56 protein-coding genes and 1 riboswitch (1 of these 57 cut by a window edge) are annotated in these 57,671 nt (G+C 39.1%); of the genes, 19 read left to right on the forward strand and 37 right to left on the reverse strand.

Translation table 11 applies throughout. From position 1 onward, the window contains the following. The 5 genes from OZX58_RS06970 to OZX58_RS06990 form a co-directional block, all read right to left on the reverse strand. Positions 1-1,070, reverse strand: the 5' portion of a protein-coding gene (locus OZX58_RS06970; RefSeq protein ID WP_277140786.1) for a PTS sugar transporter subunit IIA. 946 nt of this gene lie to the left of the window's left edge; 1,070 of the gene's 2,016 nt are visible here — the first part of the coding sequence; its start codon is at positions 1,068-1,070; its stop codon lies beyond the left edge, outside the window. 149 nt (positions 1,071-1,219) lie between these two features. Beyond that, a complete protein-coding gene (locus tag OZX58_RS06975) occupies positions 1,220-1,513 on the reverse strand; it encodes a PTS sugar transporter subunit IIB (protein WP_277140788.1) in 294 nt (97 codons plus the stop codon). A gap of 25 nt (positions 1,514-1,538) precedes the next feature. Next, complete coding sequence (locus OZX58_RS06980) at positions 1,539-2,936, reverse strand: PTS transporter subunit IIC (RefSeq protein ID WP_277140789.1); 1,398 nt, start codon at positions 2,934-2,936, stop codon at positions 1,539-1,541. A gap of 26 nt (positions 2,937-2,962) precedes the next feature. Beyond that, positions 2,963-3,415, reverse strand: coding sequence for a PTS sugar transporter subunit IIA (locus OZX58_RS06985; RefSeq protein WP_277140791.1), 453 nt, complete (start codon positions 3,413-3,415; stop codon positions 2,963-2,965). 109 nt (positions 3,416-3,524) lie between these two features. Further along, positions 3,525-4,253 carry an L-ribulose-5-phosphate 4-epimerase gene (locus tag OZX58_RS06990; RefSeq protein WP_277140793.1) on the reverse strand — a complete coding sequence of 243 codons (729 nt, stop codon included), beginning with the start codon at positions 4,251-4,253 and terminating at the stop codon, positions 3,525-3,527. Positions 4,254-4,468: 215 nt separating this feature from the next. On the opposite strand from OZX58_RS06990, the gene hflX reads away from it, so the two are divergent. Further along, the gene (gene hflX, locus OZX58_RS06995; protein WP_277140795.1) at positions 4,469-5,752 is read left to right on the forward strand and encodes a GTPase HflX; all 1,284 of its coding nucleotides are present in this window, start codon (positions 4,469-4,471) and stop codon (positions 5,750-5,752) included. 62 nt (positions 5,753-5,814) lie between these two features. Here the strand turns inward: hflX and OZX58_RS07000 are convergent, their stop codons facing one another. The 4 genes from OZX58_RS07000 to OZX58_RS07015 form a co-directional block, all read right to left on the reverse strand. Beyond that, the gene (locus tag OZX58_RS07000) at positions 5,815-6,681 is read right to left on the reverse strand and encodes a C40 family peptidase (RefSeq protein WP_277140796.1); all 867 of its coding nucleotides are present in this window, start codon (positions 6,679-6,681) and stop codon (positions 5,815-5,817) included. Positions 6,682-6,838: 157 nt separating this feature from the next. Continuing rightward, positions 6,839-7,561, reverse strand: a complete 723-nt coding sequence (locus OZX58_RS07005; RefSeq protein ID WP_277130446.1) for a C40 family peptidase — start codon at positions 7,559-7,561, stop codon at positions 6,839-6,841. A 214-nt stretch (positions 7,562-7,775) separates the two neighbouring features. Beyond that, entirely contained in the window at positions 7,776-8,261 is a 486-nt protein-coding gene (locus OZX58_RS07010) for a C40 family peptidase (protein ID WP_277130445.1), read from the reverse strand. 179 nt (positions 8,262-8,440) lie between these two features. Then, complete coding sequence (locus OZX58_RS07015) at positions 8,441-8,980, reverse strand: AAA family ATPase (RefSeq protein WP_277140797.1); 540 nt, start codon at positions 8,978-8,980, stop codon at positions 8,441-8,443. Between the two features lie 90 nt (positions 8,981-9,070). Between OZX58_RS07015 and OZX58_RS07020 the strand changes: the two genes are divergently transcribed. Beyond that, the gene (locus OZX58_RS07020; protein ID WP_277130443.1) at positions 9,071-9,385 is read left to right on the forward strand and encodes a DUF2187 domain-containing protein; all 315 of its coding nucleotides are present in this window, start codon (positions 9,071-9,073) and stop codon (positions 9,383-9,385) included. A 111-nt stretch (positions 9,386-9,496) separates the two neighbouring features. Beyond that, positions 9,497-11,005: an O-antigen ligase family protein gene (locus OZX58_RS07025; protein WP_277140798.1), complete on the forward strand. Its 1,509-nt coding sequence runs from the start codon at positions 9,497-9,499 to the stop codon at positions 11,003-11,005. A gap of 41 nt (positions 11,006-11,046) precedes the next feature. Here the strand turns inward: OZX58_RS07025 and OZX58_RS07030 are convergent, their stop codons facing one another. Together OZX58_RS07030 and OZX58_RS07035 are read right to left on the reverse strand one after the other, a co-directional pair. Then, a complete protein-coding gene (locus OZX58_RS07030; protein WP_277140799.1) occupies positions 11,047-11,667 on the reverse strand; it encodes an LVIS_2131 family protein in 621 nt (206 codons plus the stop codon). Between the two features lie 134 nt (positions 11,668-11,801). Further along, positions 11,802-12,638 (reverse strand): helix-turn-helix transcriptional regulator, encoded by an 837-nt coding sequence (locus OZX58_RS07035; protein ID WP_277140800.1) that lies wholly within the window; start codon positions 12,636-12,638, stop codon positions 11,802-11,804. A gap of 335 nt (positions 12,639-12,973) precedes the next feature. Here OZX58_RS07035 and OZX58_RS07040 point away from each other — a divergent pair, with 335 nt between their 5' ends. Together OZX58_RS07040 and OZX58_RS07045 are read left to right on the forward strand one after the other, a co-directional pair. Further along, complete coding sequence (locus tag OZX58_RS07040) at positions 12,974-13,951, forward strand: ThiF family adenylyltransferase (RefSeq protein WP_277140801.1); 978 nt, start codon at positions 12,974-12,976, stop codon at positions 13,949-13,951. Beyond that, complete coding sequence (locus OZX58_RS07045; RefSeq protein ID WP_277140802.1) at positions 13,932-15,140, forward strand: hypothetical protein; 1,209 nt, start codon at positions 13,932-13,934, stop codon at positions 15,138-15,140. Before OZX58_RS07040 ends, OZX58_RS07045 begins: the two co-directional genes overlap by 20 nt. Positions 15,141-15,225: 85 nt before the next feature. Here OZX58_RS07045 and OZX58_RS07050 read toward each other — a convergent pair whose 3' ends face one another. Both OZX58_RS07050 and OZX58_RS07055 read right to left on the reverse strand, forming a co-directional pair. Further along, positions 15,226-15,558, reverse strand: a complete 333-nt coding sequence (locus OZX58_RS07050; protein WP_277140803.1) for a hypothetical protein — start codon at positions 15,556-15,558, stop codon at positions 15,226-15,228. 7 nt (positions 15,559-15,565) lie between these two features. Continuing rightward, positions 15,566-16,162, reverse strand: coding sequence for a hypothetical protein (locus tag OZX58_RS07055; protein WP_277141772.1), 597 nt, complete (start codon positions 16,160-16,162; stop codon positions 15,566-15,568). Between the two features lie 355 nt (positions 16,163-16,517). On the opposite strand from OZX58_RS07055, the gene OZX58_RS07060 reads away from it, so the two are divergent. Together OZX58_RS07060 and OZX58_RS07065 are read left to right on the forward strand one after the other, a co-directional pair. After that, positions 16,518-18,095, forward strand: coding sequence for a multicopper oxidase domain-containing protein (locus OZX58_RS07060; protein WP_277130439.1), 1,578 nt, complete (start codon positions 16,518-16,520; stop codon positions 18,093-18,095). Positions 18,096-18,228: 133 nt separating this feature from the next. Further along, on the forward strand, positions 18,229-18,891 hold the full coding sequence (locus OZX58_RS07065; protein WP_277141774.1) for a C39 family peptidase: 663 nt from the start codon (positions 18,229-18,231) through the stop codon (positions 18,889-18,891). Positions 18,892-19,117: 226 nt separating this feature from the next. Here OZX58_RS07065 and lepA read toward each other — a convergent pair whose 3' ends face one another. The 5 genes from lepA to OZX58_RS07090 form a co-directional block, all read right to left on the reverse strand. Then, on the reverse strand, positions 19,118-20,905 hold the full coding sequence (gene lepA / locus OZX58_RS07070) for a translation elongation factor 4 (RefSeq protein WP_277140804.1): 1,788 nt from the start codon (positions 20,903-20,905) through the stop codon (positions 19,118-19,120). Then, positions 20,883-21,563, reverse strand: a complete 681-nt coding sequence (locus OZX58_RS07075) for a TetR/AcrR family transcriptional regulator (protein WP_277140805.1) — start codon at positions 21,561-21,563, stop codon at positions 20,883-20,885. Before OZX58_RS07075 ends, lepA begins: the two co-directional genes overlap by 23 nt. Positions 21,564-21,653: 90 nt before the next feature. Then, positions 21,654-23,198 carry an ABC-F family ATP-binding cassette domain-containing protein gene (locus tag OZX58_RS07080; protein WP_277140806.1) on the reverse strand — a complete coding sequence of 515 codons (1,545 nt, stop codon included), beginning with the start codon at positions 23,196-23,198 and terminating at the stop codon, positions 21,654-21,656. Positions 23,199-23,716: 518 nt separating this feature from the next. Beyond that, positions 23,717-24,706, reverse strand: a complete 990-nt coding sequence (dapF, locus tag OZX58_RS07085; protein ID WP_277140807.1) for a diaminopimelate epimerase — start codon at positions 24,704-24,706, stop codon at positions 23,717-23,719. Then, entirely contained in the window at positions 24,699-26,072 is a 1,374-nt protein-coding gene (locus OZX58_RS07090) for an aspartate kinase (RefSeq protein ID WP_277140808.1), read from the reverse strand. Before OZX58_RS07090 ends, dapF begins: the two co-directional genes overlap by 8 nt. Positions 26,073-26,242: 170 nt before the next feature. After that, positions 26,243-26,419, forward strand: a riboswitch (Lysine riboswitch). A 77-nt stretch (positions 26,420-26,496) separates the two neighbouring features. On the opposite strand from OZX58_RS07090, the gene lysA reads away from it, so the two are divergent. The 7 genes from lysA to OZX58_RS07125 are packed head-to-tail and all read left to right on the forward strand — an operon-like array spanning position 26,497 to position 33,639. Continuing rightward, complete coding sequence (gene lysA, locus OZX58_RS07095; RefSeq protein WP_277141776.1) at positions 26,497-27,792, forward strand: diaminopimelate decarboxylase; 1,296 nt, start codon at positions 26,497-26,499, stop codon at positions 27,790-27,792. An 18-nt stretch (positions 27,793-27,810) separates the two neighbouring features. Beyond that, positions 27,811-28,518: a 2,3,4,5-tetrahydropyridine-2,6-dicarboxylate N-acetyltransferase gene (gene dapD / locus OZX58_RS07100; RefSeq protein ID WP_277140809.1), complete on the forward strand. Its 708-nt coding sequence runs from the start codon at positions 27,811-27,813 to the stop codon at positions 28,516-28,518. A 4-nt stretch (positions 28,519-28,522) separates the two neighbouring features. Next, positions 28,523-29,677, forward strand: coding sequence for an N-acetyldiaminopimelate deacetylase (locus OZX58_RS07105; protein WP_277140810.1), 1,155 nt, complete (start codon positions 28,523-28,525; stop codon positions 29,675-29,677). 15 nt (positions 29,678-29,692) lie between these two features. Further along, a complete protein-coding gene (gene dapA, locus OZX58_RS07110; protein ID WP_277140811.1) occupies positions 29,693-30,610 on the forward strand; it encodes a 4-hydroxy-tetrahydrodipicolinate synthase in 918 nt (305 codons plus the stop codon). Positions 30,611-30,612: 2 nt separating this feature from the next. After that, complete coding sequence (dapB, locus tag OZX58_RS07115) at positions 30,613-31,380, forward strand: 4-hydroxy-tetrahydrodipicolinate reductase (RefSeq protein ID WP_277140812.1); 768 nt, start codon at positions 30,613-30,615, stop codon at positions 31,378-31,380. An 18-nt stretch (positions 31,381-31,398) separates the two neighbouring features. Beyond that, positions 31,399-32,577 carry an aminotransferase class I/II-fold pyridoxal phosphate-dependent enzyme gene (locus tag OZX58_RS07120; RefSeq protein ID WP_277140813.1) on the forward strand — a complete coding sequence of 393 codons (1,179 nt, stop codon included), beginning with the start codon at positions 31,399-31,401 and terminating at the stop codon, positions 32,575-32,577. Between the two features lie 12 nt (positions 32,578-32,589). Then, on the forward strand, positions 32,590-33,639 hold the full coding sequence (locus OZX58_RS07125) for an aspartate-semialdehyde dehydrogenase (RefSeq protein WP_277140814.1): 1,050 nt from the start codon (positions 32,590-32,592) through the stop codon (positions 33,637-33,639). Positions 33,640-33,685: 46 nt separating this feature from the next. On the opposite strand, the gene OZX58_RS07130 is transcribed toward OZX58_RS07125, so the two are convergent. Then, positions 33,686-34,057, reverse strand: coding sequence for a hypothetical protein (locus tag OZX58_RS07130; RefSeq protein WP_277140815.1), 372 nt, complete (start codon positions 34,055-34,057; stop codon positions 33,686-33,688). Positions 34,058-34,074: 17 nt separating this feature from the next. Continuing rightward, positions 34,075-35,268 (reverse strand): LCP family protein, encoded by a 1,194-nt coding sequence (locus OZX58_RS07135; protein WP_277140816.1) that lies wholly within the window; start codon positions 35,266-35,268, stop codon positions 34,075-34,077. A gap of 158 nt (positions 35,269-35,426) precedes the next feature. Here OZX58_RS07135 and pepF point away from each other — a divergent pair, with 158 nt between their 5' ends. The 5 genes from pepF (at position 35,427) to OZX58_RS07160 (ending at position 40,869) form a co-directional block, all read left to right on the forward strand. Continuing rightward, positions 35,427-37,235 carry an oligoendopeptidase F gene (gene pepF / locus OZX58_RS07140; RefSeq protein ID WP_277140817.1) on the forward strand — a complete coding sequence of 603 codons (1,809 nt, stop codon included), beginning with the start codon at positions 35,427-35,429 and terminating at the stop codon, positions 37,233-37,235. Positions 37,236-37,555: 320 nt separating this feature from the next. After that, positions 37,556-38,527, forward strand: coding sequence for an ABC transporter substrate-binding protein (locus OZX58_RS07145; RefSeq protein ID WP_277130417.1), 972 nt, complete (start codon positions 37,556-37,558; stop codon positions 38,525-38,527). Positions 38,528-38,556: 29 nt separating this feature from the next. Next, positions 38,557-39,462 (forward strand): ABC transporter permease, encoded by a 906-nt coding sequence (locus OZX58_RS07150; RefSeq protein ID WP_277140818.1) that lies wholly within the window; start codon positions 38,557-38,559, stop codon positions 39,460-39,462. Further along, positions 39,440-40,243, forward strand: coding sequence for an ABC transporter ATP-binding protein (locus OZX58_RS07155; RefSeq protein WP_277130413.1), 804 nt, complete (start codon positions 39,440-39,442; stop codon positions 40,241-40,243). The genes OZX58_RS07150 and OZX58_RS07155 overlap by 23 nt, the downstream gene beginning before the upstream one ends. A gap of 185 nt (positions 40,244-40,428) precedes the next feature. After that, a complete protein-coding gene (locus OZX58_RS07160) occupies positions 40,429-40,869 on the forward strand; it encodes a VanZ family protein (protein ID WP_277140819.1) in 441 nt (146 codons plus the stop codon). A 1-nt stretch (position 40,870) separates the two neighbouring features. Here OZX58_RS07160 and OZX58_RS07165 read toward each other — a convergent pair whose 3' ends face one another. The 17 genes from OZX58_RS07165 to OZX58_RS07245 all read right to left on the reverse strand — a co-directional run bounded on the left by OZX58_RS07165 (position 40,871) and on the right by OZX58_RS07245 (position 57,407). Beyond that, positions 40,871-42,283 (reverse strand): flippase, encoded by a 1,413-nt coding sequence (locus OZX58_RS07165; protein WP_277140820.1) that lies wholly within the window; start codon positions 42,281-42,283, stop codon positions 40,871-40,873. Between the two features lie 10 nt (positions 42,284-42,293). Then, entirely contained in the window at positions 42,294-43,397 is a 1,104-nt protein-coding gene (locus OZX58_RS07170; RefSeq protein ID WP_277140821.1) for a polysaccharide polymerase, read from the reverse strand. Positions 43,398-43,433: 36 nt separating this feature from the next. Continuing rightward, positions 43,434-44,171, reverse strand: a complete 738-nt coding sequence (locus OZX58_RS07175; protein WP_277140822.1) for a glycosyltransferase — start codon at positions 44,169-44,171, stop codon at positions 43,434-43,436. 11 nt (positions 44,172-44,182) lie between these two features. Further along, positions 44,183-44,668 carry a glycosyltransferase gene (locus OZX58_RS07180; RefSeq protein ID WP_277140823.1) on the reverse strand — a complete coding sequence of 162 codons (486 nt, stop codon included), beginning with the start codon at positions 44,666-44,668 and terminating at the stop codon, positions 44,183-44,185. After that, positions 44,668-45,117 (reverse strand): PssD/Cps14F family polysaccharide biosynthesis glycosyltransferase, encoded by a 450-nt coding sequence (gene pssD, locus OZX58_RS07185; RefSeq protein ID WP_277140824.1) that lies wholly within the window; start codon positions 45,115-45,117, stop codon positions 44,668-44,670. Before pssD ends, OZX58_RS07180 begins: the two co-directional genes overlap by 1 nt. An 18-nt stretch (positions 45,118-45,135) precedes the next feature. Beyond that, complete coding sequence (locus OZX58_RS07190; protein ID WP_277140825.1) at positions 45,136-45,795, reverse strand: sugar transferase; 660 nt, start codon at positions 45,793-45,795, stop codon at positions 45,136-45,138. 163 nt (positions 45,796-45,958) lie between these two features. Next, positions 45,959-46,654, reverse strand: a complete 696-nt coding sequence (locus OZX58_RS07195; protein ID WP_277140826.1) for a CpsD/CapB family tyrosine-protein kinase — start codon at positions 46,652-46,654, stop codon at positions 45,959-45,961. A gap of 22 nt (positions 46,655-46,676) precedes the next feature. Continuing rightward, complete coding sequence (locus OZX58_RS07200; protein WP_277140827.1) at positions 46,677-47,399, reverse strand: Wzz/FepE/Etk N-terminal domain-containing protein; 723 nt, start codon at positions 47,397-47,399, stop codon at positions 46,677-46,679. 305 nt (positions 47,400-47,704) lie between these two features. Continuing rightward, on the reverse strand, positions 47,705-48,541 hold the full coding sequence (locus OZX58_RS07205) for a hypothetical protein (RefSeq protein WP_277140828.1): 837 nt from the start codon (positions 48,539-48,541) through the stop codon (positions 47,705-47,707). A gap of 97 nt (positions 48,542-48,638) precedes the next feature. Continuing rightward, positions 48,639-49,787 carry an ArgE/DapE family deacylase gene (locus OZX58_RS07210; protein WP_277140829.1) on the reverse strand — a complete coding sequence of 383 codons (1,149 nt, stop codon included), beginning with the start codon at positions 49,785-49,787 and terminating at the stop codon, positions 48,639-48,641. Between the two features lie 10 nt (positions 49,788-49,797). Then, positions 49,798-50,547, reverse strand: coding sequence for an amino acid ABC transporter ATP-binding protein (locus OZX58_RS07215; protein WP_277130393.1), 750 nt, complete (start codon positions 50,545-50,547; stop codon positions 49,798-49,800). Continuing rightward, entirely contained in the window at positions 50,540-52,039 is a 1,500-nt protein-coding gene (locus tag OZX58_RS07220; RefSeq protein WP_277140830.1) for an ABC transporter substrate-binding protein/permease, read from the reverse strand. Before OZX58_RS07220 ends, OZX58_RS07215 begins: the two co-directional genes overlap by 8 nt. Before the next feature lie 471 nt (positions 52,040-52,510). Then, positions 52,511-53,740: a lactate oxidase gene (locus tag OZX58_RS07225; protein ID WP_277130389.1), complete on the reverse strand. Its 1,230-nt coding sequence runs from the start codon at positions 53,738-53,740 to the stop codon at positions 52,511-52,513. 169 nt (positions 53,741-53,909) lie between these two features. Continuing rightward, on the reverse strand, positions 53,910-54,707 hold the full coding sequence (locus OZX58_RS07230) for a metal ABC transporter permease (protein ID WP_277140831.1): 798 nt from the start codon (positions 54,705-54,707) through the stop codon (positions 53,910-53,912). Next, entirely contained in the window at positions 54,707-55,327 is a 621-nt protein-coding gene (locus OZX58_RS07235; protein ID WP_277141778.1) for an ATP-binding cassette domain-containing protein, read from the reverse strand. The genes OZX58_RS07230 and OZX58_RS07235 overlap by 1 nt, the downstream gene beginning before the upstream one ends. Before the next feature lie 57 nt (positions 55,328-55,384). After that, positions 55,385-56,506 carry an SLAP domain-containing protein gene (locus OZX58_RS07240; RefSeq protein ID WP_277140832.1) on the reverse strand — a complete coding sequence of 374 codons (1,122 nt, stop codon included), beginning with the start codon at positions 56,504-56,506 and terminating at the stop codon, positions 55,385-55,387. 19 nt (positions 56,507-56,525) lie between these two features. Further along, positions 56,526-57,407 (reverse strand): zinc ABC transporter substrate-binding protein, encoded by an 882-nt coding sequence (locus tag OZX58_RS07245; protein WP_277140833.1) that lies wholly within the window; start codon positions 57,405-57,407, stop codon positions 56,526-56,528. Between the last annotated feature and the right edge of the window lie 264 nt (positions 57,408-57,671).

The following is a 57,671-nucleotide window of genomic DNA, read 5'->3' on the forward strand; positions in this document are numbered from 1 at the left end:
AAATATAAACAAATTAATGCCACTTCTTCAGTCGGTAATTTCTTTTGCAAATATTGTTCAAGCGGTGCACAAGCAATTGCAGTAAACTTAACCAGCTCCGGATATTGCCGTTTAATTTCATCAACTTCATTTGAATAAAACGGTATGCCAAACTTAACCCTAAAAAAGGTCGCATAAAGATGATTACATAAAACTTTAGTAAACAACTTATATGAAATCTGCTGTTCTGTTAACTGCTCATAGCGAAAAATTATTTCTTGAGCTATATTAGCAAGATCATGATATAAACTTGGTTTCACACAGGTAACTTCAGTCGCCTGTGAGCAGAGCATTATTTTACTAAGGAAAGTAACTTCGCCATTTAAGCAGTTCTGATTAGTTAGTTTTAAAAGTAATTTAGAACATGTACCTAACACACCTTTAGTATTGTCAGCAATCCATGAATAGTCATCATTATTCTGCAGACAGTGGTGGTGCATAATTCGCCATTTACTAAACATTAACCAGTAAGTTAATTGTTGAATAGAATTTTCAGAAAAACTCATCCGCAATTTTTGTTGTGCTTGAACAACCAACTTTCTTGTTGCCGCAATTGGATAATTCAGCTTTTTAATGAAAGTAAATGCCAACTTATTGTGATGAAGCAATAATTCATAGATAGTCAACCTGATAGCAGTTTCATTACTAGCAATTCGATGACCAGTTCGCGAACTAGTAATTTCTAACAAGGGAAAGCGTGACTTAATTATTTTGAAATCCTTGATAATAGTATTACGTGAACAAGCAAATCGATCAGCTAACTCATTGATTGAAACATTTTTGCCACTACCAATTAAATAAAGAACAATAATTGTTTGTCGGTCAGGTGCATTAACAACTGTTCTTGTCGATTTGGATATAACTTGCAATCTATTACTATGCCTTTCTATTACCTTTTTGGTTTGATCTGGCATTTTATAACCGTAGCGTGGGATATTAATAATTTCTGCTAAATTATTTTTCTGCAATTCTTGATTGATCGAGCTTAACCAATTAAAAGCTGTTCTACGCGAAATATTAAAAGTTTCCATTATTTCTTTTAAACTAATAAAATCAGGTGCTTTTGCCAAATACTCTAATAATTTATTAGCATTTATTAATTTAACAGAACCATTTTTCGTCACGCTAATCACCCTTCAATTGTAGCGAACTCCCCTTTACCTAAAATATTTTTATAGGCTTAATTAAGATCCAACTTATCAATAATTTCGTCAATTACTGCATCAACACCAATATTAGTTAATAGTGGCAAGCCATTGATTACTGGAATTTTAATTGCATCATTATCATATTGTGTTGTTGTAATTACTAAGTCATAATCATTTGCAAGTGATTCTACTTGAGCAACTGAAGATTGACCTAAAGTATACTTATCGCTATCAATTCCATGATTACTTAGTTCCTCTTGCAACTTGTTCATTGCACTAGTACTAGTAACTACTCCTGCACCACAAGCAACCAAAATCTTTTTCATAATATTTTCTCCTTTAAATTAAAACTTATTTTTTGTCTTTATTTGCTGCTAATTGATTTTCTTCTGCAACAATTTTCTTTCTATTCCACCAGCATAAGCCAACGATTAAGATAATCCCAATTACATAAGCAGCAATCTTAAATGGTGCTACTTGAACAATTAACCAAGGATACGGATTAGAGCCATAGTCAATACTTGAAATCATAGATGAGCCTTTTGGTAATGCAAAGTGAGCAGCTCTAGCACATTTAGTAACTAATGGTGCCAAATTCGTACCAATCCATAAGCCAATAACGACGTTTACTGCACCAATAATAAATGATCTAAAGAAATCGCCATGTGTTATTGAAACAATTAATGGAAACATGAAGACAAAGCCGACCAAACCAATGGTTGGTAAGAACTGATTACCCGGTAAAATAAAAGCAAACAGTAAAGCTACTGGTATCATCAAGGTAGCACAAGCCAATACTACAGGACTACCAATACCAACAGCTGTGTCCATACCAATGTAAATTTTTCTCTTACCAGAAAATTTCTTCTGTGTAAATGCTTGAATGGCATTTGAAACAGGGACAACTCCTTGTAAAAGTAGTGCTGCCATCTTAGGAGTAATAATCATCACAGCTGATAAAGTAACACCCATTAACATAATCTTACCCAATTTAGTTGCAATCGTCATACCTGGAATAAAGCCATAAGCTAAAATACCAATAATAATCCCAATGGCAAATCCCAACAACGTTGGTTCACCCCATGAACCAAATTTCTTATTGAAATCCTTAGCATCCATATGAATTTTATTAATACCTGGAATTTTATCAATAATCCAGTTAAAGACAATGGCAATTGGAACAAATGAACCTGCATAGCCATGAGGAATTGAAATTCCCGGTAATCCCAAGTATTTTTCAGACAATGGCGCTGTTCTATCAGCAGTTACCATAATCACAATCATATTGACACTAGCCAAAAATAGACTCAAGACAATATCTTTAGTTAGGGCATAAACCAATGAGCCACTAAAGGCAAAGTGCCAAAAATCCCAAATATCAACATCAATTGTTGACGTAGTCTTTGTTATTAACATTAAAATATTAATCGCAATGCCTAGTGGAATCATACTTACACCAACTGCAGTACCATAAGCAATTGCGGAAGCTGACGGCCAACCAACATCAATAACTTGCAAATTCAAGTGCATAACCTGAATCATATTTTTAATAGCTGGATTCATCACATCAGTTAAAATTGAAACAGTCGCATTTAACCCAATAAAGCCAATTCCAACCATTAAGCCACCACGCAATGCCTTAGTAAAGGGGACACGCACGCAAAGGCCAAAGATTAGCATAATAATTGGAATTAACACAGTTGGTCCTAATCCAACAATATACATGATGAAATCAATAATCGGTTTCATAAATAATTCCTCCCAAATAATACTTTTTAAATGCATTCACTTACTGCATCATAGAGCTTCTTGTTATCAGTAATTTTTTCTAACTGAGCCAATAACTCCTGATTTTGAAATAAAGCCATTAATTTTTGTAACATTTCCACTTGACTATGTGGATCCTTCAAAGCCAACATAACAACAATTTGAACTTCTAAAAGCTGGTCGGTTACAGCCATATTGTGAAACTCAACCGGATGAGCTAATGTTGCAAAAGTTATTGCAGCCTCATTAACATACTGCACATCGGTATGTGGAATTGCCACCGCAATTTTTCCACTAGGTAGTCCAGTTGGATGAATTTGTTCACGTGCTTTTACAGCTTGTTCAAAAGTATCTTTAACCTTACCGTTATCTTTAAGTTGCGTTGCCAAATAGTGAATAACTTCATCAGCTGAATTAGCCTCAACTTGTGCAAAAACCAACTTTGGACTTAGTAATTCCATTTATTCACCTCCTATTCATCCTCTTATACCAAATATTTAATCATTTATAAAAGCGCTTTATAAGTAACGCAAAGTAACTAATCTTAGTGCAACTAATTGACTAGCAAAACTATGAATGTTTTGCATGTGTCTGTGACTGTGCATTATTTTGACCATAATAGGCATTCTTACCATGCTTGCGATAATAGTGCTTATCCAGTAAGTATTGTGGTAATTCACTATTAGCCCTTGTTAGTTGCAAAGTGTGATAATCTTCCTCAGCCACTACTTCTAACACCTTAGCGTTATATACCGCCTTTTTGGGCGTTTCACCCCAGCAGAATGGACCATGTTGACTGACCAATGCTCCTGGAGTCGCCTCATAATCTAAACCGCGTTCTTTGAATGTCCGCACAATAGACTTGCCAGTATTACCTTCATAATCTTCCTCAATTTCAGCCTTAGTTAAAGCATTAGCTGCCGGAATTGCATTATAAAAGGTATCAGCATGAGTTGTATTCATTGCAGGAATATCCATTTTGGCCGCTGCAAAGGCTACAGCCCAAGGTGAATGGGTATGGACAATACCGCCAATCTTAGGAAAGGCATTGTACAAGACAGTATGCGTCGGCGTATCACTCGATGGGTTCAGCGTACCTTCAACTACCTCGCCTTTAAGATTAACTATCACTATATCATCGGGTTTCAGTTGTTCATATTCCACACCTGAAGGTTTGATAACAAACAAGCCGCTGTCACGATCAATCCCAGACACATTGCCCCAAGTAAAAGTAACCAAATCCAGCTTAGGCAGTTGCATGTTAGCTTCATAAACTTCTTTTTTCAGTTGTTCTAACATTATTTCTCCTTTCTAAGTAATCGCTTTCTTAATAATTGAAACATGAAGTATCTAAATCTATAAGTCACACTAGCCAATTATTTTTAGTGCAAGCAATTGACCAAAACAAATCTGACCAGTAAAGTCTAAATTAACTTCTTTCGCAGAAAGCCACTTTTGTACTACAATTAAGCTAACTACCTACCATTAAAATGATTACATTAGAAAGAACGCAAATGATCGATAACACACCTCAAAAAATCAAAGCCTACATTGCCGGCGTCAACTTAAACGACCCTAACTTTGATTATTACATGACTGAGCTGGCCAACTTAACCATGGCTAATAATATGGAAGTCGTTGGTCAATCACACCAAAATGCCGTCCAAGTTGTTGCTGGGACATACTTTGGTCTTGGCAAAATCAATGAAATTAAGGACCTAGCCCACGGACTAAAAGCCAAAGTACTGATTATCAATGATGAACTGTCCCCAGTCCAAATTCGTAATTTAGAAAAATTAAGCAAATTACGGGTAATTGACCGCACCGAATTAATTCTAGAAATTTTTGCCAGTCGCGCCCGCTCAAAGCAAGCTAAATTACAAGTGCAACTAGCCAGACTGCAATATGAACTGCCTAGATTGCATCCTTCTGAAAATAATCTTGACCAACAGCGTGGTAATGGTGGTTCAACCGGCGGTGGGTTTGCCAACCGTGGTGCCGGTGAATCCAAACTAGAAATGAACCGCCGAACCATTGGCAAGCAAATTTCGGCAATTAAAAAAGAATTAAAGGCAATTACCAGCCAGGAAGAAATCAAAGCTAAACGCCGCAACCAAAACCACATTCCTAAAGTTGCCCTAGTAGGCTACACCAATGCTGGTAAGTCAACCACAATGAACGGTTTACTCCAAGAATTCACCAACGAAAATAGCGACAAGCAGGTGTTTGTTAAAAATATGCTGTTTGCCACGCTGGATACCAGTGTTCGCCGAATTGAACTGGGGAATAATTTTAGCTTCATCTTATCTGATACTGTTGGTTTTATTTCCAAGTTGCCCCACAATCTGGTGGAATCGTTCAAAGCGACTTTGCAGGAAGCAAAAGATGCTGACCTACTAATTAATGTCGTTGACGCCGCTGACCCTAACATGATTCAGATGATCCGCACTACCCAGAATGTACTAGCTGAAATCGGTATCAAAGATATTCCAATGATTACCGCTTATAACAAGGCTGACAAGACCGACCGTAATTATCCGCAAATCGAAGGCAGCGACATTCTATATTCAGCGACGGATCCAGCTTCAATCAAAATGTTGGCGCAATTGATTACCAAACGAATTTTCGCCAATTACGAGCAGCTTGAACTATTATTGCCGTTAACCGATGGCAAGGCACTAGCCTACTTGCACGAACATGCCCAAGTGATGGACGAGCAATATCAAGCTGACGGCGTTCATGTTACCGTTCGTCTGGCACCAGAAAAGCAGACACAATTTCAAAAATATCTTATTTAAATAATTACAAGCAAAAAGCAGTTAGTTGACTTAACATCAACTAACTGCTTTTATTAATCATTTTATTGTAAAACTCGTTTAGCAACTGACGGATAGAAGTATGAACTAAGTGTCTGTAAAACTACCCCTTGCTCAGGTGTTGCGGCACTAACATATTGATTGTTACCAACATAAATCGCCACGTGATATGGTGCGTCCGTCGAACCCCAAAAAAGTAAATCACCCGGCTGCAATTGACTCATATCAACTGTCGTACCAACTTTGACCTGATCTGTCGTCACTCGCGGCAAATTAACACCGCCGGCTTGGTTATAGACATACTGAACTAATCCAGAACAATCAAAATTGTCAGGACCATTGCCGCCCCAGGCATAACCTTTACCAACCTGGCTTTCAGCCAAATTAACGACAGACTTGGCTTTTTGACTAACATTACCACTCACTACCGTATTAGCAACTGTGGTTACATTATTACTAGTATTATTGGCAGCTGGCTTATCCTTAGCTGCCGGCTTGGGCTTAGTCGTAGTTGGTGCCTGCGTTTTTGCTGGTTTTGCTTTCTTAGGCTTTTTTGCCGCCGAAGTCTGCTCTTGCGGTTTAGCAGCCGCATCATCATCCGTTACTTCCGTTGTATAACGGGCTTCAATCCATTCATCAACGCCAACTTTATACCATAATTTACCTTTTTTATCGACGGCTGTAGCAGCAACGTTCCACTTACTTTCATTTTTAGCACTAAAATCAATCGGCCGACCGCCATCATAATTTGTCCAAATTTTAATGCTTTTTCCAGGTAAATAATTAATCTGTACGCGCTTAATTGGTTCTTTTAGCGTTGCTGCATTAACTGCCTTTTGTGGAGCAACAGTAGCAATGCCTGTTAGGGTTAAGGCCGCCGCTAAACCCATCTTTAAAAAATTACGTTTCATTAACATTGACTCTCCTTTTTTGGTAGCGAAAAGTGATTATAATTTTACTTAATAACCTTATTTTAGTCGCCTGAAATTTTTAATCAAGTCATGTCTTTTAATAAAGAAAAAAGACACTTAGAAAATTGTTCTAAATGTCTTAATTTATTTGGGTTACTTAGTTAAGAACCCGTTTAGCAACTGATGGATAGAAGTATGAACTAAGAGTTGCTTTAATAACTCCTTGTGATGGTGTTGCCGCATGAACAAACTCGCCATTACCAATATAAATTCCTACATGGTATGGCGCATCTGCAGAACCCCAGAAGAGTAAATCACCTGGCTTCAAATCTTGCATTGAAACCGTTCGACCTTGCTTAACTTGAGTATAAGTTGTTCGCGTAACGTCCTTACCAGCAGCTTGATTATAAACATACTGTACTAACCCAGAGCAATCAAAACCGCTCGGATCATTGCCGCCCCAGACATAAGCCTTACCAACTTCTGACTTAGCTAATTTTACAATTTCTTTGGCTTGTTTATTAGTTGTAGCTGCAACGTGTTCACGTTTAACAGGTGAATCAGCCTTAACTGTATATTGCGATTCAATCCATTGGCCAGGGCCGATTTTATACCAAGTATTGCCCTTAGCATCATTCTTAGTCTTAAGGACATTAACAACCGTTCCGTGTTGAACTTTTTGACCCGTGAAACTAGGATTTTTGTAACTGCTCCAGATATTAACACCATATCCCGGAACATAATTAACCTTGACCTTCTCAGTCGCAGCTTCAACACTGGAAGTTGTAGAATTTGCATTAACAGCATTGACAGTCGCAATACCAGTAACGGCAAGAGCTGCAGCTGTAGTAAATTTAGCTATATTACTCTTAATTTTCAAAATCAAATTCTCCCAATTACACCAGATGGTTGTTACAAGCCAACCATCATTGTTACACTTCTATCATTACATTGTAAATTTTACTCGTGTTATGTTACATAAATATTACAAAATAGATACTAGTGTGTAAAAAAGCCTTTTCAGAAATAATATTTTCCGAAAAGGCTCAGTTAAATTTAATTGTAATTGTTAAAAAAGATTTTGCAGCGTCAACTTAATTAAGAATACGTTTAGCTGCTGATGGATAGAAGTAAGTACTAATTGTTTGTTCCTTAACACCTTGATCTGGAGTTGCGGCGTGAACGAACTTGTTGTTGCCCACACAAATTCCCACATGGTAAGGTGCATCAACAGAACCCCAGAAAAGCAAGTCACCCTTCTTGAGGTTATTTAAAGATACGCTCTTACCAACTGTAACTTGTGAGTAAGTGGTTCTTGGCAATGTCGTATTACCAGCCTTGCGAAAGACATATTGAACTAAGCCAGAACAGTCAAAAGAATAAGGACCTGTGGCACCATAAACATAGCTCTTACCTACTTGCTTTTTGGCAAGCTTGGCAACGGCATTACGCTTTTTAGTAACTGCGCTAGCACTAACAACTTCACTTGAACTAGCAACCGCAGAAACGGCAGTACTACTGCCAACAAAGAATAATGATATAACTGTAATTAACTTAATTAAACTATGTTTGTGTTTCAAAATTCTCTCTCTTCTTCCAACTTACAATTTTTTGATTTTAATAGTTTAATGGTTCTTCCAACCGTCAGTTTATATATTACCCATCAAATGTTACACGTTTATGTCAAACAAGCTACAAAATCATGAGAATTCAATTATGACCTGTTTTCAAGCGGTTAAAAAGAGAAAATTTAGTTCAATTAAAGGCTTGTAACAATTGCCTTTAGCAATTTTTTGGTTTTAGACCAATCATCATTAACCAGAATATGCGCACTTGCCGCAAGCTTGTCCGGCAGCTGATTTAACTCATCGCCGCTCATTCGCTCCTGAATCTTGGCTGGATCATCCCCGCGCTTAACCAACCGTTCTTCTAACTCCTGCTTGCTGCTGGTTGTCACGTACAAAAAGTAAACCTGCTGCTTTAACTGCTCAAGATACGAACTAGCTCCCTGAATATCCACAATCAACGACACCAAGTCATTGTGCTGCCAAGTAGCTTCCAGTGCCTCCTTACTTGAACCATATTGATATGAGCCATACCGTACATGTTCAAAAAAGTGTAATTTACTAAAAGACGCATCATCTTCAAAATGATAGGCTTGATGCTGCTTTTCACCCGGCCGTTTTGGTCTTGTCGTATGCGTCACCACCCGTGGAATCCTGAATTCCTTCGTCAAATATTCCGAAATCGTTGTCTTACCTGCACCACTGGGACCAGCAATTAATATTAATTTTCGCAAAATCTAGACTCCCTTTACTTGAAAACAATTGACTTTTATAATAATATCTTTCTATTATAATGAAACGTGGGAGAGAGAGGAAGAAGCATTTTGAAAAAAGCAGATGTAAAATTAGGTGACATTGTCAGCGCAAAATCAGAGGAAGAACTTACCAAGCCATTTATCGGTAAAGTAGAAAAAACCTACGAAAATTCTGCTATGTTAAAAATTATTGACTTCGATGAAGCCGATAGAACCGCCATCGGTGACTTAAACAACAAGCTTGTTGTCAACTTCAAAAATCTAAAAGCAGCCCCAAAGCGTAAGGTTAAGGAAATTCAATCTTTAGCTGATAATGACGTTAAAGTTGAAAAAATCGCTAAGGCTAAAGAAGACGACCAAGAAAATGACGAAAAAGCAAAATAAAAATATTTTTTGCTTAAAAAGCAGTGATCTTATCTCACTGCTCTTTTTTTTTACACTTTTTTTGCCTAAAATTAGGCTAACAAAATAATTATTTTAAAATGGAGAACAACATTGAAAGAAAAAGCAAAAACCATTTTATTTTGGTTCATTCTCAGTCAACCATTTTTGGACTTATATTGGTTTTACCATGGTCAGCTTGCCAATATCCTGCCCTTTACCTTGCCAACAATCATTCGGATTTTAGTTGTTGGCGTTCTGCTTGGACTCTTCTTAAGTCAGAAAAAATCATGGTCTAAACTCACTCAGCGTAAATGGCTGTTGGTCTATTTGGCGCTACTTGACATCTATTCAGCACTGCATCTAGTTCACGTGCGCAATTTTACCAGCGTTAATCCTACAGGATACGGCTACTCAACGACCAGCGAAATCTTTTACTTAATTAGAATGGCATTGCCGCTCATTGTCTTATTTTTAACCGATGAATTTAATTTCAGTCAAAAACAGCTGCGGCTTGTAATTGAGGGCGTCTCCGGACTGTTCTCAGGAACAATTGTGTTGTCCAACCTATTCGTTGTGTCCCTTAAATCTTACGAAACCGGAACAATCAGCGCTAATATTTTCATGTGGTTCTTCAATTCTAATATTGGTTACTCACACATGGCTTCCAAGGGCTTTTTTAACTTTACTAATATGATCTCGGCTGTTCTGTTCATGCTGCTACCATTAATGCTCTACTACCTATTTACAGAATTTAATTGGCGTACCGTCACCCTCAATGTCGTCCAAGCACTTGCCATGATTGAAATCGGCACCAAAGTTGCAGCAATCGGACTAATTGGCGGCATTATAATTAGCTGTCTGCTCTTTATTTTCCACAAGTTTATTATTAGGGACGTTAAAAAAGGCGGCTGGGCACTTTTAACTGCTGTTTTAATTGAAGTTGGATCACTCGTGATTTTGCCGTTTGGTCCCGCTATTCAACGTTATAATTATGAAATCTACCTTGCTAAGCAATCCGACCATGACTTAACAAGCGAAACACGCGAACTCAAAGCCGGACTAGCAAAATATCCCCAAGGCAAAGAACGCGACGAATTTTTACGGCATTTTATCAAAAAGAATTATCAGGCTTATGCGCTCAATCCCAAGTTCGTCTTCAAGAGCTATCCCTACCAATACGACCCTGAATTTTGGCTCAAAATCATGAATGAGCCCGGGCAAACGCGCATGCAAAACCGCCATGTTGAGCAGGCAATGCTCAACCAAGTCATTAAGACTAATAATAATCGTTTAGACAAATTTTTCGGTATTTCATATACTCGAGAAAACAATATCTTCAACTTAGAGCGTGACTTTTCGGCACAAATATATGCACTCGGCTGGCTGGGAATGCTGCTGTTTGTTGGACCATATTTAATCGTTCTTGCATATGCTTTTTACCAATGGCTTAGATATCGAGCAGCACGGACTTACCTCGTTAGTTCTCTCATCTTGTCTAGTCTGTTTGTTCTACTTGCAGCCTTTTCTTCCGGTAACGTCCTAGACTTTTTGACCGCCAGTTTCTTACTCGCCTTTATCGACGGTAACTTACTCAGACAGGTCAAAAAGCCAGAAAAATAATCATCTAAAAAACGGTGACCTCAATTTTGAAGTCGCCGTTTTTATTTTTGTTTAATAAATGATGCGTCTGGAATTCTAATCAAGTAGTAGGTCATCGCGTTGTGTCCCGCGTGCATCCCAATTCCATTCTGCCAAATTTTCTTGTAAGTTGCAGTATAAGTAGCAACATAAGCCCGCTGATACTTCTTATCCGTTCGCTTCAATTGCTTAACGCTATAAGGCACCCGCTCCGCATTCAAATCCAGCGGATTTTTGCCGTAAGCCACTGTCGCAAAGTCACTGGAAACCTTGACCCGTTTACCCGCACGATAAAAGGTATAAGTCTGTGTGCCAATCTTTTTCTTCTTAGAGTTAATGGTCACATAGCTTGAATTACCAGTTCCCGTGTCCATAACCAGCGGCTGATAAACAATATTTGACGAGATTTTACTCGTATCCTCCAAATCGGGATTATCCAGCATGGTCTTGGCAAATAAGCCGCCAATCCCAACTAGTAAAACCACGATTTCAACAATATCTAGTAAAAAATTAGGCCAACTAAAGCGGCGGTGCTTATTAATAATCATCCTAATTCGGCGCTTGCGGATATTCTGCACTACAAATACAAAATAAAGGATAACAATTACCCATAACAAGATGCCAAGTAGATTCCAGCTAAACATAAAAATCCTCCTGTGATTGCTTCCATTATATTGTAAAAAGTTCATTTTGAATAGTTATCTACTAAAAAAGACTGGCAAAACAATTTATCCATTCGAGATCAAAAATTTAATAAGCTTAGATAAATTCTATCTTTTTAATTATCCAATATAAATTTAAAAATCTCATCTTTTAAACTTAGAGCAATTTCTTTAGCTCCAATTTGGGATGCAAGACTAGCATAGTACTCAGCTGTTAATTTATCATTTTTACAAATTGCTATTCTACATTTAGCTACCAACAATTTATCATATTGATATACTTCTTGAGCAAGCTTTTCTCCTACTGCTAAATCTCTTAACGCAGCGACAACATTGTGACTATTCATTCGTATTCTAGATCTATTTAAAATGAAACTCGTTTCTAATTCTTTAAGAAATGGATAATGATTTTCAATAATTTTAATTGCCTTGTTAGTAATCATTTCCATCACATCTTCATCAAAAATAAAAAATATTTTATTCAGAATATACAAATCCAAAATTTTCCAATTATCAACTTGAGCTAAAAAATCAAACCAAATTGGTTGAACTATTTTTTTAGCCAAAGTTATATCTCCGTCATGTTCATTAATACTTTTAAAAGCTTGTAAGATTAACTTTATTCTTGAAATATCTAAATCTTTATCAAATAAATCGAGTTTAACTAAAAGTTGGTTAATTAAATCTTCTTGAGTACTATATGATAACATCATGAATTCATAAATCAACTTCTCCTTAGAACTCCACATGTATCCCCTTCTAATATACTCAAACTCATCCATTGAAATTCCTAAATTATGAATCAAAGCAACCCCATTTTCATAATACGGTTCCTCCATTCCACTTTCTATTTTAGAAATTGTCGTTCTATCTATAGTTTTATTAGCAAGATACATCTGTGTAATTCCAATATCTTTGCGTGTTTTACGTAATATTTCTCCAAATTTTTTCATTTTACCCAAATATTGTGAGATGTCACCACATTTTTATATAACTTACTGAGATTACAAATATAATTAAAAACAATTAAGCAAACATACGAATTCGTAATATGCTAATTAATTTATAATTATATCATGAAATTAATTGGAGGAACCAACATGCTTTGGATCTTAAGACGTTTAGGACTATGTTAAATTTTTGGAAACTTGAAAGGAGGTGAATATAATGGAAACTTATTCTAATGCACAATGGCGTGATGGTAATCGTTAGTTTTTAGTAAACTTTATTAATATCGCCAAGTATTTTATAACTTGGCGATATTTTTATTTACACGTAGATATTTAACATGAAATTAAAAATTAAAAAGACTTTACAACCATTAATAGTAGATAACAAAATAGTATTTGGTTTAGGAAATAAAAATTTAATTCGCAGCATCCCCAACACTGTATCCAACATAAAATTAATTAAATATTTAAACGGTGAAATTAAAAGAAGTGATTTGCAATTATCAGAAAAAAATATCACATCTAAAATTAAAAAACTTAAAGAAATGGGTCTATTAACTTCTAACACATACGGCAAAAAAGATATGTACTCAAGAAATTTTAATTTTTTTGAATGGATTGATTTGTCAAATCAAACAGATCCTAGTATATATCAAAAAAAACTAGCAAATTCTTATGTAACCATTTTTGGAGTTGGTGGTGTTGGAGCAACGGTAGCCGAACAATTAGTCAGAACAGGAGTTGGTAAATTAAAGTTAATAGACTTTGACACCGTTGATAGTTCAAATATCACTCGTCAAAGCACCTATACTTGTAGCGATATTGGTAAAAACAAAGTAGATTCGTGTAAACAATATTTAAAAAGTATAGACCCTAATGTCGAAATAATTACTCAAAATCTCAAAATAAGAAATAAATCTGATATAGCAAATAATATCTGTAATAACACAAATATTATAATAGATAGTATAGATTCTCCAGAAGATGGTAATAAATGGTTCGACGAAATATCTACTCAATTAAATATTCCTGTAATATTTGGCAGCTACGCTTCAACATGCTGTAATGTTTTTTCAAAAATACCTAATATAACTATTAATTATATGGACTTCCTAGGAAAAGAAAAAATTACCGACGATTGCTTAATTAAACATGAGTTTCCAACAGCTGTAATTTCCCCAATCACATCTGTTGCAGCAGGTTTAGTAAGTTATAATACAATTATGCTTTTAACCCAATTACGTATTCCAGATCAAGCAATTCAAATTGATTTTGATGGATGGAAGGTATTAAAATATGACATCAAAAAACATTGAGAATGCTAATTTTTGGCGACTAATAATTGGTCAATCACTCTTCACTATTGGAACCAGCATTTTTGATATTGTATTATCTTTTTTACTTGTTAAACAATATTTTTCTTCTTCTAGCCTACTTGGTGTTTTTGGCATAATTAATGTTATACCATCAACACTAATTGCTTTACTAACACCTACTTTAGCCTCAATCAAAAAGAGAAAGCTAATTTTATTGCTCTGCCAAATAATTGCAGCTGGTCTAATTTCTATTGAAATTTTTCTATTATTAACTAAAGCTTCCGTCAAGTTAATTGGAATTTGTCAATTTCTTTTAAAAAGCAGCTACACTTTATCTGGTTCTATTGAAGTTGGCTTTATACCTATTATTTTGTACAAAGACCAAGAAAAAATAAATAAAACTGTGAATATTCAATATATTTCCAGCTCCGTACTAATGATTCTATCTGGTTTAATCAGTTCAACTGTTATTATTTCATTCGGTACACCTGTTTTACTCATTACTAGTCAATTTGCAATAGTAAGTGGTATCTTTGCATACGGTTTAATTGATTTCAATGATCCTAATAAAATTAGTCAAATTACTAACAAAGGCAATAATAAATTTTCATTTAAAAAATATATACAAATATTTAATCAAGAAAGCAAGAAATTTATTAATACTATGCCAGCATTTTTGGTAATCTGCAGTGAAGCAATTTTAGGTGGTCTAACTGGGTTACTACTACAATTACTACCCATAACGGTAAAAGAGTTAGGTTTAGCAGTAGCTATATTTCCTTTGATTAATTCTATACAAAAAGCCGGCGACGTAGTTGGAGGATTCATTGCACCTCTAAGTAAGTTCAAAATCCACAATTTTTTTATTTTAGATTACTTTATTACAGGTATTTGTTTCATTTTAATATCAATTCCCAAAATAAATTTTATTTTAAAGCTTATACTATTATTCAGTTCATCTTTAACAACAGGTATGAGTGGCAACATTTTCGAAAAGTTAATGTACTCTTCCTTCAATGCAAATGACATTAGCTCAATGCATGCAATGTGTACCTCTATGTTCTCTATTTGTTCCTTTATCAGCTATTTTGCTTCATTTATCAAAATTCCTACACTATTTCTTTGGTTATTCACTGGATTAATTTCATTAGTACTTGCCTTTAGCTTATATAAATATACTGACAAATAAAAATCAGTCACACTATTAAATAGTGTGATTGATTTTTATTTGTCATCTCAACTTTTTTATAGATTATATTTGCCAATCTTTTTCACTAAGCTGAATAATGATTTTCTTTTAAATTGCGTTCAAGTAAATGCGTGAAGGCATCTTTTTGCAAAGTAGACGAAATATAAATAACGGTAATCAGGCTTTGCTCATCAACAATAAAGGCAACTCGTGCCGACCCAATCTTTTTTAGATTTACCCGGCATTCATAAACGCAGTCGCCATTCACTCGCTCACTTGCCGCCCGCTTAACCTTGGCCATCCCTGTTTCAACCTGAATAGTCAAAGCTTCTTCAATACAGTGCTTAATTAGCTTGATTTCGTTCTTGTGCTTTTTAAAAAATTGCTTGCAGCCCGAACGCTCATATTCAACCTTCATTAGTAATCTACTCTTTTTTGCTCTTAGCTTTACTGGACTTCGCAGCAGACTTCTTTGCCGGCTTTTTAGTTGCTGTTTTCTTCTTAGCAGTCGTTTTGGATGCCGCTGCCTTTTTAGCAGGTACTTTTTTAGCCGCTGGTGCCGGTTTTTCATATTCACGCACCTGCTTAAGCTTTTCGCTAATTGCAGCCGCTAACTTCGTAATAACTGCATCTTCATCTTGTAATTCAGCCTCAGTTGCTAGCTGGTCAATGCGAAATTTCGACGCATTTAGATAATCTGACGCAGTCTCAAAGTAAATATTGACTGGATAATCTTGTCCTTCTTCAAAAAAGTTGCTGATTTTTTTGTAATTACTGTAAGGCAAATTAATAATATTGGTTTCCAAGGCAAAAGTCACTGGCCGCTGTCCCGTTACCTCAAGTGCAATATGACTTAATGACCCCTTCTTAACAGCCGCAGCGGTCTCTTTAACCATGTTAGCCGCAGCTTCCTTAATTTTAGCCTTTGACTTACTCAAATCGGCATACTTAACAGTTGCCAAATCTTGTAAATAATCTTCTTGTTCAATTTTTCCAGTTAAATTCTTCAAATTAATCTTCAAACTAAAAATTCCTTTTTTCATTGTGTAATCTAATTTATTATTCTTCTATACGATACTCAACATCGACGCTAAAAACAATTTATTTATTTTTATTTTTAAAAAACGTTAATCTTTAGTAAGTAGCGCTGTAAGCAAATAAAACGAGTTGTTTAAGACAAAAATACCACTACTTTTAACATATTTTTGTTTCTAATTAAATAACATTTGTTGCCAGTTTTTCTGAAAACTAGTGCCTTTTATAATCTTGGCATAAAATCATGATTTTAACCACTTTACAAGCGTTTTCAGCAAGAGTAAATTTAAGGCGTAATGAAATTTTTTAACTGAAATTTTTTTAACTGAAAGGTAGACGAATATGTCAGATAAAGTTTACACAGATTATTTTTATAATTCAGAAGACTTTGACAGAAATCATGGTATGGGTTACAAAGAACTCACTATCCCTGACAATGTTGAAGCTCAACCATTAATCGTTCCACCAGTATTGGAACCAGATAAAGCTGAAAACAATGATGTTTGGTACACAATTGAGTCACAAGAAGGCGACTTCCAATTCTTGCCAGGCAAGAAGACCCACACTTGGGGCTACAACTTTCCAGTTCTTGGTAAGACTATGGTCTTAACTCGCGGACAACACGTTCACGTAACTTTGAAGAACAGCTTGCCAGAATTAACTACTTACCACTGGCATGGTATGGAAGTTTCTGGACCAGGTAACGATGGTGCTTGTCACTCACCAGTTTACCCAGGCGAAGAAAAGCACATTGACTTCGTTGTTAACCAACCTGCTGCTCTTACTTGGCTGCACGCTCACCCATGTCCATCAACTGCTTCACAAGTTTGGATGGGGCTTGCAATGGGTGTCGTTGTTACTGACGCTAACGAAGCTGAATTACCAATTCCTAAGACTTATGGTAAGGACGAATTCCCAATTATTTTGCAGGACCGGACTTTCCACGAAGATAACCAATTTGACTACAAGGCCGACTACAATTCAATGGGTGTTTACGGTGATAACCCAGTAATTAACGGTGTTATTAAGCCTTACGTTGATGTTACTACGCAAAAAGTACGTTTAATCTTCTTAGGTGGTTCTAACCGTCGTGAATGGAGATTACACTTCGACAACGATTTAGTTATGACCCAAATCGCTGGTGACGACTCATTCTTAGAGCATCCAGTTAAGATGACTAAGGTCTTAATTGGGCCAGGTGAACGTCAACAAGTAGTTGTTGACTTCAGCGACTACAAAGACGGTGACGTTGTCAACCTTTACACTGATGACTTCAAGTTAGTTGAATTTAGAATTCATCAATATGAAAAAGATGACAGTGTCATTCCTGATACTCTATTTACACCACATGATCCAGTTGTAAATCCAAACGCACCAATTCCTCATGTTACTATGGACAACCACAACGAAATTAACGGTAAGTTGTTCTCCATGGAAAGAATTGACATGAAGCAAAACTTAATGGACGCTGAATACTGGGACGTAACTAACACCAATGATAAGACTCATGGTATGTTACACCCATTCCACGTTCACGGTGCTCACTTCTTAGTAGTATCACGTAATGGTCACGAACCATACCCTAACGAACGTGGCGTTTACAAGGACACCATCGAAGTTGCTCCTAAAGAAACTGTCCGCATCAAGCTTTACTTCCAAAACACTGGTGTCTTCATGTACCACTGCCACATCATCGAACACGAAGATGCTGGTATGATGGCTCAAATTCAAATTGTTGATCCAAAAGATCCAGACAAGAAGTATCATTTGATGGATATGAAGACTTTGAACACAGCATTAGCCGAAGAAAAAGGTGTGCCAATGGACGAAGTATTCTGCCCAGGAATGGACGTTGAAGGAATGCCTGTTAAGGGTGTAGATCACACGATGGACGCATTTTCAGGTGCAAGTCATCACTAATCTGACCTTCAATTAATAACCAAAAAAGCACTCATTAAGTTGAGCGCTTTTTTGGTTATGGATAGTTTTTTATGATTAAATAGCATTTATGAAGAACAAAAAGTCATTCGCTAAATATTTATCTTTATTAATAATGCTCCTACTTCTTGGAGCAATTATTTTTGCCTTTAATTCCAAAAGTTGGCGTAATCAATATGCCTGGCTAACCCTAAAGTCTGAACAAAAACTGGACGTACCACTTGAAAACCAGTATCCTGACCTTCCTAATGGTTGTGAAGTCACCTCTTTAAGTATGCTGCTAAACTACTATGGCATCAAAGTTACTAAGCTGGACCTCTCCCAAAATATTGCCCACGTTGCTTCATTTACTGATAACGGCCAATATCGCGGCAATCCCCATAAGGGCTTCGTCGGCTATATGAGCCAGACCAATGCCGGGTGGTGCGTTTATAATGAACCACTAGAGCAAGTAGCCCGAAAATATACTAACCGTATTCAAAATTTTACGGGGCATGACTTTATTCAAGTAATGAGATTGGTCTCAACTGGTCATCCTGTCATGATTATTACCACAACCAACTTTAACCATGTCGGTGACATGCAAACTTGGAAAACAGCTCAAGGCAACGTTCACGTTACACCATCATCGCACGCCTGTGTTATTACCGGCTTTAACAAAAGGGCGCGAATTATTTTCGTTAATGATCCCTTTGGTCATAAGAACGAGAAAATTCCGTGGGCTAATTTAGAGCGGAGCTATAACCAGCAGGGCAAGCAGGCTTTATACATCAAATAAACAAAAAGAGCAGGTTCAATTAAGAACTTGCTCTTTTTAATCGAGGCTATTTTTCACAAAAACAGTTGGCTACTTCTGTTCACATCAGGTAGACCAAACACCAGTACTTCCCGTACCTGTCAGTTAAGACGGGTGTCCTCGTAACAAAATTACGCATCTCGCGTTTTTTTGTCGGCTCGTATTATTCATTATACTCAGATTATGAATTAGCGCAACTGACAAATTTTTACAGTTCCAAAATCACATTAAATACTTCCTGCGGTAATTTAACTTCTCCTTGAGCTGCCCGCCTTTTATTTAAACTTTGGCGTCTTAATAGTGCTGCCTTTTTAGAGACACTCCGCTGATTACCGTCAACCGCAGCATTTTTGCGCAGTGGCGGTACGTCAACTCGGGCAATTGCTTTGCCTTCAACGATTGCTTGAACTGGTGTTGGATAAAGCCGCCGCGGCACCGTATACTTCAATTCCTTGACCAATTTTTGCGTCATTTGCGGTGCATCCATGCGGTGAACAACAAATGAAAGCGAGTCAACCGGAGCGTAGTTAATATCCACCTCAATCTTAACTAGGTCTGCATCCTCATAGTCCAAGAACTCCGTATTAAGTGTGGCATAGCCATGCGACACCGACTTTAATTCAGAAAAGAAATGGTATGCTACTTCCGACAACGGCATCTTAACTGTCACCAAAATTTGCGCTTCATCATTATCTAAGTCCAGCAGCGTCCCCTTATGTTGCTCTGTTAATTTTAAAATTGCATTTAGCGTCTCACTAGGCGTCATAATTTCGGCCTTGATAAACGGCTCTGTCACATGGTCAATCAGACCAAAAGCCGGATATTGCGCCGGATTATTGATTTTCATTTCTTGACCATTCTTTAAGTAGACAAAGTATGTTACGTTCGGTGCCGTCGTTAAGACATCAATGCCATACTCATCCTGCAGACGTTCGCGAATAATTTCTAAATGAAAGGTCCCTAAAAAGCCGCAACGAAAACCTTGTCCTAATGCTTCTGAACGCTCCTCCACAAATGAAAAGGACGTGTCATTTAAACTCAGTTTATTAAGTGCCTGCTTCAACGCTGGAAAATCATTATTTTTAGGATAAATACCGGCAAAAACCAACTGTTTAGCCGGTTCATACCCTGGCAATGCCTCTTTAGTCGGATCTATCTTAGTTGTAATAGTATCACCAACCCGAATTTTTTTCGGGTCCTTGATGCCAGTGACAATATAGCCAACTTCACCAGCCTGTAATCCTTTTTGAGTTTGCATATTAGGTGTCAGCACCCCAATATCTTTAGGACGAAATGACATCTTTGCCTGCATTAACTGTAAGTCACTTGCGGCAGATAATTGCCCGTCAATTAGGCGCACATCAATAATTACTCCTTGGTAAGCATCATAGACTGAATCAAAGACCAATGCCTTAAGCGGCGCCTGATTGTTTCCTTTGGGCGCAGGAATTCGAGTTCTAATTGCTTCAAGTAATTCGGGAACTCCCTGCCCAGTTTTAGCAGAAATCAATAGCGTCTGCTCCGGCGTAAAGGACTTATCTAACTCCAGTAACTGCTGCTGCGTGCGGACAACATCAGCTGAAGCAATATCCACCTTGTTAATCACCGGAATTAACGCCAAATTGTTCTTCTTAGCAATGCGATAATTCGCAATCGTTTGCGCCTGAATACCTTGGGTTGCATCAACTAATAGCAGTGCCCCTTCAGTAGCTGCCAGACTCTTAGCAACTTCATAATTAAAATCCACATGGCCAGGAGTATCAATCAAATTGTATTCATATTCCTGACCGTCTTGTGCCTGGTAAAAGTTACGTACCGTTCTTGCCTTAACGGTAACACCATGCTCTTGTTCAACTTCCATATCATCCAACATTTGGTCACTAAATTCACGTTCACTGACCGTTTTAGTTAACGCCATAATTTGGTCGGCCAAAGTCGACTTACCATGATCGATGTGGGCAATAATGGCAAAATTACGAATTTGTGCTTGTTTCATTATCTGTTTGTTCCTTAAAAAATCCTGTTAAATAATATCGCATCTGAGCTTCGGCTTCCCCTACTAAATCAATCGTAAAGTCTGGATAAGTCAAGGCAACCTCTTGATGATTAAAACTAGCCAGCGAAGACATATTCATTAAGCCGCTGATAATTGCACTTTGAATAATGAATAAATGACTAAATTGTCCCTGCGTTAATAACTGATTGCTCTTCACTGCCAATAACTCCCCAAGTTCATGACTAAGTGCATACAGCTCATTGCGGCGCTTAATCGTCTCCGCCATGTTCGCCTTACCTTCTAAGACCGGGCCACGAATCGCATTTAACCTGACCAGTTCCGCATGGTTATTAATTAATGCTCGTGTAGAACTAATCATCAGGTCAATGAATTGAGCTTGAGTTACCTCTGGCTGCTGCTTAACCTGCTCGATAATTTTAGTGAAAAACACGCAATAATCTTCCAGCAGGATACTCATAAATAAGTCTTCCTTAGTCGCAAAATAATTAAAAATTGTGCCCTTAGCTACTCCAGCTGTATCAGCAATTTGTTTCATCGTAATTTGGGTATAACTTTGCTTAGCAAAAAGCTGCATCGCTACCTGCATAATTAATTCGCGTTTAGCCTGCTTTTGCTGCGTTGTATGAATATTTGGCATTTTTTCACCTCAGTTTAAAAGTATTATTACGCAAAAATGACCAAAGGTCAATTTTAATTAATAAAAAAGATCAGTTACCTGATCTTTCGTCTATTTGTTCATCGTTTCAATGTCAATTGTCTTATCTACCCAGTTGCCTTCAAAGAAATCGCGCTCGTGACTAACGATAACTACCCCACCAGGGAAATTAACAATTGCCTTGCGCAACGCGTCTTTAGTATCGCGATCTAAATGGTTGGTTGGCTCATCTAAGAACAGCAAGTTAGCCGGCTCAAACTGCATCTTCGCCAGCTTAACTTTTTCCTGCTCACCACCAGATAACTTCTTCAACGGACTCATTGCCTGCTGCGCCGTTACACCCATGCGTGCTAACGCACCACGCAATTCCTTCGGCTTTTGCCGTTCAAACTCTTCCTGCAAATATTGCAGCGGCGTCATATTATTGTTTGGCCAAGTTAAATCCTGCTTAAAATAAGCTAATTTGGCGGTTGTAGATAATTCAAAATTACCAAAAATCGGCTTTAATTGTCCTAACAGGGTTTTCAGCAAGGTCGACTTACCAATTCCGTTAAAACCAGTAATTGCCACCTTCTCATTGCCGCCAACTGAAAAGTTAAATGCCTCTTTAACTAGCGCGTGGTCATAGCCAATTACCAAATCTTGGGTCTGCAGTAATAAGTTAGACGCGGTTGCCACATAAGGAAAGTCAAAGCGCGCACGTCGGTTAGATTTCGGCGGTGTCAAAACATCCATGTGAGCTAATTGCCGTTCACGTGACTTGGCACTCTTAGAACGAGTTCCCGCCTTATTTTTACGGATATAAGCTTCTGTTTTGGCAATTTTACGCTGCTGGTTAGCGTAAGCCTTGAGATAAGTTTCGCGGTTAGCTTCTTTTTGCCGCATTGCTTGCTTCAAAGTTCCCGTATAACGCGTAATGGTGCCGACATCAACATCAATAATACAGTTGGTAATCCGGCCCAAAAAGTCGTAATCGTGGCTGACTACAATAAACGCACCAGTGAAGTCATTCAAGTAGTCGACTAACCAATCAATGTGTGACACATCAAGATAGTTAGTTGGCTCATCGAGCAATAATACATCCGGATTTTGCAGTAATAATTTAGCCAAAATAATTTTGGAACGCTGACCACCAGAAAGTTGGGCCACATCATGATCGTAACCTAATTCTGCTAAGCCCAAACCTGACGCAACACGTTCAATTTCGGTATCAATCCCGTAAAAATTATTTTCTTCTAAGTAAGTTTGAACTTTACCAGCCTTTTCTAATAGCTCGTCGTTGCCACTTTCAGCATATTTAGCGTAAAATCCGTTTAATTCGTCTTCTTTTTGATATAGTGCAGCAAATGCCGTGCGCAAAAAGCCGCGGATTGTTTCCCCCGGCGTTAACTTGGCATACTGGTCAAGATAGCCGACATCAACTTTGTTCTGCCACTTAACCTGACCTTCATCCGGCAGCATCTCGCCCGTCAAAATCTTAATTAAGGTTGATTTACCAACCCCATTTTGTCCCGTGACCCCCATGTGATCCTCTTTATTAAGGACAAAATTTGCATCCTCGTACAAGGTTTTATCCACAAAACTTTGGCCAAGATTTTTAACCGTTAGTAAACTCATCGTCCATCCCTTTCGAACTAAAACAACTCGTTCTAGTATATAATAAAGTCGCACTTTTAGCTCGAACAAAAAGCTGACCGCTGTTATTTGCTTACCCCAGCACAAAAAATATGATTATCATTGCGCCACTTTATGATAATTAATATTTTTACAATTTAGTATTGAATATAGCAATAAATTATGCTTTAATTAACTACAACAAACAAAGTATCAATATTAATTATAATATTTTTGAACCTTTAATTTATCAGTCTGATAGCTTTTGCAATCAAGACACTGATAATCATAGATTTAGTCACCTGCTAGATTAAACACCTAGCAGGATTGAGCAAATATATGCTCTATTCATTAAATCACTTACAGAAAACGTGCTAGGCTTTTAGCCTAGCATATTTTCTTTTGAAATCTTTTAATTAAATAAATTACTAAACTAATAAATCCCCAATTATAAACTTGATTGTAATTGCGGATTTTTGTCTGCCTAAAAAGCACTCACAACAAAAATTCGCTAAAGTCTTTTACATATTTTTGAAAGTAGACACAAATTTCAAGTATGCTTCCTGTTCATCAGTTTCAACTACACTAATCTGTTGCTGGTCAAATTCTCCCTCATGTAAGCATTCCTCAGGAAGGTATATTTGGTGAGTAACCGTTGCATTACCAATTAGTTCAACCCAGTAATTATCAGTATCCGCGTGAATTTTTGTCTTGACCAAGCCGCCCGGATTATAAACCGTCAGTAATTCGTCGGCAGCTACCTGCTTGGGATAGGTCAAGTGTCCCGCCAAGCTGGTCGCCGACATTCCCGTTCCACAAGCGTTGGTAAAACCGACACCGCGTTCGTATGTTTCCACAAATAATTTGTTAGGAGCTAAAATTTGCGCAAAGCTAACATTCACCCCATCGGGAAAATATTGGTTGGGGTGATTTAGTTTCTGCCCCAACTGCCCCAACATTTCATGAGCTTCATGAATATCTGACACAAAACTAATTAAGTGTGGATTAGGTACTGCTAACGCTGTAAATTTTAAACAATCAGAAAAAGCCGGAATGGATTGATTAATAATTTTAGTGAAAGCTAAATTATGCCAGCCGACATCATTCGCCGCAAACGAAACCGGCGCAATCTCAACACTAAAAGCCGGTACACCAGAAGCCAAATCCGGATATTGCTGCACACGTAAATTCGCAGCAGCCGTCTGCACCAAAAACTCGCGCTGATGAAATTTGCTGGCTAAATATCGCGCAACTGTGCGCAAGCCATTGCCGCACATCAATGCCTGTGAACCGTCCTTGTTAAAAATGCGCATTTGCGCAACAGCTGCTGGCGTGGTCGCGGGTTCAACCACTAATAAGCCATCGCTGCCGCCAAGCAGCCCTGTTTGCTCATCCGTCAATTTAATTGCCAAATTCTGTAATTCTGCAGTTGTCAGCGGCTTAACTAATTTAGTTTGATCTAGCAAAAAGAAGCTGTTTTGCGAGCCATGAACTTTTTCTATATTAATCATTTATTTTTGCTCCCTGTGTGAAAAAATTGTTGTAGATTTGTCTAACCGCTGCTGGAGCATCCTTGCGTTTAGTTCCCAGCATAATTGAAATCCGTGACGCACCCTGATTAATCATGTGAACACCAATGTTTTGTGCCGCCAGCGGTTCAATAATTTTGGCCATTACGCCAACTTTATTGCGCATTCCTTCGCCGACTACCATGATAATCGCATAATCATCAATCCACTCTAAACTATCTGGCTTCAGCTGCGTCCGAATTTCTTGGCACATCTTTTCGCGAACGCCAGCGGTAAACTGCCGATCATCAAAAATCACGGTCAGGTCATCAATCCCTGATGGCATATGTTCGTAAGAAATATGGTACTTATAAAAAATCTGCAACAGCTTCAGGGTAAAGCCGACCTCTTTGTTTAACAAATAACGGTGTAAGTACAGTGCTGAGAAGTGCGTTGCAGTTGCTACTCCCGTAATTACGTTCAGCGCATGAAAATCCTTTGCCGGAACAATCATTGTCCCTTTAAGATTAGGGTGATTGGTATTTTTGACGTTAATCGGCACGTTACCAGCTATCGCCGGCAAAATTGCTTCATCGTGAAAAACTGAAAACCCGGCATATGATAACTCCCGCATTTCCCGATAAGTCATTTTGCTGATTGCCTTTGGGTGCCTGACAATTGCTGGATTAGCCGAATAAATCGCATCAACATCAGTAAAGTTCTCATACACCCTGGCATGAAAGCCGCGAGCTAAAACAGCACCAGTGATATCCGAACCCCCACGCGAAAATGTGGCGATTTGTCCCTTCTTTGTTAGACCATAAAAGCCTGGCACAACCAAATAGCCGCTCGGCAGATGATATTTAGCCAAATTGTCATAAGTTTCCGGCACAATCATGGCATCTTGTGGATTAGCCGTTACTTCAATACCTAATTCGCCACTACCTGCAAAATGGGCATTTAAGTTTAATTGTTGCAATATTAACGTTAATATGTGTGCATTTAATATTTCACCATGCGCCTTGAATTCTGCTAATAAATAGTTATTATTTAGATATTCTTTTTTTGGTAAATTTAATAAAATTTGCTTTAGTACCGCCATTTTTTCAGTTGAAACAGAAAAATAACTGCCAATTTCCTCATAGCGCTGCCAAATCTGCTGCTGAATAGCAGTCAAACTCTGATTAGTAATAGTTTTATGTGCATAATCGATTAACAAATCCGTGATTTTACAATCAGTTTTATCCCGCTTACCAGGAGCTGAAGTCACAATGATTTTGCGCTCTGGGTCCGTTGTAATAATTTTAATAATTTTTTCAAAATGTGGGCCGTCTGCTAATGAACTGCCACCAAACTTAACTACTTTCATTTTGGGTCAAATCCTTTTTATAAAAAATCTAATCTGTCTTTTCGCGAGTTTAGGTGCAATTCTAGCATTTATTTTTTTATCTGCAAGGAAAATATTTTTTTCAGCTTGCAAAGCATTTTAATTTTTAAATTAAAATCATTGACATTATTCTCAAAAAAATATAATATTTATGCAATCGAAGAGGTTGCAGTGACCATCAGTAAATTAGTCGAGTTTTGCTAAAACTATGACGCTAATTAAAAGGGGAAGCTGCCGAAGCGTTAATTCACAAGCAGGAATTATCAGCTGGGCCATGGCCAAATAAGTCATGGACTGTCGTAGAAAATCTACGGAGCGCTTCCGACAATTTGATACCAGATATTAATTCGGTTCTTTTGTTTCAGCGCAAACAAAAGAACCTTTTTTGTTAGCTAATTTTGGAGGAATCAACTTGGTTACCGTTAATTCACAAGGACATTTATCAATTGGTGGTTGCGATGCAATCGATCTCGCTAGCGATTTCGGTACACCGCTGTACGTTTACGATGTCAGCCTAATTAGGCAGCAATTACAACAATTTCATAAAGCATTCAAACAAGCCGGCGTTAAATACGCAATTAGTTATGCCAGTAAGGCTTTTTCAATTAGGGCCATCGACCAAGTTATTGCCCAAGAAGACGGTCACTTAGACGTTGTTTCGGCTGGTGAATTAATGACCGCTGTTCAAGCTAATTTCCCAATGGAAAATGTCAGCTTTCATGGCAACAACAAGTCACTTGCGGAATTGCAGTTAGCCCTCGACAATCATGTTGGCACGATTATCGTTGATAATTTCCACGAATTGGAATTATTAAACAAACTGCTTCCTGAGCAGAAGCAGTCAGTCAATATCATGCTGCGAATCGCGCCCGGTATTTCAGCACATACCCACCGCTACATTCAAACTGGTCAAGTTGACAGTAAGTTCGGCTTCGACGTCCAGTCAGGTCAAGCAGAACAAGCATTGCAGTTAGTCTTACAAAATCCTAAACTGAACTTACGCGGCTACCACGCCCATATCGGTTCGCAGATTATGGCAGTTACAGGCTTTACCGCCCTAGTTCAAAAAATGGTGCAGCTTGCAGCCATGTGGCAGGAAAAATACCATTATCAGCCGCAAGTTTTAAATTTTGGCGGTGGATTTGGCATCAAATACACTAATCAGGACCAGCCTTTAACGCCACAAGAATTTGTTGACAGTATGGTGCAAACACTAAGAAAAGAAATTGCCCAGACTAATTTAACGCTGCCAGAAGTTTGGATTGAACCCGGCCGCTCCATTGTTGGCGAAGCCGGCTACAGCCTCTATACAATCGGCGCCCGCAAAAATATTCCTGGCATTCGCACTTACGTTAGCGTCGATGGCGGCATGGGCGATAATATCCGTCCTGCCCTTTACCAGGCTGATTATCAGGCAGTCTTAGCTGCTAATCCCCAAGCAAGGTCAGTTGAAACCGTGACAATTGCCGGCCGCTATTGTGAATCTGGCGACATCTTAGCAAAAGACCAACAACTGCCTTTAAGCGCGCCTGGTGATATTTTAGCAATTTTGGCAACAGGAGCTTACGGCTACTCGATGGCTTCCAATTACAACCGCGTCGGTCGTCCCGCCGTTGTTTTCGCCGAAAACGGACACGCCAAATTAGTCGTTAAGCGCGAAACTCTTGCCGATTTAACCAGATTAGACCTGAATTATCTTTAAGTAACACGAGGAAAAGCCATGAAGCAAACTGCACAAGAAATTATTAATTTTATTAGCAACGCCCCCAAAAAGACACCCGTTAAGGTTTATTTACAGGGCAATTTGGCAAATCTAGCTGTCCCTGAAAATATTGAGGCATTTTTAGATGACAAAATCGGAATTCTGTTCGGTGATTGGGCAGATGTTCAAAAATTTTTAACCAAGAACACAGCACAAATCACCCACTACCATGTTGAAAATGATGCGCGCAATTCCGCCGTGCCGTTACTTGACTATACGCAACTTGATGCCCGGATTGAACCCGGTGCGATTATTCGCGACCACGTCAAAATCGGCAAGCAGGCCGTGATTATGATGGGCGCCGTAATTAACATCGGCGCAGAAATCGGTGCCGGCACCATGATTGACATGGGAACCGTGATTGGCGGTCGGGCAATTATCGGTCAAAACGTACACGTTGGTGCTAATGCCGTTGTGGCAGGAGTAATTGAGCCGGCTTCAGCTAAGCCTGTCAGAATTGGCGACAACGTCTTAATTGGTGCAGGTGCCGCAATTTTAGAAGGTATTGAAGTTGGTGAAGGTGCCGTAATTGGTGCAGGTGCAGTTGTGACAAAAGACGTTGCGCCTAAGACAGTTGTTGCCGGCGTCCCAGCCAAAGTAATCAAGCAGGTTGATACCAAGACTAAAAGTAAAACTGGCCTAGAAGCCAGTTTGCGAAAGCTGTGATGACATGACTGAATTTATCGAACAGAAGTTAGTCAGAATTAGACGCCAGCTCCACCAAATTCCCGAACTGGCATTAAAAGAAACAGCAACGCAGAAATTATTGCTGCAATTAATTAGCGAATTGCCGCAGCAATTTTTAACAATTAAGACTTTCCCCGAATTACCAACGGCAATTATGGTGCACGTCAAAGGGAAACATGCTAACAAGACGATCGGTTACCGGGCAGACATTGACGGCTTGCCCGTTACTGAACAAAATAACCTGCCGTATCAATCACAACATCACGGTGTTATGCATGCCTGCGGTCACGATTTACACATGACGATTGCCCTTGGCGCTTTAAGCTACTTTGCTAATCACCAGCCGCAAGATAATTTGGTCTTCTTCTTCCAGCCAGCCGAAGAAAGTGAGAGTGGCGCCAAAATCGCTTATGACCAGCAGCTTTTCAGCGGTAAATTTGCCGTAGACGAAATTTACGCATTGCACGACACCCCGCAATTACCAGTGGGAACCATTGGAACTAGACAAGGCACCCTGTTTGCCGGAACAACCGAGGTCAACGTTGACTTTATCGGGCAAGATGGTCACGCCGCCTACCCGCAAAATGCTAATGACATGATTGTTGCTGCTGCGCAATTTATCACTCAAGTACAAACCATTATTTCGCGAAGTATTGACCCACTAAAGGCTGGTGTCATTACTTTAGGCAAAATGACCGCTGGCAGTGTCCGTAATGCCATTGCTGGCAATGCCCATATCGAAGGCACAATTCGCGGTTTAACTCAAGACATGATTGTTCTAATTAAACAGCGCTTGCGTGAAGTCGCTGCCGGCATAGCCACAAGCTACGGCGCGGATATCAAGATTAACTTTAACCAAGGCGGTTATTTTCCAGTTGAAAATGACCCAAGCTTAACCGCAGATTTGATTAATTATCTTAAACAAGCACCCCAAATCAACTTTGTCGAAACTGAACCGGCAATGACCGGTGAGGATTTTGGTTATTTAACTAATCATATCCCGGGGGCAATGTTCTGGTTAGGTGTCGGTGAACATGGCTCCCTGCACTCAGCAAATTTTAACCCTAATGAGCGAGCAATCCCAATTGGCGTGCAAACCGTAACTGGCTTTTTAAAAAGACGAATGCAGCACAATTAATAGAAAGGATTAACAATGTTATTACAAGATGCAGAAATTTTAACAGCTATCGTCACCCCGTTTAACGATGATGACACGATTAATTATTCAGGGCTCGAGGAACTGGTCAATTACTTATTAGACCACGGCAGCCAAGGCTTCGTTGTTGGCGGCACCACTGGTGAAGTCGCCACCTTATCTAATGAAGAAAAGTTGGAACTTTACCAAAAATTTGTTGAAATTACAGGCAATCGTGTGCCCGTAATCGTTGGTACTGGCTCTAATAACACGCAAGCTACGATTGAATTGAGCAGACAGGTCAGTCAGATAGAAGGACTGGCGGCACAATTAGTGGTCGTTCCCTACTACAACAAGCCTAATCAGCGAGGAATGATTGCCCACTTTACCGCAGTTGCAGCCCATTCACCGCTGCCAATCATTATCTACAACATCCCCGGACGTACTGGTGTCACAATGAGCAACGCTACTATTTTGGAATTAGCTAAAAATCCCCAAATCATTGGTGTTAAGCAATGCACTACTGTTGAAGACTTGGAATACTTGGTTGAACATGCACCCGATGACTTTTTGGTTTTCAGCGGTGAAGATGCACAAAGCTTGGCGGCTAAAACCGTCGGTGCTCAAGGAATAATTTCCGTTGCTTCTCACCTTTATGGCGACCAAATGAAACAAATGTACCAAGCGCTAGCTGCCGGTAACATTGCCGAAGCTGGAGCTTGGCAGCGTAAGTTAACACCGAAAATGGCAGCCTTGTTCATGTTTCCGTCACCATCCGGCGTTAAAGCTACACTAAATGCTCAAGGCTTCCATACTGGCGGCTGCCGTTTGCCAATCGCTAACTTAAATGACGATGAACAAAAGCAACTCGCCCGTGCACTCGGACTGCCAAACGATAATTTAAGTCAACCGATCAGATTACAGTTAGGAGATTAAGCATGATTAAAGTTTTAATTGCTGGCTTCAATGGGGCAATGGGACAGCGAGCTGTCAAGCTAGTACAAAAATTGCCAAACTATCAACTAGCAGCAGTCCTATCGCCTCACCTAAATAGCCTTGATCCAAGTGACTATCATTTAGACCAAAGTACCGCAGTTTTTACCAAGCTGGCAGATATTACTGGGCAATACGACATCTGGCTTGACTTCACTACTCCCAGTGCCGTTTACACCAATACCAAATTCGCAATTGATCACCAGATCAGACCCGTTATTGGCACCTCAGGATTAACTGATAGCCAAACTACCAAGCTGCAGACCTTGGCTAAGCAACTCAAAGTTGGCGGTATTATTGCCCCCAACTTCGGCTTGTCAGCAGTCTTATTAATGAAATTTGCTAAAATGGCAGCGGCATATTTCCCTAATGCAGAAATTATTGAAATGCACCATGCCGACAAAAAAGACGCACCATCGGGAACGGCAATCAAAACTGCCCAAGAAATTGCCCAAAATCGGGATCCTCAAACAACTGCCGCCTTTAACGACAACCCCGCACGCGGCGGCGATTATTACGGCGTACCAATTCACGCGGTCCGCTTACCCGGTTATGTTGCCCACGAACAGGTTTTGTTTGGTGGTGCGGGGGAAGCTTTAACTATCAGACAGGACTCATTTGACCGCAATTCATTTATGTCCGGCGTCGAACTCGCCCTAAAGCAAGTTCTGCAGCTCGATGAACTGATTGTTGGTCTTGAAAACTTAATTTAATCTGAAGGAGTATATTTTATGCCAGAACTAGCTGCTAACTTAGAAGCAATTGCCAATCAGCGTTTACTAACCACAACGCCATCAGCCATTCGCAAATTTGACCAAGAGATTTCTGGGATTCCCGGAATTATTAAATTAACTGTGGGCGAACCTGACCTAGATACACCAGAACATGTCAAACAAGCCGCGATTGCCAGCATCAACAATAACGAGTCACATTACGGCCGCCAAATGGGTGATCTTAGATTATGTCGCGCAGTTAGTGAATATCTAAAACGCAAACAGAATTTAACCTATGACCCTGAAACAGAAGTAACTGTTACCGTTGGAGCTACTGAAGCCATTGCGACCACGATTGTTTCGCTCTTTAACGCCGGCAATGAAGTCATCGTTCCCACGCCTACTTTCGCGCTTTACTTTTCACTGCTGCACCTATTTGGCGTTAAGGCAGTTACTATCAATACGGCTGAAGATGATTTTTTATTGCAGCCAGAGAAATTAGCGCAAACTTTGGCAGCACATCCTAATGCCAAGGGCATCATCCTGAATTATCCCAATAATCCAACCGGCCGTGAATATCCCGAGAGTTTAATCAAAAAATTGGCCGCTATCTTAGAAAAACACCAGCTATACGTGATTTCCGATGAAATTTATAGTGAGTTAATATACGACACCAAGCATTATTCCATCGCACGCTGTCTTCCTAAGCAAACAATCCTAATTAGCGGCTTGTCTAAATCCCACGCCATGACCGGTTACCGTGTCGGCTACATCGCTGCCCCGCAAAAAGTAACTAAACTGCTGACTACCACGCACGGACTGTTAGTAACCGCCGTCCCCAATATGACGCAAGTTGCTGCCGCCGAAGCATTATCAGTAAACGGCGATCGTGATCCGCAAAACGCCAGCAAAATTTACGCTGAACGCAAAGACCTGATTAGCACTGGTCTAAGTCAACTAGGTCTTGAGATTATTCCGCCAGAAGGTGCGTTTTACTTATTCGTCAAAATTCCCGCTGAATATGGCACTGACGATATAAAGTTTGCGTACGACCTAGCACAAAAAGCCCGCGTCGGTTGTATTCCCGGCAGTGCCTTCGGCGATGGCGGAATTGGCTATGTTCGCTTTTCTTACGCAGCTAGCCCTGAAAAAATTCGTGAAGCACTCACAAGAATAACCGAGTTTTTAAATAATTAAGGAAGTAATAATATGAATGGTTATAACGTTGCAATCTTAGGAGCTACCGGCGCTGTCGGCAGCCGCTTAATTAGTCAATTGGCAGAGTCGAATATTCCCGTTAAAAACTTAAAGCTGCTCGCTTCTGCCAGATCAGCCGGTAAAGTCCTAAAATTCAAAAATGAATCCTTAACAGTCGAAAAAACCACGCCAGATTCATTTAAAAATGTCGATTTAGTTTTGGCATCTGCTGGTGGCAATGTCTCCCAAAAGTTTCTTCCCATTGCCGTTCAAAGTGGTGCCGTCTGTGTCGACAACACCAGCGCCTTTCGTATGGACCCTGATGTCCCGCTCGTAATTCCAGAAGTTAATCGCGAAGCGCTAAAAAAACACCACGGGATTATTGCCAACCCCAACTGCTCAACTATCCAAATGGTAATCGCCTTAGCACCAATTTATCATGCTTTTGGGCTGAAACAAGTTATCGTCTCAACCTACCAAGCGGTTTCCGGTGCCGGTCAAGCTGCCTGGAACGAAATGCTGCGCCAAGCGCAGCAGCGCCTAAATAATGAAGCAATGACCGCCAAAATTACGCCAGTTAAAGGCGAACCGCACCACTATCCATTGGCCTTCAACCTTCTGCCGCAAATTGACGTTTTTGAAGATAACGGCTACACTCACGAGGAATGGAAGATGATCCACGAAACCAAAAAGATTTTACTGGACGACATGGATAGTCCCGACATCAAGGTCACCGCAACCTGTGTCAGAGTCCCAGTGGAACTTGGCCACGGCGAATCAGTTTACATTGAAGTTGCTGATAAAAAAGCAACAGTTGCAGATTTAAGACAGCAATTAATGAAAATGCCGGGAATTATTGTTCAAGACAAGCCAGCAGAGCAGCTCTACCCGCAGCCGCTAACTGCAGCTGGCAAGCGCGAAACTTTTGTCGGTCGTTTGCGTGCCGATGAAGAAAATCCCGGTGCCTTCAATTTGTGGATTGTTTCCGACAACTTGCTTAAGGGCGCAGCTTGGAACACCGTTGAAATCGCCGAATGCTTGGTCGAAGATGGTTTAATTTAACTAAAAAAGCAATACCTGATTTTGAATCAGATATTGCTTTTTTCTATTACATTCCTGCCTGTTTACGTTCCTGCTCATACTTTTGCAGTGCCTGCAGAACCTGCGGCCAATAACGTTTAGGCAAAATCAGTTGTAATTTGTCTTGATAAACCGGAAAATCGCTAGCCTTCATTCCCGTAATCCGCGCTAAATCTTGATCGGACAAGTGATATTCTCTGGTAATCCGCTTAATCTCAACAGATGCATGCCCGCGAAACCACGACCAGACAAAAAAGGCTAAAGCAAAACCGCCCGCAGTTAACCCCGCATTGGGTATTGTCCAGCCAAAGCTGCGCAAGCAGACAAAAAAGGCAGCAATAAAGGCAATCAATGCCGAAATTAAGCCATAAATAACTGGAAAAAGTGATTTTTTATGCATTTTGCCCTCCTAAAAAGCTAATTACCAAAAATATTATTATTGCTGCTATTTGAATTTGAATCGTCAGCCGGATTGTCATTATTAGTATCGTTAGAAACAACCGAGGAATAAATCTGATAATTAGTGAAAGCATTTGGATCCTTCCACTTAATGCTATTTCGTTCTTCGTTTAACTTATTAAGCCGCGTCTCATCATTATCTAAAGTCTCCGTTTCAAGACCCAAATTAGTCCGCAATTGATCCGAAGTTTTTTGCAGAATAGCAGTTGAGGCGACCTGAATTGAAGACCCATTAATCCAGGCATCATGCCCTTGAATATAACCGCTCTCCAGGTTGTCCATGCAGCCGCGATAGTTCATTGCTAAGGCAAGCATATCATTGAAAGTTAAATTGGTTTTGACATATTTAGTAAAGATCTTAACCAACTTACGATAATTAGTAAGCGTATTGACCGACATTGCCTTGTGGACAACTGCCGTAATTACCTGCCGCTGGCGCATCTGCCGGCCATAATCGCCGCGAGGATCATCGTGGCGCATCCGAACATAAGCAACTGCATGCCGACCATTTAAATGTTGCTTTCCTTTATGAAAATCACACCAGTCATACGAGAACTTAAATGGCACGTTGACATCAACACCGCCAACGGCGTCTACCAAGTTTTTCAATGCCTTCATATTAACTTCGATGTAATAATTAATCGGCACATTAACGAGCGCCGAAACAGTCTTCATTGATGCACTACTGCCGCCGACACCATAAGCCGAATTAATTCGGAACATATTATATTTATCGCCTGGGTCACCCAAGATATTAACCAAAGTATCACGAGGAATCGAAGTCATCGTCGCTTTATTCTTATCAGGATTAGCCGTCGCTAAAATTAAGGTATCAGAATTCCCCTTGTCATGACGACCTTCAATTCCCTGGTCAACGCCAAGAATTAAAACCGAAATCGGCTGTTTATTAGCAATTCGTGCGGAAGTTGCAGTGTTACCATCTTGACCGTCAATTGCGCTATGTAAGCTAAAATACATGTGTGCTGCCCAAGCTAAACCGCAGCTAACACACAGAACCGCAACAATCCCCACAATGCGCAAAAACGCATTTCCTTTTAAAGCAGCGGCCGGAGCCGCGAAGGCATGATTGCGATGAAGATTTAAAGAAGAGCGGTGGTGATAGTCTTCTCTTCGTTTAGAGTTTGGATTCATTCCTTTATCTATTCCCTTCCAATAACTGTCCAATGTATTTGTAACACTTTTAAACTTGAATTAAAATATTATCAAATATAATTAATAATATCTTATTTTTTGCTTTTTAGCATAATCATTATTAACATTAATTAGATACACAAAAGGAGAATTTTTTAATGACAATTCCAAAAAGAACCGCCGTTGACGAAGAATTAAAATGGGATTTAACCCGCGTTTTTAAATCTGATACTGACTGGGAACACGAATATACAACAGCCAAAACAAAAATACAAACTTTAAGCAAATTGCAGGCGAATTTTACCAGCTCAGGACATGATTTATATGATGGCCTAACCGAAATCTTAGCAGTTGGTCGTAAATTGGAAAAACTCTATGCCTACGCGACATTGTCCAGCGATGTTGATACGAGCAACGCCCACTATTTAGGTTATGTTGCTCAAGTTCAAGCCTTAGCCAGTCAATTTGATGCCGCAACTTCTTTTATTAATCCCGCAATTTTGGGGATTTCTGAAGCAAAACTAAGCCAATTTAAAGAAGAAGAACCGCGGCTTAAAAATTACGACCACTGGCTCGACCAGATTACCCAAATGCGGCCGCACACCTTGTCAGCTAAAGAAGAAAAACTAGTAGCCGATGCTGGCGATGCCATGAGCACTTCCGAAAACACCTTCAACGTCCTCACCAATTCTGACATGGAATACGGCTACGTCCAAAATGATGATGGTGACATGGTGCAGCTTTCCGATGGTTTGTATTCTTTATTAATTCAATCGCAAAATCGCGACGTGCGCCAAGATGCCTTTGATTCAATGTACGCTACTTACGGTCAATTCGAAAATTCGCTGGCCTCAACACTTTCTGGTGTTGTCAAGGAACATAATTACAACGCTAAAGTACATAATTATGATTCCGCACGCAGTGCCGCTTTACATGAAAATGGCGTTCCAACCGTAGTCTATGACACTTTAATTAAAGAAGTTGACTCCCACCTTGACCTACTTCACCGCTATGTTGCTTTACGCCAAAAGATCCTTGGTTTAGACGATTTACAAATGTGGGACATGTACGTGCCATTAACTGGTAAGCCGCTAATGTCCTACACCTTTGATGAAGCCAAGCAAGAAGCCAAACAGGCTTTGGCTCCACTAGGTGCTGACTACCTAAAACACGTTGACTACATCTTTAATAACCGCGTCATTGATGTCGTTGAATCGCAAAATAAAGCCACAGGAGCATATTCTGGCGGTTCTTACGATACCGATCCCTATGAATTGCTCAATTGGGAAGACAATATCGATTCACTGTACACACTGGTTCATGAAACTGGTCACTCCGTCCACAGCATGTACACACGTGAAACTCAGCCTTACGTGTACGGCGATTACCCTATCTTTGTCGCTGAAATCGCGTCAACAACTAACGAAAATATTCTAACAGAATACTTCTTGGATCATGTCACTGACCCCAAAACCCGCGCCTTTGTCCTAAACTACTACCTTGATTCCTTCAAAGGTACACTCTTTAGACAAACCCAATTTGCAGAATTTGAACAGTTTATCCACGAGCAAGATGCGAACGGCGAGCCGCTGACTGCTGATCGGCTTAACAATTTCTATGGTGATCTAAACCAGCGTTACTATGGCAACAGTGTTGAACCTGGCGGTGACATTGCTAAAGAATGGGCCCGGATCCCCCACTTTTACTATAACTTTTATGTTTACCAATACGCCACTGGTTTTGCGGCGGCAACTGCCTTAGCTAATAATATTGTCCACGGCACTGACAGCCAGCGCGAAGCTTATCTTGGTTATCTGAAGTCCGGCTCCAGTGACTATCCTGTAGAAATCATGAAGCGCGCCGGCGTTGACATGACGAAGCCTGATTACTTAGAAGACGCCTTTGCCATTTTTAGCAAGCGATTAGATGAGTTCGAACAAATTGTCGAAAGCAATTTTACAAAGTAATTTATTAATTTATTTGACTTTATTTTTTAAGTATTTTATAATTTAGCCATTAAGAGTTGGAGGTAATTCTGATGAATACAATAGAATGTCGCAGATTACAATTGAATACTCGTTTTTACTTTAGCTATTTTAGATAATGTTTGAGTTCATCTAGGTGAATTCAAACGGAACCCAAGTTTGAGTTTATCTATGATGGCTAAAGCAGTTTGGTTGCAATTAGTCACATACTTCTAAGTGGCTAATCACAACAATTTATTTAAAGATGATTTTGAGGTATCCACTTAGAAATAAGTGGATATTTTTTTATGGAGGAAATCACAATGAATCATCGTCTCAAGAAATTAATTACTGGTGTTAGTCTAGCAGGTCTACTACTGCTCGGCGGCTGCAGTCAAAACAAAACTAGTAAAACAGCCGTTAAGCATGTCGGGGTCCTGCAGGTTGTCCAGCATCCATCCCTTGATGATGCTTATAAAGGCTTCAAAGAAGGGTTAAAAGATGGTGGTTACGTCGAAGGCAAAAACCTGAAAATTGATTACCAAAATGCCCAAAACAGTCAGGATAACCTGAAAAGTATGAGTGATAAATTAATTAATGAAAAATCTGATTTACTATTGGGTATTGCCACTCCAGCTGCACAGAGTTTAGCTAACGCCACAAACAAAATCCCAACTGTTGTTACTGCCGTTACCGACCTTAAGGCCGCAAAACTCGTTAATTCCGAAACTAAACCAGGAAGAAACGTTACAGGAACAACCGATATGGTCTCAATTGACAAGCAAATCAAATTACTGCTGTCCATTGTCCCGAAGGCTAAGACGATCGGAATTATGTACAACGCTGGTGAAGCCAATTCTAAAATTCAAGCTGACCTAGCAATTGCCGCACTTAAGAAGGCCGGCGTTAAGGTTATTGTCAAAACAGCCAATTCAACCAACGATGTGCAACAAGTTACAGAAACATTGGCAGATAAAGTTCAAGGAATATACGTCCCAACAGACAATACTTTCGCTTCAGCTTCTTCACTAATTGGTAAAGTCGTTAAGGAAAAGAAAATTCCATTAGTTGCCGGTTCAACTGACCAAATCAAAGATGGCGGCTTAGCCTCAATCGGAATCGACTATGAAGCCCTTGGCAGACAAACCGGTAAAATGGCCGCTAAAATTCTATCAGGCAAAGCTAAACCAGAAAACATGCCTGTTGAAAAAGCGAACAACCTAAAATTAGTCGTTAATAAGAAGATGGCTAAGGCATTGGGGATCAATCCTAACTCAATTAAAGCACCTAAATAATTAAACTAGATAAGGAATAATAATTTATAATGAATACTTTTGGAGATTTACTTATTTCAGCCACGTCCCAAGGTCTGCTCTGGTCACTGATGGCAATTGGTGTTTACTTGACATTCCGAGTTTTAGATCTGGCTGACATGACGGCCGAAGGCAGCTTCCCGCTTGGTGGGGCAATTACTACCATGTGCTTAATTCAGGGCGTTAATCCAATTATCGCCACAATTGCCGCATTTGGCGGCGGCATGGTCGCCGGATTAATCACGGGTATCTTGAACACTAAGTTAAAGATTCCTGACTTACTCGCTGGGATTGTTACCATGACCGGCTTATATTCGATTACTTCTCGCGTAATGAAAAATGCCGCCAATGTCTCCCTATTAGGCAAAGATACAATCTTTACCATTGCCCAAAACTGGGGCCTATCACGCACCAATGCGGTAATTGTAATGGGCGCGATCATTGCTTTATTAGTAATTATTATCTTAATTGCCTTTTTTAGAACTGAGATTGGCTTAGCTATGCGGGCAACTGGTGACAATCCAGAAATGAGTGCAGCCAATGGTATTAAAACCCAAAGCATGAAAATTTGCGGTTACATGATTTCTAACGGTTGTATCGCCCTCTCCGGTGCCCTGCTCGCGCAAAATAACGGCTTCGCTGACCTTAACTCTGGTGTTGGGACGCTAGTTGTTGGGCTTGCCTCAATTATTATTGCGGAAGTATTGGTTCATAATTTGGGAATTGCCGCACGACTGCTAACACTGGTCTTAGGTGCGATTATTTACCGGATAATTCTGGCATTGGTCTTCCAGATGAACGTTCAACCTTCGGATGCTAAATTAGCTTCAGCTTTGGTCTTAATCATCTGCCTTGCCCTACCCAACTTTCACTTACATAAGAGAGGAACTAAGAATGTCTCACGTACTAAAAATTAAAAATCTCCACCAAACTTTTGAACAGGGCACAGTTAATGAAAATCGCGTCTTGCGCGGCATTGACCTCGAATTAAACGCAGGCGACTTTGTCACAATTATCGGTAGTAATGGGGCCGGCAAATCGACTTTGCTCAACAGTATTGCTGGAACCTTGCCAATTCAAGAAGGGCAGATTATCCTAAACGGCGAAGATATTACCAAACTGTCAGTTACCAAAAGAGCCAAAAATATCAGTCGGGTCTTTCAGGACCCCAAAATGGGGACCGCTGTTCGCTTAACTGTTGAAGAAAACCTTGCCCTTGCAATGAAGCGCGGACAGCATCGAACTTTTCGTGCTGGTGTTAAAGGTCAAGACCGTGAATTTTTTAAAAAGCAGCTTGCCCAACTTGACCTAAACTTAGAAAATCGCTTAAATGCCGAAATTGGCCTACTCTCTGGTGGTCAGCGTCAAGCAATTACCTTATTAATGGCCACCCTCAAACGCCCCGACTTAATCCTACTTGACGAACACACTGCTGCTCTTGACCCTCAGACTTCAATCACGGTTATGCAATTAACCGAAAAATTAATCAACGAGCAAGAATTAACTGCCTTCATGGTTACGCACAATATGGAAGATGCAATCCGCTATGGCAACCGGTTAATTATGCTTCATCAGGGTAAAATCGCACTCGACCTTGCGGGTGAAGAAAAGAAAAAGATGACTGTCCCCAAGTTAATGGATCTTTTCCAGCAGCACGTTGGCACTGAATTAAAAGACGATGCGGTTTTACTTGCCTAAAGTAAACATTCAATTACAAATAATACTTGCAGGTTATGCAAAAAAATAATATAACTATTAAAGGAAACAAAAAAGTTTCTCACATCAAGAAAACGACTTCTGATTAAGAAGTCGTTTTTAGTTTATAAACAAAACAATTACGGTTAAAATTTTACAATCAATAATCTCTTTAAAGGATCAAATTCATGAAAAAGCACTTCCATACAGCCGCTTGGCTGCTATTACTTATCTTGATCGCTGCAGTAGGATACTTATGTTTCTCCCCCAGCCTGCCTGTCAATTTGCCTGCTAGTAATCAGCAAATTTCCTATATTATGGTTGGTCAGGCTCCCGTGGCCTACGTTCCCTTTCAAGAAATTGGTCAACTAGGTTTTTGGCTAAATATCTTAATGACCATTCCGTTAGGGATAATTATTGCAGCAATAACAAAATACCGGTGGCAATTAAAGCTAATCACGATTACCGGTATTGCAATTGGCTGCTTCATTGAAGTAACTCAGTTTATTTTGGATAACCTATCACTTGCAGCCCGCTGGGTTGACATCAATGACGTGATCGCTAATGGCTTAGGCTTCATTATGGGCTACTTGCTAATTAGAGCTATTGCAAAATTGTTTTCTAAATAAGCTAATTAACCAACTCTTTAAAAACTGTTAAGATTGAAGCTTTTAGAACAAATAATACTGCTAAATAAACAACAAATCCGACCATAACTTCGACTATTAACATTGACCAACTAGTAGCAACCACGCGATCAAGCCACAGAACACATACGTACATAATTAAGCCTGCAAATAAATACTTGTCAAACTCATGGAATAATTCATGAAAATGCACTTGTCTTCGAATTACCCAAAGTTGATAGCCAGTTATTGCCGCTTCCGAAATAACTGTTGCCAGTGCAGCACCAACTGCACCATTCAAGATAATTAAAATAATATTACCCAGTACGTTGACAACTGCCCCTAAAATAACCGAAATAGTATAATTTCTATTTTGATTAGTTGGCAACAAATACTGGTTACCAAGCACGTTACTCCAAGCAATCGGCAAGACTACAAAAGATTCAACCATCATAATTGGAATTACGTCAGTAAATTGGACCGTTAAAAATAACGGAATAAGTTTATGTGCAATTACTAACAATCCAAAGGTCATTGGCACTGAAATTGCAGAAACAAACGAAAAACTTTTATACAGATATTCTTTTGTTTTACGATAATTTCTATTGGCAAAGGCATTGGCAACGTGCGGCAACATCACCGTTCCCGTTGCTGTGACTATTCCTAACAACATTTTTACAATCTTGTCTGACTGGTCAAAATAACCTGCTGCTTGAACACTCTTTAACGATCCCAGCATAGTTTTATTCAATACCCAGTATATCTGTGAAGCCACTTGCGGGATAAATAAAGCTAGTGCTGGTTTAAGGTGGCGCAAAATAGCTAACGACCTAAAGTTAGGATGACCAACGTACTTTTTCAAACTCGGAAACATTGTCAAGTTGCCAATTAATAGTGAGACCGATGAAATCAGGATATATTTGACCAAATCTGCAGGAGATTTAACAAAAATAAAGATACTAATAACCGTTAGTATCTTTACAATAAAGTTTCTGATAACAGTTACAGAAAAATTTTCCACACCCATAAAAAGCCATGAAATATCAAGAGCAGAGGCAACCAGCGAAAATGATTGTGCCCAATAATAGATGTGATATTGCTTAATGCATGACAAAAAAATCAGAAATAGTAAAAACGATAAAATACTTGTACCAATTTTTAAAAATAAAATTTCATAAAAAGTTTGTGTGACTAATTCATGATTATCACGAACAAAAGCGATTTGCCGTTCAGCGTATAAATTAATGCCAATACTGCCTAGCAGAATAAAGTATTGCATTGTCGCAGTAGTAAAGGAACTAATTCCTACACCTCGAGGCCCAACAACTTGCGCAATATACGGCGTAGTAACTAAAGGTACAAGTACAATAAAAATCTGGTAAATAATATTATATAAATAGTTTTTAACAACTTTCATATATCAGCCTTTAACTTAGTTCGGGTTGCACTTGCACATCTTTACCCTGCCACGCACTAGATGCTAGTAATATTGCAACAGGTATAAACAATTCAAAGTGCTGCAGGGAGGTTTCAGTGAAGCCAAGCAGGACGTACATGGTGAAGATCAGTATATCTTTAATCCGCATTTTTTTAATTTTCCACCCCATCATCACCAAAATATATAATAGTTGGATAGTAAATATCATTCCTTTTGCAAGTAATGCCTGCAAATAACCATTATCAAACATTGCTGATTCCAGCTGCGGGGTTTTTAACAGATGGATACCATACATTGAATAAAATTGTTTGTACAGGGCTAACCTGCCTGACAGCATATTATTCAATAGTGGCGAATATTGGTAAAACAAAGTACACAAAGAAAGCACAAAGAGTGCAATCGGTATTAGGCAAACTAATTTTGAAACAGTTGCATTAACTCTCAGATAGATTTTATTCCCCAATATAAATGCAATCAGACAATAAAGCAAAATAACATAAGTTGAAGTTCTAGACTGCGTCTGCGTATAAATAATGTAGGTTAGAATACCAACAGCCAAATTAGCCACACGTTCAAATTTTGCTCGTTTAATAGCACAGAAATCCAGCACCACTGCCAGCCATAATTGCATCGCTACGTTAGGATGAGTAAAGCCCAAAGATTTTCTAAAAACATAACCATTGCCGCGCCACATTTCAAAGTTATTTGCACCCCGACCGGTTAATAAATTAGCTAATACTATTAGACCAAATGTTACCCCCGAGATAATTGCCAACCACTTCAATATTTTGTTGGAATCAATACCAACCGTCGTATGCAGTACATAAATAAAGGTAATCATCAATGTACCCGAAATCATATACATCGCGCCATTTATTAGACAAATAAACAGCGACAACAAAAATAGAAAAATAAAAGAATAACTAAATTTATTATTTGAAAATAGAATTGTGAGCATTACCAGCATACTCACAACTGCTTGAATCGCACTTGAAAGTGAATTAGAGATTAGTCCTGCCCCACTTAGAATTGCCATCACTGAAACAACAACAGACATCATAATAATTAATTTAGTTATAGTTGTTACTTTCAAACGTAAATCCCCATCATCAATTATATAGCTGCAAAATCACTTGATTAACCGTTTAATTTTGTTATACGTACCATAACCCAATAGAAAATCAATATAATGCTTCAGATACTTCTTCATCACTAGCACCTTACCATTCCTATTCTTTTCATCTTTCCAAGAAGCAGCATAATGGTGGATCGAAATTGTATTCGGCTTAATCGCTAATTTTCCCTGCCAAAAATTTACAGGACAAAAATACGAACTTGGATAGATAACTACATTATCAATCTTTTGCTTAGTCCCATTAAATTTAAATCCTCTTTTTGCTAGCAAGTGTGTTGTTATATCCGTACAAATCATTTGGTTAAACGTGCCGTCATGATTAATAAAATGCAGCTTTTGATACTCATTAAGATTAGCCCAGATAAGTTTATTACCCTTGACGGCGCCAAAACCTCCACCAGTATTAATTGTCAGCCGATCTTCACAGCCAAAATAAGCTTCCGCAGCCAGAACCGAATTCAAACTCTTAATTAGCTCAACATCAGTATCCAAATAGATGCCACCATGATGATAGATTATGTCTAACCTTGCGACATCTGAGACAAAAGCCCATTTTTGTTTTTCATAGGCTTCCCTTATAAAATCGTACTTATTAACATCAAAATTACTTTCATCCCACTGCACAATCGCATAATCTGGGCAATATTTTTGCCAGGAACTTATGCAACGCTGAACTTCGGGTGGCAGAGGTGCCTTGCCAAACCAGCAATAATTAATAACTTTGGGTATCATTTGCGTATTCCTCAAAATAATTGCCTCACCAAAGTTTCCAAATTCTGATTGAACTTTTGATTATTACTATGAAACTTAGGTTGCTTATTATCTTTTTCGGCACGAATTGCTTCAGCCAAATCTTCAATATTAGTAATAACTTTAATGGGAAAACCACGCTTTTGTAAGTCAGTGCAAAAGATTAATTGATGATTATTAACATGCTCGTTGAATTTTTCCTGACGCGGAACCACAATTGGCGTCTTCCCCTGACTAATGACTTCAATAAAAGACGATGGACCGCCATGAGTAATAATTACCGAAGCCTGGTTAATTAGCGCCTGCATTTTGGCTGGTGAAATGAATTTTTCATACCGGCAATTTTGGGGCAAATAAGTACTATAGCCAATCTGGATAAATACTTCATCCGTAATTTTATTCTGGGCCTTTAATTGGTCGACCTTCTTGATTAAACGATTAAATGATTGCTCGTGCGTCCCGACAGTTACAAAAATCATCAAAAAATACTTCCTAAATTTTTTGCCTTAGGATAGACCTGCTTCATTTCTTCCCACTGAACAATAAACAAGTCAGTGACAGGATACACAAGTCTTCCCGTTAATGTCGGTTTGTTTATTCTGTCAAATACTTCAATATAAACAGTCTTCATTCCCAATAGCTTGCCAACATAAAAGAACGGAACAGCAACCGCCGCACCAGAAGAAATTATCAAATTTGGTCGTTCTTTTTTAAGAATTTTAATTGCCAAAAAAGTATTCCTAATTAAATTTTTCAAATTCCGATTAGTTGGAAAATAGCACGAATACATTTTTTCTTTAGCCAATAAATTTACTGCATCTTTTTTGGGAAAAGTCACCCAAAAGCGATCCTTATCCCGCCAAAATTTTTCAAGCAGATATAAATGAGTTAAGTGCCCACCACTAGAGCCAACCAAACAAACTTTCATTAGTAATTCCTTTTTTATCTAATAGGTTGTATTAGGAAAGCAAACAACAACGACAGTTTTTAGCAAAATTTGCATATCTAACCAAAGATTAGCTTTATTGATGTAGATAATATCTATTTTGACCATTTCATAAAAACTAACCGCATTTCTTTCTGTCACTTGCCACAAGCCTGTACAGCCTGGCTTAACTACCAGTCTTTGCATGTCAAAATTTGTATACTCAGTTAGTTCACGCTCTAATGGCGGCCTGGGTCCAACTAGCGTCATGTCCCCTTTTAATACATTCCAGAGCTGTGGCAATTCATCTAAACTATGCTTCCTAATTATTCTCCCCACTTTAGTCACGCGCGGATCATTCTTCATTTTAAACATTGCCCCAGCAACTTCATTTTTATGAAGCAAGCCATTAAATTGTGCATCCGCATCGACCACCATTGACCTAAATTTATACATTCTAAATTTACGGCCGTTTTTGCCAATTCGAATTTGAGAATAAAAAATTGGCCCAGGTGAACTCTTATCTAATTTAATCGCAACAGCAATTACTAGAAAAAGTGGACTTAAAATTATTAGCGCCAACAGACTTAACGCAATATCAAAACGTCTTTTTAAAAAACGATACATATTCCGTCCATTAATCATATTTTGATCTAGCAAAATTTTATTTTTAAGTTCCATTGGCCCTCTTCCTTACTACAACAAATTTAAAATCTCTTGGATTTTCTAATATTGCTCAATCTTTTATTGAGTAGTTCGGAATTTTTTAAAAAATTTCGGATTACATGTTAGCTGAGTAATTACCAACATCATTTATCGCTGCATCGTTTAGAAATCATTTACATTATGACCTGTTTTTTGGTACTACATCATTTAGTACATAGCCTAATAAATTAGCTTTTGCCTTTTGCAAAAGTTCCACAGACTTCTTAACAGCAACCTTTTGCGCTAGACCTTGACGAACAACCAACACAACACCGTCTACTTTTGGAGAAATAACTCGAGTATCAGTTACTGTGAGTACTGGCGGAACATCCAAAACCAGCAAGTCATAATAATTTCTAAAATAAGCAAGCAATTTTTCCATTCGTCTTGATCCTAAAAGTGCCGCTGGATTAGGTGGGATAGGGCCACTAGTAATTATTGCTAAATTATTAATTGGACTCTGATGTACTACCAAATCAAAACTTGCATCACTTGATAAAATTGTTGACAAGCCGTGGCGGCTATCGTGTAAGCCAAATGTGCTTTGAATTGTTGGCTGACGCAAATCCGCATCAATAAATAAAACTTTTCGCCCTTGCTTGGCCCAAGCAACTGCTAAATTCGCGGAAACAGTCGACTTCCCTTCATTAGCTTGCGAAGAAGTAATTAGAATTGTTTTCAATTCATGATTAACCGCCGAAAAATTTATATTTGTTAGAATTGTTCGAAATTGTTCAGAAACAATATTTTTCGAATCAGTGTCAGTAATTAGCTTGATTCCTTTTTTGCTACTTGTAGTAGATTTTTTGCTTTTTTTGCGATGAAACATCTTCATAAATATCCTTGCTAATTAAAACTCAACGATGCCGCTTGTAATTCTGGGTTGGCTGGATTCTAAAAATATGACCCAAATTTGGCAACCCAAGTTCAGTCGTCAAAAACTCGTCACCCTTAACAGCCGTATCGGTTATTTCTCTAATAAAGGCATAACTCAAACCGATTAACAATCCAACACCCGCACCAATTAATAACATTACTGAGGTTTTGGGAAATGTTTTTTGCTTTACCGGTAAGGCTTTAGAAACAATCATCACGTTGTCAATGCTCATTATTTTACTGATTTTACTTTTAAACACACTGGCAATCTCGTTAGCAATCGTCGCTGCTTCATCTGGATCATGACTTTTTACGTTTAAAGCAAAGATCTGTGAATTTTGATTACTGGTAATTGAAATATCTTTTCGAAGCTGCTTAACACTGACATAATAGGGCTTTATGGTATCACTTGGATTAGCTAAATTTTGACTAGCAGCTTTTAAGACCACTTGATTAGTAATAATATCTTTATACGTATTAATCATTTGCACATCAGCTTGCTGGCCCTGATAAATACCATTAAGGTCAGAGCCAACTTTCTTTTGGTTGACCAATATTTGTGTAGTTGCCGTATATTGCGGCGCGATGACAAATTTTCCTATGCCTATTGCGGCGACCAGACAAACTACAAAACTAGTTATAATAAAAATTATATGTTTGCGAATTATTCCAAGTATTTGATAAAAATTCAAATAGTCTTCCATGCTATTCCCCAAGTCTCAAAAAGTTAATCTGCCTAATTCCAAGCTATTGAAATTTTATATTTAGGGCAAAAAAATAAATCCTCTATATTACTAATAAAGAGGATTAACCAAAAATTCTAAATAATATTTAAGCTAGCAAGTAAAATTTAATAGCTTTTGACTAATTCATCGGCAAGCATATCATTATTAGTAATATATATACACAGCTAGTTATAATGTATAACTATCCATGAATAATGTCAAATCATATTTGCCATAGCAATTGTAAACGTGTGAAAGTTTTAAATAAAATATATTAATATATTTTATTTATTAATTTTAGCTTCAACATAACGAGTAAAAAGCCACAGATCAACTGCCAACACAATCGCGTCATAAAATAAGAAGAGCCAAAAATCTCCAATTATACCGACTTTGGGTACTATCATTTCCATATCTTGGTAAGAACTACCAGTCAAAAAATGACTGATATTGGCAACAACATCCCACCAAATGTTATAACTAATCACCAATAACCAGCTGACTAGAATAATCATTACTAACCGCACCAGCCAAGTGATAATTCGGTGCGACTTACCAAACCAAAAGTCAATCACAGTATGACTGCTAAAATTCAAACAGCTGACTGTCAGATAAATTGCAAGACCAATAAGCAATAATAACAGCGCCGCTAATAGTAACTTCCCACATTTTAACAAGGTTAAGTGCGTGACCCAATAGCCAAAAGCTGCTATCTGCTGTCTGGTATATTCATCAACTGGGTAAAGCAGCACTAGTATTATTACCAATTCAATACCCAATAAAAAATCAAGATAGATAAACGCAATTCCAGAAGAAATCGTATTAGTTAAATATAATTGGTCATCATGTAGTGGGATTAACCGCCACGTCTGGTCATGATTAAATTTTTCATTTTGCCAACAAGTAATTCCAAGATAAATTAAATTTGCCAGTAAGCAAAACAAAATAAAGACCGTTTGTAAGTAGTTTGGATAGAACTCCCACCGGTTTGCCTGCGGCGTCGTAAAGATCATTATTAATGAACATACGACTGTAGCCAATAATTGTATGCCAAATACGCGATAAGTTAAGCGTGTTTTTTGTCTAAATAAGACTTTAAATAGCCGCCAACATTTTTTCATCAGATTTTTCACCTCAATTAATTTTAACACTATATGCTGTTTAACTTTCAAGAATAATAAAAGGACCAAAATCAATCATGACCTTGGTCCTTTATTGTTATTTTGCATATTCCTGCCAGAACTTCCAAGCCAAATCTTGGTAAAGCTTGCAGCCAGCTAAATAATTACTTACTGGTGTGTATTCATTAGGTTCGTGGGCAACATCCCCCGGTGCCGGTCCCATAATTACAATTGGGAAGTCGCCAGCAGCCCGGATATATTCCGAAGCATCGGTCGCACCTGTATCGGCGACAAAATCACCACCATAATTCATCGTTTCCTTAATGACAGCTTGCGTTAACTTGGCAAGCTTGGTGTGCTTCTGGTTAGGCAGCGGTACTTCTGGAAAACTATAACGAATTGTCAGCTCTGCTCCCTGCTGGTTCAACTCAGCCACAATTTCTTCAAGTTCCTTGTAAATTTGGTCATTCGGATAAAGCGGCGTTGTTCTAATATTACCTGAAAGCCAAGCACTATCTGGAACCGAATTAATTTGACTGCCGCCCTGAATTTGACTAATCACATGAGTCAATGGTCCTAAGACTGGGTCTACTTGGTCGTGACTATCCATCTTAGCTTGTGCCTTTTGAGCAAAAGCAACCAGCGGCATAATGGCATTTTTACCCTTTTCCGGTGTTGACGAATGGACTGTTACACCTTTGGAAGTCACATAATAATCAATAACACCCTTGTGCGTCACTACAATGTCACAGTTAGATGCTTCGCCGATAATTAACCCATCGAGATCGTCGGCGTAACCTTCTTTAGTTAGTTGGGCTGCACCATATTCGCCTGTTTCCTCACCAACTGAGGCTAATAAGCGAATGCGTCCCGGCAACTCTTGACCGCTTTCTAATAAATCAAGCATCGCGACGACCATTGCGGCTAATCCTGACTTCATGTCACTAGCACCGCGGCCATACAAGTTGCCGTCTTTAATAGTTGCGGTAAATGGTGGCGTTTGCCAATTATCTAAACTACCTGCAGAAACCACATCTTCATGTCCAGAAAAGCCTAATAACGGTCCCTGCATCCCCATATCAATGACCAAATTATCACGATCTTCGGCATAAGTAACCCACGTGATCTTTACTGGATAATCTTTGAACAAATTAGCCAGGTAATCAGCCACTTCCGTTTCGTGATCGTTAGCCGATTCAATACTGATTAAGTCAGATAATATCTTAAGTGCTTTTTTGTCTTCCATTATATAGCCTCTATGCTTCCAACACTTTAGCCAAAAAGTCCTGTGCCCGTTCGGTCTTTGGGTGAGCAAAGAACTCACTTGGTGTTGCCTTCTCCTGAATATAACCATCCGCCATAAACCAAACCTGGTTGGCGACATTCTTGGCAAAGCCCATTTCGTGGGTAACAACAACCATCGTCATCCCTTTTTGAGCCAAATCCTGCATAACCTTCAGTACTTCGCCAACCATTTCTGGATCAAGTGCCGAGGTTGGCTCATCAAACAGCATCATTTCTGGATCCATTGCCAGTGCCCGCGCAATCGCGACCCGTTGCTGCTGACCTCCCGATAGGCTACTAGGAAACGCATCAGCCTTATCAGCCAGTCCAACTTGTGCAAGTAATTCCTTTGCCTTAGTAGTTGCCGCTTCATCAGTCACATGCTTGACCTTCATCGGTGCCAATTTTAAATTTTCCAAAACACTCATATGCGGGAAGAGGTTAAATTGCTGGAACACCATGCCCATCTTTTCCCGCAAAGTATTCAGTTCATCTTCACTTAAGGCAGTTAATTCCTTATCTTCAAAAATTACCTTCCCAGAAGTTGGTTGGTCCAGTAAATTCAAACACCGCAAGAAGGTACTTTTACCAGCACCTGATGGTCCAATCAAACAGATAACCTGACCATCTTTAACTTCAGCGTTAATATCTTTTAAAACTTCGTTATTGCCAAAAGTCTTTTTTAAATGCTCAACTTTAATCAGTGGTTGTTCGTTACTCATGTTTCATCTTCCCTTCAAATACTTTCATCAGACTAGACAAGCTAAACGTAATGATAAAGTATAGAATCATCGTAATTACTAATGGCATTACGCCCCGGTAAGTATCGGCCTGCACAATTCTTGATTGGTAAATCAAATCTTTAACCCCGATAACCGATACGATTGAACTTTCCTTAATTAAGGAAACAAATTCATTCCCCAGAGCTGGCCAAATATTTTTCATTGCCTGCGGCATAATGACGTAACGCATTGTTTCTGTTCTTGACATTCCCAAGGACCGTGAAGCTTCGGTTTGTCCGGGAGCAATTGAGTTAATCCCTGAACGAATAACCTCCGCAACATACGATGCCGAATTAAGTGAAACTGCAATAATCCCAGATAACAGTGCCGGAATATTAACCACCAGTCCCAAGCCAAAGTAAATAAAGAGCAATTGCACCATCAGTGGTGTACCACGAACAAATTCAATATAAGCCGTGGCAATTGAATGGGCAACTTTATTACGGCTCAGACGCATTAAGGCAAGAATTGCACCTAGCAAGAAGCCAAAGAAGACAGAAATTACAGAAATAAACAAGGTGTAGCCCACGCCAGCGACAAAGAAGTCTTTGTATGCCCACATGGAATTATCAATTTTAGCCGATTTTTTGGACTTACCATTTGATGCCAAGTATTTACCTGCCATTGGCAAGTAGTCTTTTTTAATTAAGTCTTTTGCTTTAATTTCATCAATTGACTTATTAGCCGCATTGACTAAACTTTGAGCACCCTTATGAAAGGCAACGGATGAGCCAACTGACTTATCCTTGAAGCCCGAACGAATATTGATAATCCCCGTTGTGTTTTTAACATAAGCATCGGCTGAAGCTGAATCAACTGCAACCGCATCAAACTTATGTGTCTGTAATGCCAAAATCAGGTCGCTATCTTTATCCATTGTTTTCAGCGTGACCTTGGGTGCTTGCTTCTTAATTAAATCACTTTGCAAACTGCCCGTTTGGGCGGCAATTGCTTTGCCATCAAAGGAATGAAAATCGTGGTATTTGTCTGCATCAGCTTTTCTGATAATCAAATCTTGACCACTGGCATAATAGACCTGACTAAAGGCAACGCTCTTTGCCCGTTTAGGTGAAGCCGACATCCCAGAAATAACCATGTCAACTTTGCCAGTTTCTAGAGCTACCAGCAGCGAATCAAAGTCCATGGTCTTAACAACGAGCTTAACACCCATGTCATGGGCAATCTTTTTACCGACCTCAATGTCCATGCCATATACTTTTGACTTACCATTAACATTCTTTACAAATTCATAAGGCGGAAAGTCGGGACTAGTCCCCATAATCAACTCACCCTTTTGTTTGACCTTTTGTAAATAATTATCTGTTGCTTTTGGTGCTTGAGCCGCCTGCACACCACTAACACAATTGACTAACATTGTCAGTGTTACCAGCATTACTAAGGCAGCCTTGAGCCATTTAATTGCCTTTTTCATTGCTTATTCCTCACTTCTTGCTCTTATATCTGATTAAAAATGAACTCTCTTGGTTATATCGTCGTTTATTTTCTAAATTCATTTTTAACCTCCTAGATATAAAAAACTCGTCCCTTCTTACATTCCTGTAAGAAGAGACGAGTTTTTACCCGCGGTACCACTCTTATTGATACAAAGTATCCGCTTATTAATTGACTGCATTATTGCCTAAGCACGCCTTCATCCATCTTCTAATTTGCCTTCCACTCTACGCAAATTCGCTTAATAGAAAAATGAATTACTACTCCTAAGCTATTTAACTAGCAATTATAACAGAAAAATCTGGATTGTCCATTATTTTTTGCCCTAATGTTAAAAAATAATGATTAATAAGTGAGATTAGTAATTATTTAGTAAAGCTAAATCCAGCCAACCTTTGCAAATAAAAACTGATGAAGAATTTTCCTCATCAGTTTTTATTTTTTAAATTAATTAAGCTTGTGAAGCACCAGAAACAGCGTCTGATTCGTCTTCCTTCATTTGGTTATCCTTAGTTACAGGGTAAGGCTTAATTCTTGAAGGATCTGTGTTTGACTTCAAATCATCAGTGGTGTAATTGAAATGTGTCAAACGTGCTTTCTTAACATCTTCAATTGTCTTGCAGCCAGTTAATTGCATATCAATTACTAATTCATCGTTCAATTGTTTAATAACTGATTCAACACCCTTAGCACCACCAAGAGCTAATGCATAAAGGTAAGGACGGCCGATACCAACAAGGTCAGCACCTAAAGCTAAAGCCTTGAAGACATGTGAACCACGACGAACACCAGAATCAAAGATAATTGGCACACGGTGATTTACTGCCTTGGCGATTTCTGGCAACATATCAATTGTTGCAGGACCACTATCAACTTCACGGCCACCATGGTTAGTAACGTAAATACCGTCAGCACCAGCACCCATTGCTAAGTATGCATCTTCAGCACAAACTACACCCTTAACGAAGACTGGAAGACCTGACATTTCCTTAATCCGTTTAACATCATCTGGACCAATCTTTTGTGCAGATGAAGCGTACATTTGCGCAACGGTTTGACCTTCACCCTTACCGCCTTGGTAACGAGTAAAGAAGTCTAGTGGTACTGGATAAGCAAATTGAGTTCTCAAGTTAGCTTCACGATAGCCTGATACCAAAGCATCAACAGTTAAGAAGATACCATTGTAACCAGCCTTCTTAATTGCATCAAAGACCATCTTGTTAAATTCCCAATCTTTACTTAAGTAAAGTTGGAAGAAACGTGGTGCGCCTGGAGCTGCTGCTGCAATTTCTTCAACACTCTTATTGCCATAAGTACTTGATGAGAATAATGCTCCAGCTGCTGCTGCACCCTTTTGAGTAGCAACTTCGGCATCCTTATGAGCAATTCCATGACAAGCAATAGGTGAAATCATAATTGGGGTCTTCAAATTCATCCCCATAAATTCAGTATCAGTTTGCGGATTATCCATATTAGTTAAAGCCCGCGGTACAATTTGAAAATGATTAAAAGCAGAGGTATTGTTCCGCCATGTCCACTCATTTTCTGAACCTGAGGCAATATAATAATATGCGCCTTCTGGCATGACTTCTTTTGCACGTTCCTCAAGCTCATCAACGTTAATCATATTAATAGCTTCGTCACGATCACTTTGGGGAAATCCATTATAATATGCTGTCATTTTAAAAACTCCTTTATGTAAAACTTTTACATCTCTATTATACATGCAAATGCTTACAGTAGTTAGTGAAATTTCTCAAGAATGTTAAAATAACGCCAATAAGACTGCTTGTTTTTTCACAAGCAAAAAGAAAGCGACTTGTAAATCACTTTCTAATTTTGATCTTTCCTTATAAATTATGCCTAATTAAATGAGTGAAATAAGTAACAAGATAAATAAAAACTTCAATGACGGCAATAAAAAAAGTTACCGGCAGATTAGTTACAAAACCTAAATACAATCCTAGCCAGACACCAACTAAGGCAAAGAAGACTGACCAGGCAATCATTGAACCAACCGTCTTGCCAAGATAGTTAGCAGTTGCCGGCGGCAATGTCAGTAATATAAACACTAACAGTGAACCCACAATTTGGGCACCAACCGAAACCGACATCGCTAATGCAATCAGAAAAATCAGGCTAACCATACCCGTCTTTACCCCATGAGCTAATGCACCAATATGGTCAAACGAATCAAAGTTTAATTGCCGTTGAATTGCAAAGATTAACAGCAAAACAATTACTGACAAACCAACTAATTGAATCACGCCTTGACGGTCAACACCAATAATACTGCCGAATAAAATATTCGTCGCATAATTACTATTAGCACCAGAAATAGCCAAGAATAAAACACCAAGTCCAATAAACAAGGCAGAAATCGCACTAATTGACGATTCCTTTTGCTCACTATGCAGCGATAGTTCGCCAACACTGATTGATCCCATTAAGGTAAACAAAAGCATCCCCCACAACGGATCTATCCCTAGCCATACAGCAAAAGCCGCGCCAGCAAAGCCAATTTCTGACAAAGTATGCGCCAAAAAGCTAAAGTTACGAGCCACGACATAGACGCCAACAGTCCCACAAGTGATAGCGATAAACGTGCTGGCCAAAAAGGCGTTGCGCATAAATGGTAATGCAAACATTATTCGTACGCCTCCTCAAACTGAGCCATCTTGCCCTGCTCAATCGTACCAGCATTTAAATACAGATAATCCTTCATATATTTACGTGCCAGCGGCACATCATGGGTCACAAATAAAACGGTAATTTGATGTTTTTCATTTAAATGCTGAATTAGACCCATCAATTCATCTTTAGCTACTGGGTCAAGACTGGCAGTTGCTTCATCCAAAATAATCACGTTGGGATTATCAAGCAGAGCCTGCGCCAAGTATGCGCGCTGCTTTTGCCCACCAGAAGCTTCGCCCATTCGAGTATTTCTAATAGGATATAAATTAGTTTCTTCAAGTTGGGTTTTAATCGCCTGCTTAATTTTACCGGTTTTAATCACCGGCGTGTTTAACGCGATAAAGGCCTCAATTGACAATGGGTATTCCGCATCGATATTGCGAAATTGTGGTACATAACCTAACCGAACCCCCTGGGAGAACTTAAACGATCCACTTGTCGGAGCCAACATCTTCATCAAAATATTAATCAGCGTCGTCTTACCAGCACCATTAGGGCCTAAAAGTGCCGTCATCGAGCCCGCTTTTAATTTGAAACTTAGATCAGTAAAAACTTCCTGCTTATCAAATCTCATCCCGAGATTATTTACTTCTAAAATATCGGCCACGCTTGCACTTCTTCCTGTCTTACCCTAAAAATTACCAACTTTAACAAATTCATTAACATCAATCTGGTAGTACTTGTGACCCGCAATCTTCACTCTACCGCCGTAAGTTCTTACATAGTTACGCCGATATAGTTTATTGCTGCCAATGCGATAACCATTAGCATTGTATAGATAAGCATTATGTCTAATTTGACGCAACTTGCCCTCAACGTTGCTGGCAACAACAAATTGATTTGAACCAATTTGCAGATATTTTCTGCCGTCAATTGTCTGGTCGCCATACAAAGTTAACTTAGTACCGGCCTTTTTCATTGCAGCATCGGTAACGTTGCCCTTTTCATCATAGACTAAGGCATCGTGCATCAAAATTTTAGTTCCAGTTGGCTTAGGTAAAGTTGCAGCTGGTTTATTAGCTTCCGGCTTGTTGGCTGGCTTATCAGTAGTTGCACTAGTAGTACCAGTTGGTCCCTGTTGGTCGTAATAATACTTCACAAGGTTATAGAAGTCATCCATCGAATAACCCCATTTGGCAAAGTAACCGTCAGGATCCGTGTGGTCAGTGCCGCCCAAAAATTGACTAACAGCGTGGTGTGACCAGATTGTGCCTTGGCCATCATGAACGGCATTATCTGGCTGCAAACCATAATGGTGCAGCAGATTTGCCGCATAAATGGCATCATTATTAACGCCCTTAGCAAAGTCAGCAGCGTTATTTTCCTCACATAATTCTACTTGGATAAAACGATCATTGGCCTGCGGTCCCGCACCCCAAGTACCATTGTCAGGCGACATCATTTGGATAACGCCCGTGCGGTCAACAAAGGCATGTACGTACGAATAGATATTCATCCATTCACGATTAAAGTAAACAGCTTCATCATGAGCTGTTGCGTTTGGCGTTGCCGTCTCGTGAATTACAATCCCCTCTGGCTTACCATTGCGATAAGGAACTTCACTTCCAGCAAAAGAATTATACTTAATGCCCTCTTGTGCCAGCATCTTATCCGCATAAGTCACACCACCATAACTGTCTTGCTTAGCCAAATCATTGGTCGAACTAGCTTGAACTTGAACTGCCAGTGGAGCAGCTTGAGATGCTGTGGTAACTGTCGCTGCTAATGCCAAAGCCGTAATTAATTTTTTCATTTTGAATGTTCTCCTTTAATTATTTGCGTGCCACTTGGGCTAACTTTTGATAATTTGCTGTCATCCAATTCAGATACGTCATGTTATCAGGTAATGTTTCCCGCACTTTTAAAATTGGAATTTGTTGTTCTTGAGCCAGTTTAACAAAATTATTCACCGTTGAACTTGAAGTTTGTTCATTATCAACAAAGAAAGCGATCTTCCGTTCTTTAATTGCAGTCGTCATTTTTTGAATTGTCTCTGGACTAGGATCAGTATTATTTTGGATTGCCTGCTCAAACTCGCGGTCGCCTACTTTTAGATGAGCCGCAGCCAATGCGTAGTCAAAAACGGGTTCACTTACATAAACTGGCTTACTGCTTTGGCCGTCAATCTTACTAGCAATCTTTTCAATCATGGCCACCTTAGCTAAATAATGCTGACCATGATTGCGGTAATATGCCGCATGCTTAGGATCCTTCTTGCTTAACTTCGCTACTAAATAATTAACATATTTTGTTGGCATGTCTAAGTTGTACCAAATATGCGGATTATCACCTTTTTTCAGGCCCATTAAGTCTTCGCCAACCCAAACCGGCTTCTTTTCAACCGCGGAAGATAGCTTATCCATCCAGCTATCATAACCTAAGCCGTTCGCCACAACAATATCTGCCGTTGATAATTCCTTAGCATCGTTAGTTGTCGGTTCAAAATCGTGCGGATCCATTGCCGCCTTTTTGATAATAGCATCAGCCTTACCATATTTACCCACAACATTTTGAGCAATATCTGCATAAATATTAGTCGTCGTGACGATTGAGATTTTGGCACTCTTTTTTGGCTGCTGCACGCACCCACTGAGTGTCAATATCAGGACAGCAAACAGACTTACCACAGCAAACCATTTTTGTGATTTCTTCATATCCATCTCTTTTCTCGCTGTTAATTTTCTTCGCTAAATTCTATTTCAATCTATATAAGTATTAATCATAATTAAAAACCATTATACACTAAAATCTGTGCTGCTATTGTGGTTGCCAGTTAGGTAAAACGGATTTTAACAGATAGCTGCATCCTTAATCGTAATTAATACTATTTAAGTTAAACGCTATCTGTATTTTTTGTCAACAGCCACTATGTCAGCTTAAATTTCAGCTGCCGCTAACCCCAGCTAGATTAAATCGTA

It is taken from the genome of Lactobacillus sp. ESL0680, assembly GCF_029392855.1.
GTDB lineage: Bacteria > Bacillota > Bacilli > Lactobacillales > Lactobacillaceae > Lactobacillus.

What these genes read in the sequence shown, in the direction of transcription:
- OZX58_RS06975 (WP_277140788.1), bottom strand. Translation starts at nt 1,513, where the DNA reads ATGAAAAAGATTTTGGTTGCTTGTGGTGCAGGAGTAGTTACTAGTACT.
- OZX58_RS06980 (WP_277140789.1), bottom strand. Translation starts at nt 2,936, where the DNA reads ATGAAACCGATTATTGATTTCATCATGTATATTGTTGGATTAGGACCA.
- OZX58_RS06985 (WP_277140791.1), bottom strand. Translation starts at nt 3,415, where the DNA reads ATGGAATTACTAAGTCCAAAGTTGGTTTTTGCACAAGTTGAGGCTAAT.
- OZX58_RS06990 (WP_277140793.1), bottom strand. Translation starts at nt 4,253, where the DNA reads ATGTTAGAACAACTGAAAAAAGAAGTTTATGAAGCTAACATGCAACTG.
- hflX (WP_277140795.1), top strand. Translation starts at nt 4,469, where the DNA reads ATGATCGATAACACACCTCAAAAAATCAAAGCCTACATTGCCGGCGTC.
- OZX58_RS07000 (WP_277140796.1), bottom strand. Translation starts at nt 6,681, where the DNA reads ATGAAACGTAATTTTTTAAAGATGGGTTTAGCGGCGGCCTTAACCCTA.
- OZX58_RS07030 (WP_277140799.1), bottom strand. Translation starts at nt 11,667, where the DNA reads ATGTTTAGCTGGAATCTACTTGGCATCTTGTTATGGGTAATTGTTATC.
- OZX58_RS07035 (WP_277140800.1), bottom strand. Translation starts at nt 12,638, where the DNA reads ATGAAAAAATTTGGAGAAATATTACGTAAAACACGCAAAGATATTGGA.
- OZX58_RS07040 (WP_277140801.1), top strand. Translation starts at nt 12,974, where the DNA reads ATGAAATTAAAAATTAAAAAGACTTTACAACCATTAATAGTAGATAAC.
- OZX58_RS07045 (WP_277140802.1), top strand. Translation starts at nt 13,932, where the DNA reads ATGACATCAAAAAACATTGAGAATGCTAATTTTTGGCGACTAATAATT.
- OZX58_RS07050 (WP_277140803.1), bottom strand. Translation starts at nt 15,558, where the DNA reads ATGAAGGTTGAATATGAGCGTTCGGGCTGCAAGCAATTTTTTAAAAAG.
- OZX58_RS07060 (WP_277130439.1), top strand. Translation starts at nt 16,518, where the DNA reads ATGTCAGATAAAGTTTACACAGATTATTTTTATAATTCAGAAGACTTT.
- OZX58_RS07065 (WP_277141774.1), top strand. Translation starts at nt 18,229, where the DNA reads ATGCTCCTACTTCTTGGAGCAATTATTTTTGCCTTTAATTCCAAAAGT.
- lepA (WP_277140804.1), bottom strand. Translation starts at nt 20,905, where the DNA reads ATGAAACAAGCACAAATTCGTAATTTTGCCATTATTGCCCACATCGAT.
- OZX58_RS07075 (WP_277140805.1), bottom strand. Translation starts at nt 21,563, where the DNA reads ATGCCAAATATTCATACAACGCAGCAAAAGCAGGCTAAACGCGAATTA.
- OZX58_RS07080 (WP_277140806.1), bottom strand. Translation starts at nt 23,198, where the DNA reads ATGAGTTTACTAACGGTTAAAAATCTTGGCCAAAGTTTTGTGGATAAA.
- dapF (WP_277140807.1), bottom strand. Translation starts at nt 24,706, where the DNA reads ATGATTAATATAGAAAAAGTTCATGGCTCGCAAAACAGCTTCTTTTTG.
- OZX58_RS07090 (WP_277140808.1), bottom strand. Translation starts at nt 26,072, where the DNA reads ATGAAAGTAGTTAAGTTTGGTGGCAGTTCATTAGCAGACGGCCCACAT.
- dapD (WP_277140809.1), top strand. Translation starts at nt 27,811, where the DNA reads ATGAAGCAAACTGCACAAGAAATTATTAATTTTATTAGCAACGCCCCC.
- OZX58_RS07105 (WP_277140810.1), top strand. Translation starts at nt 28,523, where the DNA reads ATGACTGAATTTATCGAACAGAAGTTAGTCAGAATTAGACGCCAGCTC.
- dapA (WP_277140811.1), top strand. Translation starts at nt 29,693, where the DNA reads ATGTTATTACAAGATGCAGAAATTTTAACAGCTATCGTCACCCCGTTT.
- dapB (WP_277140812.1), top strand. Translation starts at nt 30,613, where the DNA reads ATGATTAAAGTTTTAATTGCTGGCTTCAATGGGGCAATGGGACAGCGA.
- OZX58_RS07120 (WP_277140813.1), top strand. Translation starts at nt 31,399, where the DNA reads ATGCCAGAACTAGCTGCTAACTTAGAAGCAATTGCCAATCAGCGTTTA.
- OZX58_RS07125 (WP_277140814.1), top strand. Translation starts at nt 32,590, where the DNA reads ATGAATGGTTATAACGTTGCAATCTTAGGAGCTACCGGCGCTGTCGGC.
- OZX58_RS07130 (WP_277140815.1), bottom strand. Translation starts at nt 34,057, where the DNA reads ATGCATAAAAAATCACTTTTTCCAGTTATTTATGGCTTAATTTCGGCA.
- OZX58_RS07135 (WP_277140816.1), bottom strand. Translation starts at nt 35,268, where the DNA reads ATGAATCCAAACTCTAAACGAAGAGAAGACTATCACCACCGCTCTTCT.
- pepF (WP_277140817.1), top strand. Translation starts at nt 35,427, where the DNA reads ATGACAATTCCAAAAAGAACCGCCGTTGACGAAGAATTAAAATGGGAT.
- OZX58_RS07145 (WP_277130417.1), top strand. Translation starts at nt 37,556, where the DNA reads ATGAATCATCGTCTCAAGAAATTAATTACTGGTGTTAGTCTAGCAGGT.
- OZX58_RS07150 (WP_277140818.1), top strand. Translation starts at nt 38,557, where the DNA reads ATGAATACTTTTGGAGATTTACTTATTTCAGCCACGTCCCAAGGTCTG.
- OZX58_RS07155 (WP_277130413.1), top strand. Translation starts at nt 39,440, where the DNA reads ATGTCTCACGTACTAAAAATTAAAAATCTCCACCAAACTTTTGAACAG.
- OZX58_RS07160 (WP_277140819.1), top strand. Translation starts at nt 40,429, where the DNA reads ATGAAAAAGCACTTCCATACAGCCGCTTGGCTGCTATTACTTATCTTG.
- OZX58_RS07165 (WP_277140820.1), bottom strand. Translation starts at nt 42,283, where the DNA reads ATGAAAGTTGTTAAAAACTATTTATATAATATTATTTACCAGATTTTT.
- OZX58_RS07175 (WP_277140822.1), bottom strand. Translation starts at nt 44,171, where the DNA reads ATGATACCCAAAGTTATTAATTATTGCTGGTTTGGCAAGGCACCTCTG.
- OZX58_RS07180 (WP_277140823.1), bottom strand. Translation starts at nt 44,668, where the DNA reads ATGATTTTTGTAACTGTCGGGACGCACGAGCAATCATTTAATCGTTTA.
- pssD (WP_277140824.1), bottom strand. Translation starts at nt 45,117, where the DNA reads ATGAAAGTTTGTTTGGTTGGCTCTAGTGGTGGGCACTTAACTCATTTA.
- OZX58_RS07190 (WP_277140825.1), bottom strand. Translation starts at nt 45,795, where the DNA reads ATGGAACTTAAAAATAAAATTTTGCTAGATCAAAATATGATTAATGGA.
- OZX58_RS07195 (WP_277140826.1), bottom strand. Translation starts at nt 46,654, where the DNA reads ATGAAGATGTTTCATCGCAAAAAAAGCAAAAAATCTACTACAAGTAGC.
- OZX58_RS07200 (WP_277140827.1), bottom strand. Translation starts at nt 47,399, where the DNA reads ATGGAAGACTATTTGAATTTTTATCAAATACTTGGAATAATTCGCAAA.
- OZX58_RS07205 (WP_277140828.1), bottom strand. Translation starts at nt 48,541, where the DNA reads ATGAAAAAATGTTGGCGGCTATTTAAAGTCTTATTTAGACAAAAAACA.
- OZX58_RS07210 (WP_277140829.1), bottom strand. Translation starts at nt 49,787, where the DNA reads ATGGAAGACAAAAAAGCACTTAAGATATTATCTGACTTAATCAGTATT.
- OZX58_RS07215 (WP_277130393.1), bottom strand. Translation starts at nt 50,547, where the DNA reads ATGAGTAACGAACAACCACTGATTAAAGTTGAGCATTTAAAAAAGACT.
- OZX58_RS07220 (WP_277140830.1), bottom strand. Translation starts at nt 52,039, where the DNA reads ATGAAAAAGGCAATTAAATGGCTCAAGGCTGCCTTAGTAATGCTGGTA.
- OZX58_RS07225 (WP_277130389.1), bottom strand. Translation starts at nt 53,740, where the DNA reads ATGACAGCATATTATAATGGATTTCCCCAAAGTGATCGTGACGAAGCT.
- OZX58_RS07230 (WP_277140831.1), bottom strand. Translation starts at nt 54,707, where the DNA reads ATGTTTGCATTACCATTTATGCGCAACGCCTTTTTGGCCAGCACGTTT.
- OZX58_RS07235 (WP_277141778.1), bottom strand. Translation starts at nt 55,327, where the DNA reads ATGAGATTTGATAAGCAGGAAGTTTTTACTGATCTAAGTTTCAAATTA.
- OZX58_RS07240 (WP_277140832.1), bottom strand. Translation starts at nt 56,506, where the DNA reads ATGAAAAAATTAATTACGGCTTTGGCATTAGCAGCGACAGTTACCACA.
- OZX58_RS07245 (WP_277140833.1), bottom strand. Translation starts at nt 57,407, where the DNA reads ATGAAGAAATCACAAAAATGGTTTGCTGTGGTAAGTCTGTTTGCTGTC.